The 42823-nt window shown below is 66.3% G+C and carries 39 protein-coding genes (1 of these 39 cut by a window edge); 18 read left to right on the top strand and 21 right to left on the bottom strand.

Going from position 1 to position 42823, the window contains the following annotated elements; genetic code table 11:
- The 3 genes in view from ACFPTO_RS16345 to ACFPTO_RS16355 are tightly spaced (at most 40 nt apart) and all read left to right on the top strand, a layout consistent with a single transcriptional unit that may run on beyond the window.
- Positions 1 to 748 carry the 3' portion of a TetR/AcrR family transcriptional regulator gene (locus ACFPTO_RS16345; protein WP_377712747.1) on the top strand. 20 nt of this gene lie to the left of the window's left edge, so 748 of the gene's 768 nt are visible here — the last part of the coding sequence; its start codon lies beyond the left edge, outside the window; the stop codon is at positions 746 to 748.
- Positions 745 to 1329 (top strand): LOG family protein, encoded by a 585-nt coding sequence (locus ACFPTO_RS16350; RefSeq protein ID WP_296653255.1) that lies wholly within the window; start codon positions 745 to 747, stop codon positions 1327 to 1329. The genes ACFPTO_RS16345 and ACFPTO_RS16350 overlap by 4 nt, the downstream gene beginning before the upstream one ends.
- 40 nt (positions 1330 to 1369) lie before the next feature.
- Positions 1370 to 2116 (top strand): SDR family oxidoreductase, encoded by a 747-nt coding sequence (locus ACFPTO_RS16355; protein WP_377712749.1) that lies wholly within the window; start codon positions 1370 to 1372, stop codon positions 2114 to 2116.
- Between the two features lie 40 nt (positions 2117 to 2156).
- Here ACFPTO_RS16355 and ACFPTO_RS16360 read toward each other — a convergent pair whose 3' ends face one another.
- The 15 genes from ACFPTO_RS16360 to ACFPTO_RS16430 form a co-directional block, all read right to left on the bottom strand.
- Positions 2157 to 2744, bottom strand: coding sequence for a DUF924 family protein (locus tag ACFPTO_RS16360; RefSeq protein ID WP_377712751.1), 588 nt, complete (start codon positions 2742 to 2744; stop codon positions 2157 to 2159).
- 8 nt (positions 2745 to 2752) lie between these two features.
- Entirely contained in the window at positions 2753 to 3487 is a 735-nt protein-coding gene (locus tag ACFPTO_RS16365; RefSeq protein ID WP_377712752.1) for an alanyl-tRNA editing protein, read from the bottom strand.
- A gap of 144 nt (positions 3488 to 3631) precedes the next feature.
- Positions 3632 to 4039 (bottom strand): group II truncated hemoglobin, encoded by a 408-nt coding sequence (locus tag ACFPTO_RS16370; RefSeq protein ID WP_377712754.1) that lies wholly within the window; start codon positions 4037 to 4039, stop codon positions 3632 to 3634.
- 136 nt (positions 4040 to 4175) lie between these two features.
- Complete coding sequence (locus tag ACFPTO_RS16375) at positions 4176 to 6719, bottom strand: ABC transporter permease (protein ID WP_377712922.1); 2544 nt, start codon at positions 6717 to 6719, stop codon at positions 4176 to 4178.
- 122 nt (positions 6720 to 6841) lie between these two features.
- Complete coding sequence (locus tag ACFPTO_RS16380; protein ID WP_377712755.1) at positions 6842 to 7456, bottom strand: DUF4126 domain-containing protein; 615 nt, start codon at positions 7454 to 7456, stop codon at positions 6842 to 6844.
- A gap of 270 nt (positions 7457 to 7726) precedes the next feature.
- Positions 7727 to 8425, bottom strand: coding sequence for a two-component system response regulator KdpE (kdpE, locus tag ACFPTO_RS16385; RefSeq protein WP_377712757.1), 699 nt, complete (start codon positions 8423 to 8425; stop codon positions 7727 to 7729).
- The gene (locus tag ACFPTO_RS16390; RefSeq protein WP_377712759.1) at positions 8418 to 11381 is read right to left on the bottom strand and encodes a DUF4118 domain-containing protein; all 2964 of its coding nucleotides are present in this window, start codon (positions 11379 to 11381) and stop codon (positions 8418 to 8420) included. The genes kdpE and ACFPTO_RS16390 overlap by 8 nt, the downstream gene beginning before the upstream one ends.
- Before the next feature lie 184 nt (positions 11382 to 11565).
- Positions 11566 to 12144, bottom strand: a complete 579-nt coding sequence (kdpC, locus tag ACFPTO_RS16395) for a potassium-transporting ATPase subunit KdpC (RefSeq protein WP_377712761.1) — start codon at positions 12142 to 12144, stop codon at positions 11566 to 11568.
- A 49-nt stretch (positions 12145 to 12193) separates the two neighbouring features.
- Complete coding sequence (gene kdpB / locus ACFPTO_RS16400) at positions 12194 to 14308, bottom strand: potassium-transporting ATPase subunit KdpB (RefSeq protein WP_377712763.1); 2115 nt, start codon at positions 14306 to 14308, stop codon at positions 12194 to 12196.
- A 16-nt stretch (positions 14309 to 14324) separates the two neighbouring features.
- Entirely contained in the window at positions 14325 to 16130 is a 1806-nt protein-coding gene (gene kdpA / locus ACFPTO_RS16405) for a potassium-transporting ATPase subunit KdpA (protein WP_377712765.1), read from the bottom strand.
- The gene (gene kdpF, locus ACFPTO_RS16410; RefSeq protein ID WP_296653285.1) at positions 16127 to 16219 is read right to left on the bottom strand and encodes a K(+)-transporting ATPase subunit F; all 93 of its coding nucleotides are present in this window, start codon (positions 16217 to 16219) and stop codon (positions 16127 to 16129) included. Before kdpF ends, kdpA begins: the two co-directional genes overlap by 4 nt.
- On the bottom strand, positions 16216 to 16347 hold the full coding sequence (locus ACFPTO_RS16415; RefSeq protein ID WP_377712768.1) for a potassium ABC transporter ATPase: 132 nt from the start codon (positions 16345 to 16347) through the stop codon (positions 16216 to 16218). The genes kdpF and ACFPTO_RS16415 overlap by 4 nt, the downstream gene beginning before the upstream one ends.
- Positions 16348 to 16545: 198 nt before the next feature.
- Entirely contained in the window at positions 16546 to 17520 is a 975-nt protein-coding gene (locus tag ACFPTO_RS16420) for a quinone oxidoreductase family protein (RefSeq protein WP_377712770.1), read from the bottom strand.
- Between the two features lie 56 nt (positions 17521 to 17576).
- A complete protein-coding gene (locus ACFPTO_RS16425; RefSeq protein ID WP_296653289.1) occupies positions 17577 to 17966 on the bottom strand; it encodes a methylglyoxal synthase in 390 nt (129 codons plus the stop codon).
- Positions 17967 to 18033: 67 nt separating this feature from the next.
- Complete coding sequence (locus ACFPTO_RS16430; protein ID WP_377712772.1) at positions 18034 to 18813, bottom strand: SDR family oxidoreductase; 780 nt, start codon at positions 18811 to 18813, stop codon at positions 18034 to 18036.
- 431 nt (positions 18814 to 19244) lie between these two features.
- Here ACFPTO_RS16430 and upp point away from each other — a divergent pair, with 431 nt between their 5' ends.
- From upp to mnmH, 10 genes are all read left to right on the top strand, one after another.
- Positions 19245 to 19895 carry a uracil phosphoribosyltransferase gene (upp, locus tag ACFPTO_RS16435; RefSeq protein ID WP_293042573.1) on the top strand — a complete coding sequence of 217 codons (651 nt, stop codon included), beginning with the start codon at positions 19245 to 19247 and terminating at the stop codon, positions 19893 to 19895.
- 542 nt (positions 19896 to 20437) lie between these two features.
- Positions 20438 to 21166, top strand: a complete 729-nt coding sequence (locus ACFPTO_RS16440; protein ID WP_296653296.1) for a YebC/PmpR family DNA-binding transcriptional regulator — start codon at positions 20438 to 20440, stop codon at positions 21164 to 21166.
- A gap of 114 nt (positions 21167 to 21280) precedes the next feature.
- Positions 21281 to 22555: a phosphoribosylamine--glycine ligase gene (gene purD, locus ACFPTO_RS16445; RefSeq protein WP_377712775.1), complete on the top strand. Its 1275-nt coding sequence runs from the start codon at positions 21281 to 21283 to the stop codon at positions 22553 to 22555.
- Positions 22556 to 22776: 221 nt separating this feature from the next.
- Positions 22777 to 23733, top strand: a complete 957-nt coding sequence (gene hemF, locus ACFPTO_RS16450) for an oxygen-dependent coproporphyrinogen oxidase (RefSeq protein ID WP_377712777.1) — start codon at positions 22777 to 22779, stop codon at positions 23731 to 23733.
- Between the two features lie 4 nt (positions 23734 to 23737).
- Positions 23738 to 24433, top strand: a complete 696-nt coding sequence (locus tag ACFPTO_RS16455) for a nicotinate-nucleotide adenylyltransferase (protein WP_377712779.1) — start codon at positions 23738 to 23740, stop codon at positions 24431 to 24433.
- Positions 24434 to 24435: 2 nt separating this feature from the next.
- Positions 24436 to 25044, top strand: coding sequence for a ribosome silencing factor (gene rsfS, locus ACFPTO_RS16460; protein WP_377712781.1), 609 nt, complete (start codon positions 24436 to 24438; stop codon positions 25042 to 25044).
- Positions 25045 to 25066: 22 nt separating this feature from the next.
- Positions 25067 to 25537: a 23S rRNA (pseudouridine(1915)-N(3))-methyltransferase RlmH gene (rlmH, locus tag ACFPTO_RS16465; protein ID WP_293033550.1), complete on the top strand. Its 471-nt coding sequence runs from the start codon at positions 25067 to 25069 to the stop codon at positions 25535 to 25537.
- 134 nt (positions 25538 to 25671) lie between these two features.
- Positions 25672 to 26295, top strand: a complete 624-nt coding sequence (locus ACFPTO_RS16470; protein ID WP_377712783.1) for a Maf family protein — start codon at positions 25672 to 25674, stop codon at positions 26293 to 26295.
- A 9-nt stretch (positions 26296 to 26304) separates the two neighbouring features.
- A complete protein-coding gene (gene rng, locus ACFPTO_RS16475; RefSeq protein WP_377712785.1) occupies positions 26305 to 27774 on the top strand; it encodes a ribonuclease G in 1470 nt (489 codons plus the stop codon).
- Between the two features lie 23 nt (positions 27775 to 27797).
- Entirely contained in the window at positions 27798 to 28904 is a 1107-nt protein-coding gene (gene mnmH / locus ACFPTO_RS16480) for a tRNA 2-selenouridine(34) synthase MnmH (RefSeq protein ID WP_377712787.1), read from the top strand.
- A 55-nt stretch (positions 28905 to 28959) separates the two neighbouring features.
- On the opposite strand, the gene ACFPTO_RS16485 is transcribed toward mnmH, so the two are convergent.
- The 4 genes from ACFPTO_RS16485 to ACFPTO_RS16500 form a co-directional block, all read right to left on the bottom strand.
- A complete protein-coding gene (locus tag ACFPTO_RS16485; protein ID WP_377712789.1) occupies positions 28960 to 29268 on the bottom strand; it encodes a DUF4148 domain-containing protein in 309 nt (102 codons plus the stop codon).
- 238 nt (positions 29269 to 29506) lie between these two features.
- Positions 29507 to 30433, bottom strand: a complete 927-nt coding sequence (locus ACFPTO_RS16490) for a glycosyltransferase family 2 protein (RefSeq protein ID WP_377712791.1) — start codon at positions 30431 to 30433, stop codon at positions 29507 to 29509.
- 14 nt (positions 30434 to 30447) lie between these two features.
- Positions 30448 to 31617 (bottom strand): O-antigen ligase family protein, encoded by a 1170-nt coding sequence (locus tag ACFPTO_RS16495; protein ID WP_377712793.1) that lies wholly within the window; start codon positions 31615 to 31617, stop codon positions 30448 to 30450.
- A gap of 376 nt (positions 31618 to 31993) precedes the next feature.
- Positions 31994 to 32464 carry a hypothetical protein gene (locus ACFPTO_RS16500; RefSeq protein WP_377712795.1) on the bottom strand — a complete coding sequence of 157 codons (471 nt, stop codon included), beginning with the start codon at positions 32462 to 32464 and terminating at the stop codon, positions 31994 to 31996.
- Between the two features lie 356 nt (positions 32465 to 32820).
- Between ACFPTO_RS16500 and ACFPTO_RS16505 the strand changes: the two genes are divergently transcribed.
- Positions 32821 to 33120, top strand: a complete 300-nt coding sequence (locus ACFPTO_RS16505) for a glycosyltransferase family 9 protein (protein ID WP_377712797.1) — start codon at positions 32821 to 32823, stop codon at positions 33118 to 33120.
- A 166-nt stretch (positions 33121 to 33286) separates the two neighbouring features.
- Here the strand turns inward: ACFPTO_RS16505 and msbA are convergent, their stop codons facing one another.
- Entirely contained in the window at positions 33287 to 35071 is a 1785-nt protein-coding gene (gene msbA / locus ACFPTO_RS16510) for a lipid A export permease/ATP-binding protein MsbA (RefSeq protein ID WP_377712799.1), read from the bottom strand.
- Positions 35072 to 35418: 347 nt separating this feature from the next.
- Here msbA and ACFPTO_RS16515 point away from each other — a divergent pair, with 347 nt between their 5' ends.
- Both ACFPTO_RS16515 and ACFPTO_RS16520 read left to right on the top strand, forming a co-directional pair.
- A complete protein-coding gene (locus tag ACFPTO_RS16515; protein ID WP_377712801.1) occupies positions 35419 to 36231 on the top strand; it encodes a glycosyltransferase family 2 protein in 813 nt (270 codons plus the stop codon).
- Positions 36228 to 37061: a glycosyltransferase family 2 protein gene (locus ACFPTO_RS16520; protein ID WP_377712803.1), complete on the top strand. Its 834-nt coding sequence runs from the start codon at positions 36228 to 36230 to the stop codon at positions 37059 to 37061. Before ACFPTO_RS16515 ends, ACFPTO_RS16520 begins: the two co-directional genes overlap by 4 nt.
- 70 nt (positions 37062 to 37131) lie before the next feature.
- On the opposite strand, the gene dnaE is transcribed toward ACFPTO_RS16520, so the two are convergent.
- Positions 37132 to 40704 (bottom strand): DNA polymerase III subunit alpha, encoded by a 3573-nt coding sequence (gene dnaE / locus ACFPTO_RS16525; protein ID WP_377712805.1) that lies wholly within the window; start codon positions 40702 to 40704, stop codon positions 37132 to 37134.
- Positions 40705 to 40921: 217 nt separating this feature from the next.
- Between dnaE and ACFPTO_RS16530 the strand changes: the two genes are divergently transcribed.
- Positions 40922 to 41833: a sulfurtransferase gene (locus tag ACFPTO_RS16530; RefSeq protein WP_377712807.1), complete on the top strand. Its 912-nt coding sequence runs from the start codon at positions 40922 to 40924 to the stop codon at positions 41831 to 41833.
- Between the two features lie 28 nt (positions 41834 to 41861).
- Positions 41862 to 42797: a tRNA glutamyl-Q(34) synthetase GluQRS gene (gene gluQRS / locus ACFPTO_RS16535; protein WP_377712924.1), complete on the top strand. Its 936-nt coding sequence runs from the start codon at positions 41862 to 41864 to the stop codon at positions 42795 to 42797.
- Positions 42798 to 42823 lie beyond the last annotated feature (26 nt).

A 42823-nucleotide genomic window follows, 5' to 3' on the forward strand; every position in this document is an offset into this window, starting at 1 on the left:
CCGTACGCGCGAGCGGATTCTCGAGTTGTCGCTGAAGCTGTTCAACGAAATCGGCGAGCCGAACGTCACGACAACGACGATCGCCGAGGAAATGGAAATCAGTCCAGGCAACCTGTACTACCACTTCCGCAACAAAGACGACATCATCAACAGCATCTTCAGCCAGTTCGAGCAGGAGATCGGCCGTCGTCTGCGCTTTCCCGACGACCATCGCGCCACCATCGACGAAATGTGGGCCTACCTGCAGTACATGGTCGATTTCACGTGGCGCTACCGGTTTCTTTACCGCGACCTGAACGATCTGCTCGCGCGCAACCGCACGCTGGAAATGCACTTCAAGCAGATCATCAGCCACAAGGTGCACTTCGCGAAGCAGTTCTGCGAGCAGCTCGTGGAAGACGGCGAGATGGTGGCGACGCCCGCCGAGATCGCGGTGACCGCGACCAACATCGGCGTGATCGCCACGTACTGGCTCTCGTACCAGTTCGTGATGAACCCGCGCAAGTACAACGACCAGGGCGCGATTCGCGACGAGCTGCACCAGGTGAGCGTGCAGATCGTCTCGCTGATGGCGCCGTATCTGCGCGGACGCGCGCGCCAGCTCTTCGACGACCTCGTATCGGGCAAGCTGCCCAAGCGCGAGTTCTACGACTACCTGCCGCCGCGCGATGGCGCTGCCGGCACGGGCGCCGAGGCGGACGAGAAAGCGGACGAAAAAGCCGAAGAAAACAAGGATATAAGCGAATGAAAGCAGTTTGCGTCTATTGCGGGTCATCGTTCGGCGTGAACCCCGTCTACGCCGCAGCCGCGAAGGCGTTCGGCCGCGCGCTCGTCGCGGCGAACCTCGGGCTCGTCTATGGTGGCGGCAAAGTGGGCCTGATGGGCGTGATCGCCGACACCGTGATGGCCGAAGGCGGCCGCGCGATCGGCGTGATCCCCGAACTGCTGCTGAACAAGGAAGTCGGCCACGAAGGCCTCTCCGAGCTGCATGTCGTGCCCGACATGCATCAGCGCAAGAAAATGATGGCCGATCTGTCCGATGCGTTCGTTGCGCTTCCGGGCGGCGTGGGCACGCTCGAAGAGCTGTTCGAGGTCTACACGTGGGCGCAGCTCGGCTATCACCACAAGCCGGTCGGCGTGCTCAACATCGACGGCTTCTACGATCCGCTCATCGCGCTGCTCAATCACACCGTGAGCGAAGGCTTCATGCGGCAGACCTACCTCGACCTGCTCCAGATCGACACCGATCCCGCCGCGCTGATCGCGAAGATCGGCCGCTACCATGCGCCCGCAGCGGACAAGTGGGCCGACATGCGCGAGAACGTCTGATTTTCGAACCTGCTTTCGAACCTGCGATGGAGAAACGCTGATGAGCAAGGTCGTCCTGATCACTGGCGCGAGCCGCGGCATTGGCCGGGCAACCGCGCGGCTGCTCGGCGCGCGCGGCTGGACCGTCGGCGTCAACTTTCGGCATAACGAGCCCGCCGCGCAGGAAACCGCGGCAGAAGTCGGCCGTGCGGGCGGCCACGCGCGCGTGCTGCGCGGCGACGTGTCGAACGAAGCCGATGTGATCGCGATGTTCGACACACTCGAAAGCGCCTACGGGCGCATCGACGCGCTCGTCAACAACGCGGGCATCGTCGCGCCTTCGTCGCCGCTCGCCGACATGAGCGCCGAGCGCCTCGCGCGCATGTTCGACGTAAACGTTTACGGCGCGTTTCTGTGCGCGCGCGAAGCGGCGCGGCGCATGTCGAAGGACCGTGGCGGCGACGGCGGCGCGATTGTGAACGTATCGTCGGCGGCGGCGCGGCTCGGGTCGCCCAACGAGTACATCGATTACGCATCGTCGAAGGGCGCCATCGACACGATGACGATCGGCCTCGCGAAAGAACTGGGCCCGCAGGGTGTGCGCGTGAACGCCGTGCGCCCTGGCCTCATCGACACCGATATTCACGCGAGCGGCGGACGCCCCGAGCGCGCCGCGGTGCTCGGCGTGCAGACGCCGCTCGGGCGTCCGGGCGGCGCCGACGAGGTGGCCGAAGCGATTGTGTGGCTTTTGAGCGATGCCGCGTCGTACGTGACCGGCGCGCTCCTCGACGTGAGCGGCGGGCGCTGAGCCGCCCCCAATCTCAGCAACCGGCAGCAATCGCCCGAAGCTAGAACGACGAACCCGGCTCGCGCAGAAACGCGAGTTCGGCGTCGCTCGACGCGCGGCCCAGCAGCGCGTTGCGATGCGGAAAGCGCCCGAAACGCGCAATGACATCAGCGTGCCGCACGGCGTAGTCGTAATACCCTTCCCCATCCGGATCCGAAGCCAGTTCGCCAAAGACGCGCACCGACTCGCGCTGCGCGTCCATCGACTCCGCATGCTCGAACGGCAGATACGCGAAGACGCGGTGATAAAGCGTCGGCAGCGTGCGATCCGCGCCGCTCGCCACAAGCTGGCGCGCGAGTGCGAGCGCGCGCGCGTCGGCGGCAAACGCCCGCGGCGTGCCGCGATAGCTGTTGCGCGAGAACTGGTCCAGCACGATCACGAGGGCCAACGCGCCTTCGGCGCTCGCGCCCCAGGTGTCGAGTTCGCCCGCGCACGCCGCATCGAGCAGCGCGCCGAAGCGCTCGCGCAATTGCGCATCGAACGCATCGTCCTTGTAGAACCACATCTTGCGCGCCGTGCCGTATTCCGGTGAACCGGGCTCGCCGAACCAGAAGTCCAGCACGTCCCGGGCGTTTAGTGCTTCAGGCATGGCGGCCGTCATGCGAGCGCCAGCACGAGACGGCGCGTGCGCGCGCTCTTCTTTTCGAGCTTCGCCACAGCGAGCGCACCGATCTCCGCCGTGTTGCGCACATGCGTGCCGCCGCACGGCTGCAAATCCACGTTCTCGATGCGCAACAGCCGCACGCGGCCAAGGCCCACCGGCGGCTTCACACTCATCGTGCGCACGAGTTCGGGGCGCGCAGCCATTTCTTCGTCGGTGATCCATTCGGTCGCGACCGCATGCGCGCCCGTCACCAGCTCGGCGAGCCGCGCCTCGATCATGTCGCGCTCGATCGGCTCGACCGTCGCGAAGTCGAGGCGCGCGTAGTCGGCCGTAATGCTGCAACCGTCGACGGCATACGGCAGCACCGCGCACATCAGATGACTCGCCGTATGCAGCCGCATATGACGGTAACGCCGCCCCCAGTCGATTTCGGCCCGCACCGGCTCGCCCGTGCGCAGACGCGCGAGCAGCGCCTCCTGGCCCGGCGCGGGCACGTGCAGCGCGTCGTCGGGCGTGGCGCCTTCGAACTTCGCCTTGCGCGTGTCGGCAATCTCGATGCGCGTGCCGTCCGCCAGCACCAGCGCACCCGTGTCGCCCGCCTGGCCGCCGCCGAGCGGATAGAACACCGTCTGGTCGAGCCGCACGCCGTCCTCGCCCACCGCGACGATTGCCGCGTCGCAGTGCGTCAGATAAGCATCCTCGCGAAACAACGCCCGGGTAGTCGTCATGCCGAGTCTCTCCTCCTGATTCTGTCGAACCGCCATTATGGGCGGCGTGCGGCGCATCCGGTAAGCCAGCCTGCGCGCCTCGTGAACCGGACTGTACCGGTCCGATGGCCAGTCCGCTTTCGGCGTCGCGTCGTCGGCAACCGGCTAGCGCCTGTTGACCATCCAGTCCGCGGTATCGAAGAGCGAACTGACGAGGCGCTCGCGCAGCGGTTCGGCGACGCCGATGTCCTCCATCGCCAGCGCCATGCAGCGCACCCACTGGTCGCGCTCCGAGGCCGCAATCGCGAACGGCAGATGCCGCGCGCGCAGGCGCGGGTGGCCGAAGCGCTCGATATAGTGGTCGGGGCCGCCGAGCCAGCCGCACAAGAACCAGAAAAGCTTGTCGCGCGAACTGTCGAGCGTGGGCGGATGCATCGCACGAATGCCCGCGAAGTCGGCTTCGAGGTCCATCAGGTCGTAGAAGCGGTCGACGAGTTCGCGCACGCGCGCCTCGCCGCCGATGAGTTCGAAGGCCGTGGGCTGCTGCGGCGCTTCGTCGGCTGGATCGGTCATACGAATAGTCGATACAAAAACGTTGGAAGCGGCCCAGCGATGCTGAAACCGGGCCGAGGCTGCGATTCTCGCACAGCGGCATCCTGCCGCACCGCAGCGCAAATCCGGCTGCGTCCTCGATGCATTGCTTCTGCGCTCAGGCGTCGCGCAGCGACTGCAGCGCGGGCCGCGCCAGCACGTGCCGCAGGCTGATCCAGCCGCCGACGCCCGCGCACGCCACGCCCGCCGCAATGCCCGCGGGCATGAGCCACGGATCGAACGGCAGATAGAAGTTGAACACGTACGTCGCGAGCACCGAGCCCACCGCCTGTGCGCCAATGGCCGCCATGAACCCGGCCAGTGCGCCCACGGCGACGAACTCAGTCACCTGCACCGCGCGCACCTGCCGGTGCGACGCGCCGAGCGCGCGCAGCAGCGCGGATTCACGCATGCGCTCGTCGCGCGTGCCCGCGAGCGCCGCATAGAGCACCAGCACGCCCGCCGCCAGCGTGAACAGAAACAGGAACTGCACGGCGCCGATCACCTGTTCGAGCACGTGCTGGATCTGCGCGAGAATCGGCGCGATATCGACTGCCGTCACGTTCGGATACTCGGCCACGAGGCTGTCCACCACGCTGCGCTGCGTATCGGCCAGATGGAAACTCGTGATGTAGGTGGCCGGGAAATCGCGCAGCAGCGCGGGCGGCATCAGCACGAAGAAGTTCACCTTGAACGAACCCCAGTCGAGCTTGCGCACGCTCGTCACCGGCGCGCTCACTTCGAGGCCGGTCACGTCGAACTTGAGCACGTCGCCGGGCTTCACGCCGATCAGCTTCGCCAGCCCCGCTTCGATCGAAAGCTGCGGCGTGGTCGTGTCGCCGTACCACGTCCCAGCGGTTATGCGGTTGTCGCCGGGCAGCTGCGTCGTGTACGAGAGGTTGAATTCGCGGTCGACGAGCCGCCGCGCGTCCGCGCCCTTGTAGTGCTCGGGGTTCACCGGCTTGCCGTTGATCGACAGGAGCCGGCCGCGCACCATCGGGGCAAGGTCGACATCCGCGATGCCGTGCGAGCGCAGCCACGCGGCCACGGCGTCGTGCTGATCGGGCTGGATGTCGATGAGGAATTCGTTCGGCGCATCGGGCGGCGTCGATTTGCGCCAGCCTTGCACCAGGTCGTTGCGCGTCATCGCGATCAGCAGCAGGCACATGAGGCCGATGGCGAGCGCGGTGATCTGCAGCGAGCTCGCGCCGGGCCGACGCTCCAGCGACGCCAGCGCATAGCGCCAGCCGACGCCCGCGCGCACCAGCGCGCCGAACCGCCCGCTGCGCGACACGCGCGCCGCCCCCCAGAGCGCGAGCCGCGCGATGCCGGCGAACACGACGAGCCCGAGCGCGAAGCCGCCCGCGACGATGCCGCCGAGCTTCAGTTCGCCCGCCGCGATGATCAGCAGTCCGGCGAAAAGCGCGATGCCGACGCCGTACGCGGCCCATGCCGTGCGGCTCGCCTCGCCCCACTCGCGCCGCAGCACGCGCACGGGCGACACATGCGTGAGCGGCAAGAGCGGCGGCAACGCGAAGCCGAGCAGCAGCACGAGCCCCGCCGCGATGCCTTCGAGCGCGGGCAGCGGGCCGGGACGCGGCAGCGCGACATTGATGAGATTGCCGAGCCACGCCAGCAGCGCGAGATGCCCCGCGTAACCGAGCGCGACGCCCGCCACGCCGCCCGCAAGCCCGAGCCCGGCGAATTCGAGGATGAAAAGCGCCCGCAGCGTGCGCTGGCTCGCGCCGAGGCAGCGCATGGCCGCGCAACTGTCGAGATGACGGCGCGTGTAGCGGTGCGCGGCCATCGCAATTGCGACGGCTGCGAGCAGCGCGGTGAGCAGCGAAACGAACGTGAGGAAGTGGCGTGCGCGGTCGAGCGTCTCGCGCACCTGCGGCTGGCCGTCGTGCAGCGATTCGAGGGCGACGCCGCGCATCTGGCCATCGTCGACGCGCGCATGCGCCCACGCGGCGAACTGCGCGACGGCGGGATCGGCGCCCGCGACGAGTAGCCGGTACGTCACGCGGCTGCCGTAGGTGATGAGGCCGGTGGCGGCGATTTCGTCGGCGCGCATCATCAGGCGCGGCGAGAAGTTGACGAACGAGAAGCCGCGATCGAGTTCGCGGGTGATGACGGCGCCCACCGTGAAGCTGCTCGCGCCCACTTTCACGATGCTGCCGACGTGGAGCTTGAGCGCATCCATCAGTTGGCCGTCGACCCAGACCGTACCGGGCGGCGGGATGCCCCGCGCCTCGCGATCGGGCGCGCCGGGCGCGGACGCGGGTGCGGGTGCGGGCGCGGGTGCGGGTGCGGACGCAATACGCAGTGCGCCGCGCAGCGGATAGCCCTCGGACACGGCCTTGATGGCCGCCAGCCGCGTGAGCGGCTGCCCGTTCGCGCCAGCAGTGCCGACCATGCTCGGGAAGATCACCGTGTTCGCCGTGGAGAGCGCGAGCGACTGCGCTTCGTGCGCGAACATCGGATCGACGGGATGATCGGCGCGGACGATGAAATCGGCGGCGATCATGCGCCGTGCATCGCGTTCGAGGCCGCGCTCGAGGCGGTCGGCGAGGAACGCCACGCTCGCGAGCGCCGCGACGGCCAGCGCGAGCGCCACGAGCAGCATCGTCAGTTCGCCCGCGCGCCAGTCGCGCGCCGTCATGCGCGCGGCGAGCCGCACGAGATCGAAACCGCCGGGAGTGGTGCTCGGCCTGCGCGTCTCAGGCGGCGGCAGACCGTCGCCGCGAACCGGCTGGTCGAGAGCTGAAGAACGTGCGGTGCCGCTCAATCGTGTCGGCCTCGCAAGGACAGGTGCGAGACCATGTGCATGGCCATGCCGCGAAAACCGCCCTGCACGCCGCGCCACAGCCGCGGCAGCGCCCAGGCAGCCACGGACAGGAACGCCACCAGCATCACGAGGAACAGGATCGGCACGAAGAATGCCATCAGCACGCCGACGAAGGTCATGCCGTCCTCGGCACTCGACGTGACGACGTTCGAAACCGGCTCCGGCGACAGGTTGATGAGCGCGCGCGTACCGGCCTTGGCAAGATGCGCGGTGCCCGCGAGCGTGCCGCCCGCGAGCGCGGCAATCGTGAGGACGGCCGGATCGGCGTGCCCCATCGCACCCGCTGCGAGCACGGCACCGGCCGGAATGCGGATGAAGGTATGCACCGCGTCCCAGAGCGAATCGAACGCGGGAATCTTGTCGGCGAGGAATTCGAGCAGGGTAAGCGCGGCGGCGACACCGATCACCCAGGGCGAAGCGAGCATCGAAAGGGTGTCGGGCAGATGGATCAGGCCGAGGCGCTGCATGACGCCCGCCATGAGCACGGTGAGATAGAGGCGCAACCCGCTGCCCCACGAAAGTCCCGCTGCTAGCGAAAGTGGTTCCAGCATGGCTGCCTCCTCGCAGCGGCGTTGGCCACACACCGGCTCACCGCCTGGGCAAGTACTGCGCCTCCCGGTACCGCGCTCCTGCCTGGCCCCTCGGGCGCCAGCGCTCGCCGCATCGCCGGAACGTCATCGGCGCATGGCCGGTGCATGAGCGGTATCCAGCAGGGTACGGCGGGGTTCGGTGCGGTACGAGATTCGGGATTCGGGTTTCAGAATTCGCGATATGACCGCTTCATTATAGACACGCACGTTGCGGCACAGCACGTTCGTCTGTTATTGCACACCCACGAGCCGGTAGCCGACGCCGGTCTCCGTAACGATATGCTCGGGCTGCGCGGGGTCGCGTTCGAGTTTCTGGCGCAGATGCGCCATGTAGATCCGCAGATAGTGGCTGCTCTCCACGTGCGACGGTCCCCACACTTCCCGCAGCAATTGCCGGTGCGTGAGCACGCGGCCCGCATCGCGCACGAGCGTGGCGAGCAGCCGGTATTCGATGGGCGTGAGATGGACCGGCGCGCCGTCGCGCGTGACGGTGCGCAGGCCGAGATCGACGGTCACGGGGCCGAAGCTCACCTGCGGCGCCTCGTTCGCGCCGCCGCGATTGCGCCGCCGCAGATGCGCGCGAATCCGCGCAAGCAGTTCGGAGACGCCGAACGGCTTCGTGAGGTAGTCGTCCGCCCCGGCGTCGAGCGCGGCAACCTTCTCGCTTTCCTGCGTGCGCGCCGACAGCACGATGACCGGCAGATCGCTCCAGCCGCGCAGTTCCCGGATCACGTCGAGGCCGTCGCTGTCGGGCAGGCCGAGGTCGACGATCACGAGATCGGGCTTGCGCGTGGCCGCTTCGACGAGGCCCTGCCTGCCGGTCTCGGCGTCGTGGACGACGATCCCCTCGCCCTCCAGCGACACACGCACGAAGCGGCGAATCTGCTTTTCGTCTTCGATCAGAACAACGGCGACGCTCGGATCACTCATGGGACGTTTTCGAATCGGCTGGTTTCGCGGTTGGGTTCGCGGTTGGGGCTTGCGCCGCCGCTTCGTCGTCGGCGTCGTCGGCGTCGTCGGCGTCGTCGGCGTCGTCGGCGTCGTCGGCGACGTCGGCAACGTCGGCAACGTCGGTCCCGACACCTTCATCGACATCGGCTGGCAGCGGCGGCGGCGACTCCACCGGCAGCGCGAACCAGAACGATGCGCCTTGCACGCGGCCTTCGGCATCGAGGCGATTCGCGGCGCCGATTGTACCGCCGTGCGCCTCGACAATCGCCCGGCAGATCGCAAGCCCGAGGCCGATGCCCGGCTTCGTCGACTCCTTCTCGCCGCGCGTAAATTTCTCGAAGACGCGCTCGCCCATGCCGGGCGGCAGGCCCGGCCCGCTGTCGTCGATCGTCACGCGCACGAACGGCTGGCCGCCCATCTCCACGCGGTGCGCGCCGATGGCGAGCGGCGTGTCGGGCGGCGTGTACTTCGCGGCGTTTTCGAGCAGATTCGAGAACAGCCGCTCCATCAGCACGGCGTCGAGCTGCAGCAGCGGCAGCCCGGCTTCGAGCGCCACCTGCACCGGATGGTGCGCCAGCACCCGGCGGCATGCCGCGAGCGCCGCGCCCACCGTCTCTTCGAGCAGCGTCCACTGGCGGTTCAGCTTGAGGCTGCCCGCCTGCAGCCGCGCCATGTCGAGCAGGTTCGTGACGATGCCGGTCATGCGCAGCGCCTCGTCGTGGATCGCCTCGATCAGTTCCTCCGAGCGCTCATCGGCAGGCGCATCGGGCACCGGCTTTTGCGCGAGCATCGACGAGAACCCGACGATGGCAGTCAGCGGCGTGCGCAGATCGTGCGAGATGGCCGACAGGAGCGAATTGCGCAGCCGCTCCGACTCCATGTTGACGAGCGCGTCGCGCGCGATATCGACGTAGTGCACGCGCTCCAGCGCGAGCGCGATCTGCGCGGCGAACGCATCGAACATGCGCTGCTGCTCGGGCACCTGCAACTCGCCCGCATCGCGCGTGACGACGGCGAGCACGCCGCGCGTGCGCATCGGCGCCTTGAGCGGCTGATAGCGCGCAGCCGCCGCGGGCAGCGTATCGGTGCCGCGGCCAGCGGGTTTTTGCTGGTCGTAGACCCACTGGCCCACGTCGAGATCGAGCTGCGCCGCGTGGAGCATGATCTGCGGATCGGGCTCCTCGATCTTCTGCTGCACCTTGTCCCCGCTGTCCGGCAGCAAAATCGCGACGCGCGCGCCGAACACCTCGCTCACGTGGCGCAGGCCGATCGCCACGATCTGCTCGGTCGTGAGCGCCGCGGCCAGTTCGCGCGCCATCGCATACATCGCCCCCGTGCGCTGCTCGCGCCGCTGCGCGACACTCGCTTCGCGGCGCATGCTCGACGTGAGGTGACTGATGACGAGCGACGTGAGCAACATGCCGACGAAGGTCAGCAGGTACTGCGTATCGGTCACGGAGAGCGACATGCGCGGCGGCACGAAGAAGAAGTCGAACGCCGCGACGCTCGCGAACGAGAGCAGCACGCCGGGGCCGCGGCCGAGTTTCGTCGCCGTGAAGATCACGCCGAGCAGATACAGCATGACGAGATTGGTGAGGTCGATGCGATCGATCAACTGGCTCGCGATCAGCGTGACGCACGCACAGATCACGAGCGCCGCAGCATAGGCGCGCGGCGGCGAGCGGTGGCCGCTCCTTGCCGCCATCGCGTCGCGCCAGGCGTTGGCGGCGCGCGCCGCGGCGCCCTCGCCCTGCGACTCGCGTGCGGTGGTGCCCGCGGCGCCCGTGGTGCCCGCTTCGCCCGCCATGGCGCGCACGAGCGTGAGATCGACATCGCCCGCCTTTTCGGCGAGCCGCTCGCCGAACGGCCGGCGCAGCCAGCGCGAAACGCCCATCCGCAACGATCCGCCCGCAACGAGCTTCGACACGTTGCGCAGCCGGGCGTAACCCACGAGCATCGTCGCCGCGTCCGCGCCCGCGAGCGTCGCGGTCTCCGCGCCCATCTCGGCGGCGAGTTTCAGCGCGCCGAGCGTGCGTTCGCGAATCGCATCGGGCAGGCGCTGGAGTTTCGGCGTTTCGACGTAGACCGCGATCCAGTCGGCCTTCAGGCTCGTCGCGAGCCGCGCCGCCGCGCGCACGAGCGCGCTCGCCTCGGGACCGGGCCCGATGCACACGAGCAGCCGCTCGCGCGCCTGCCAGACGTGCTGGATCGAGCGGTCGGCGCGGTACTCGCGCATCTGCGCGTCGACGCGGTCGGCCGTGCGGCGCAGCGCCAGTTCGCGCAGCGCGATCAGGTTGCCCTTGCGAAAGAAGTTGCGCACCGCGCGCTCGGCCTGCGCGGGCATGTACACCTTGCCGTCGCGCATGCGGTCGAGCAGCTCTTCGGCGGGCAGGTCGACGAGCGTCACTTCGTCGGCGTGATCGAACACGCGGTCGGGCACCGTCTCCCAGACGCGGATGCCCGTGATCTGCCCGACCACGTCATTGAGGCTTTCGAGGTGCTGGACGTTGACGGTCGTGTAGCAATCGATGCCCGCGTCGAGCAGTTCGTAGACGTCCTGCCAGCGCTTGAGGTGACGTGCGCCCGGCACGTTCGAGTGCGCGAGTTCGTCGACGAGGATGAGTTGCGGCTTGCGCGCGAGCGCGGCGTCGAGGTCGAACTCGGCGATCTGGCGGCCCCGGTAGGCGATCTGAGCGCGCGGCAGCACATCGAAGCCGTCGATGAGCGCGGCGGTTTCGCTGCGCCCGTGCGTCTCCACAATGCCGACGACGACGTCGATGCCCTCCTCCGCGCGGCGGCGCGCGGCCTGCAGCATCGCGTAGGTCTTGCCGACGCCCGCCGAGGCGCCGAAGAAAATCTTCAGCTTGCCGCGGCGGCGCTTTTCCTCATCGCGCTGGAGGCGATCGAGCAGTTCGTCGGGATCGGGGCGGTTCATGCGGACCGGGTCTCCGTGATGGGCGCCGCAGGCGCTTCTGGTGCCGCGCTTGATGCCACGCTTGATGCCGCTGTAAATAGTTCAGTGCCGCGAAACATCATGCTGATCGTCTCACCGCGCCACAAAAATGGCAAACCGCACCCGGCGTGAGTCGCGCTGCGTGCGGTTCGGGTCGTTGCGCGGCTCAACTGGCTGCTTTGCCGTCGAGCGCGAGGTTCAGCCTGAGCACGTTCACGCGCGGCTCGCCGAACACGCCAAACTGGCGCCCCTTCGTATAACGGTCCACGAGCGCCTGCACGTCGACCGGATTCAGGCGGCGCGCGCGCGCGACGCGCTCCACCTGATACGCCGCCGCAGCCGGGGAAATCTCGGGATCGAGGCCGCTTGCCGACGACGTCACGAGGTCCGCCGGGATCGGCTGCAAGACGTCGGTGCCCGCGGCCTTGAGCGCGGCGATGCGGCCTTTGACCTCGTCGGCGAGCGCCGGGTTGGTCGGGCCGAGGTTCGAGCCGCCGGAACCCGTCGCGTTGTACGGATTCGGCGACGTGGCCGAGAGGCGGCCCCAGAAGTACTGCGGCGCGTCGAACTGCTGGCCGATCAGCTCGGACCCGGCCACCTTGCCGTCGACGACGATCAGGCTGCCGTTGGCCGCGCGGTGGAACGCCGCCTGGCCGAACGCCGTCATCACGGCCGGATACGCGAGACCCGTGATCGCCGTCAGCACGGCGAAGATCACGATAAGAGGACGAAACAGCGATTTCATGTTCTTTCCCGAATGTGCGTCGAATAGCTCATAGATGAGGGCGTGCGGATCAGACCCAGCCGAACGCGGCGAGCACCATGTCGATCAGCTTGATCCCGACGAACGGCACGAGAATCCCGCCCAGGCCGTAGATCAGCAGATTGCGGCGCAACAGGATCGCGGCGCCGAGCGGCCGGTACTTCACGCCTTTCAGCGCGAGCGGAATCAGCAGCACGATGATCAGCGCGTTGAAGATCACCGCCGAGAGGATCGCCGAAGCCGGAGTGGCGAGATGCATCACGTTGAGCGCGTTCAGTTGCGGATACGTGGTCGCGAACGCCGCCGGGATGATCGCGAAGTACTTCGCGAGATCGTTGGCGATCGAGAACGTCGTGAGCGAACCGCGCGTCATGAGCATCTGCTTGCCGATCTCGACAATCTCGATGAGCTTCGTCGGGTTCGAATCGAGGTCGACCATGTTGCCCGCTTCCTTCGCGGCCTGGGTGCCCGTGTTCATCGCCACCGCGACATCGGCCTGCGCGAGCGCCGGAGCGTCGTTCGTGCCGTCGCCGGTCATCGCCACGAGCTTGCCCTGCGCCTGGTGTTCTCGGATCGTCGCGAGCTTCGTTTCAGGCGTCGCCTGCGCGAGGAAGTCGTCCACGCCCGCTTCGGCTGCGATGGCCGCCGCGGTCAGCCGGTTGTCGCCCGTGACCATCACGGTCTTGATGCCCATCTTGCGCAGTTCGGCAAAGCGCTCCTTGATGCCGCCCTTCACCACGTCCTTCAGTTCGATCACGCCGAGCACCTGCGCCGCGCCATCCTGCGGGCGATGCGCGACGACGAGCGGCGTGCTGCCGCGGCGCGCGACGTCGTCCACAGCCTTATCGACTTCAGCCGGGAAGCGCCCGCCGTGCGATTCGACGTAGTGCTTGAGCGCATCGGCCGCGCCCTTGCGGATTTCACGGCCCGGCGTACCTGCGAGCATCCCGTCGGGATGCAGGTCCACGCCGCTCATGCGCGTTTGCGCGCTAAAGGAGAGAAACACCGGATGGAGCGTGCCCATGTCGCGCTGGCGAATGTTGAAGCGCTGCTTCGCGAGCACGACGATACTGCGGCCTTCCGGCGTTTCGTCGGCGAGCGAGGCGAGTTGCGCCGCGTCCGCGAGCGCTTCTTCGGTCACGCCCGGAGCGGCAATGAACGCCGACGCCTGACGATTGCCGAGCGTGATCGTGCCGGTCTTGTCGAGCAGCAGCACGTCCACGTCGCCCGCCGCTTCCACGGCGCGGCCCGACGTGGCGATCACATTGGCCTGCATCATGCGGCTCATGCCCGCCACGCCGATCGCCGAAAGCAGCCCGCCGATGGTGGTCGGAATCAGGCACACGAGCAGTGCGACAAGCGCGGTGATCGTGACGACGTGGCCAGCCTTCGTCGCTTCGACCGAGAACATCGAGAACGGCAGCAGCGTCGCCGTCGCGAGCAGCAGGACGATTGTGAGCGCAACGAGCAGGATCGTGAGCGCGATCTCGTTCGGCGTCTTCTTGCGCTTCGCGCCTTCCACCATCGCGATCATGCGGTCGAGGAACGCTTCGCCGGGGTTCGCCGTGACGCGCACGACGATCCAGTCGGAGAGCACGCGCGTGCCGCCCGTCACCGAAGAAAAGTCGCCACCCGACTCGCGGATCACCGGCGCGGATTCGCCGGTAATGGCCGATTCGTCCACCGAAGCGACGCCTTCGATCACTTCGCCGTCTGCCGGGATCGTATCGCCGGTTTCCACGAGGACCACGTCGCCGCGGCGCAGATCGGTCGCGGTCATGATACGGATCGGCGCCTTAGGATGCGGCTCGTTGAGCTTCTTAGCCATGACGTCGCGCTTGGCCTGGCGCAGCGACGCGGCCTGCGCCTTCGAGCGACCTTCCGCGAGCGCTTCGGCGAAGTTCGCGAAGAGGACCGTGAACCACAGCCATAGCGTGACGGCGAGAATGAAGCCCTGCGGCGCCTCGGCCTGGCCGTTGAGCGCGGCGAGCCACAGGATCGTCGTGAGCACGCTGCCGACATACACGCAGAACATCACCGGGTTGCGGAGCTGGGTGCGCGGTGTGAGTTTCCTGAACGAGTCCACGATGGCCGGGCGCAGGAGCGCCGGATCGAACATGGACCGTGTAGCACTATGTTGATTCATGTTGGTGAAGTCCTGTTCAATGCACGCCCATCATGATCAGATGCTCGACGCCGGGGCCGAGGGCGAGCGCGGGCACGTAGGTCAGCGCGCCGACAAGCAGCACGGTGCCGAGCAGCAGCACGACGAAGAGCGGTCCGTGGGTGGGCAGCGTGCCGCCGGTTTCGGCGAGACGCTTCTTGCCGGCGAGCGAACCCGCGATGGCGAGCACCGGAACGATCGTGCCGAAGCGGCCGAACCACATGGCGATGGCGAGCATCCAGTTATAGAACGGCGTGTTCACCGTGAGGCCCGCGAAGGCGCTGCCGTTGTTGTTCGCCGCCGAGCTGAACGCATAGAGAATCTCCGAGAAGCCGTGCGCGCCCGGATTGGCGATGCCGGCCTTGCCCGCGTCGGCGAGCACGGCAATCGAAGTGCCGAGAAGCACGAGCATCGGCGTGAGCAGCACGACGATGGAGACCATCTTCATCTCGAACGACTCGATCTTCTTGCCGACGTATTCGGGCGTGCGGCCGATCATCAGCCCCGCGACGAACACCGCGAGCAGCGCGAACACGAGCATGCCGTAGAGCCCCGAGCCGACGCCGCCGAAGATTACTTCGCCGAGCTGGATGAAGAGCATCGGAACCAGGCCGCCGAGCGGCGTGAGCGAGTCGTGCATCGTATTCACGGCGCCGCACGAAGCAGCGGTGGTCGCGACCACGAAGATGCTGCTCTGCGCGATGCCGAAGCGCGTTTCCTTGCCTTCCATGTTGCCGCCCGCCTGCAGCAGGCTCGCGTGCTGATCGACGTTGAGCGTCGTGAAGAGCGGATTGCCCGCCTGCTCCGCGCCCAGTTCGACGCCCACGGCAAGCACGAAGGCAAACGTCATGACGGCGAGCACCGCAATGCCCTGGCGCCGGTCGCCCACGACGTTGCCGAACACGAGACAGAGCGCCGCCGGAATGATCAGAATCGCAAACATCTCGACGACGTTTGAGAACGGCGTCGGGTTCTCGTACGGATGCGCCGAGTTCGCGTTGAAGAAGCCGCCGCCGTTGGTGCCGAGCATCTTGATCGCGACCTGCGAAGCGACCGGGCCCATGGCGATCGTCTGCGTCGCGACCTTCGTGGCGACCGTGACGGCATTGCCCTGCGCGTCCTTCACGGGATTGCCCCGCGCGTCGAGCTTCGGCGCCGCGTACGTGGTGGTCTGAAGCACCGGCACGTCCTGATACGCCTTGAAGTTCTGGATCATGCCCTGGCTCATCAGGAGCGCGGCGATGACCGCCGCCATCGGCACGAGCACATAGAGCGTCGTGCGCGTGAGATCGACCCAGAAGTTGCCGATGGTCTGCATCGAGTGGCGCGCGAAACCGCGGATCAGCGCGATCACGACCACGATGCCCGTCGCCGCCGAAAGGAAGTTCTGCACGGTGAAACCGAGCATCTGCGTGAGGTAGCTCACGGTCTGCTCGGGCGTGTAGTCCTGCCAGTTCGTGTTGGTGACGAAGCTCACGGCCGTGTTGAACGCGCCGTCCACGGTCATCGGGCCGAGCTGCTGCGGATTGCCCGGCAGCCAGCCCTGGATGCGCAGCAGCACGTAAAGAAACACCGTGCCGAGCACGTTGAACGAGATCGTGGCGAGCGCGTAGCGCTTCCAGTTCATCTCCGCTTGCGGATCGACGCCCGCGATGCGATAGAGCAGATTTTCGAGCGGCGCGAACAGGCGCACGACGCGCGAGCGTCCGTCGAGAACCCGCGTGATATAGCCCGCGACCGGCACGGCGAGCGCGAGCAGAACGACGAGGAAAATGCCGGTCTGCAGCAGATTGTTGGCGTTCATTCGATATCCTCCGCACGCAGGAGCGCGTAGATGAGATAGCCGAACAGCAACAGCGTTGCCGTACCCGACAGCCACAGGATCCAGGTCATGAGCGGGCTCCCCGCTCGCCGCGCCCGTACTGCATGAGCTTCTCGCAGCCGGCCAGCAACGCGTACGTGAGCCCCGCGAACACCGCCAGCCCCCCGATGCACAGCACGTCCATTGTCGTGTTCTCCATTGACGGATTTCAGATGGAGAACAGTACGGGTTTGCGCGTCAAGAACGGATTAAAGGTCGCGGGATGCCTGTAAAAAACGCGTAAAAAAGCGCGCAAAAGAACACGCAAACGCCGCCCGCACGCAGCGGGACCAAAGAAAAAGGCGCGCAAGCGAGGCTTGCGCGCCTTTACCGTGAAAGACAATCGCGGCGGGGGCGATCAGGGAATGAGGATGGTCGAGCCGGTGGTACGGCGCGCTTCGAGATCGGCGTGCGCCTGCCCGACGTCCTTGAGCGCATAGCGCTGGTTGATCGACGTCTTCACCTTGCCCGACGCGACGACCTCGAAGAGTTCGGCGGCCATCCGCTCGTAGTCGGCGCGTTTGGCCATATAGGTGAAGAGCGTCGGGCGCGTGAAGAAGAGCGAGCCGCGTCCGGCGAATTCGGACGAATCGATCGGCGGCAGCGGGCCCGACGCATTGCCGAAGCTCACGAAGAGGCCGAGCGGCGCGAGACAGTCGAGCGACTTCGCAAACGTGTCCTTGCCGATCGAGTCGTACACCACCGGCACGCCCGCGCCTTGCGTAATGTCGCGCACGCGCGTGGCGAAATCCTCGCGCGTGTACACGATCGGGTAATCGCAGCCGTGCGCTTTCGCGATCTGCGCCTTCTCGTCGGAACTCACGGTGCCGATCACCGTCGCGCCGAGCGCCTTCGCCCACTGGCACACGAACAGTCCCACGCCGCCCGCAGCGGCCTGGATCAGGATCGTGTCGCCCGCCTTCACGGGATACGTGCGGCGCAGCAGATATTGCGCGGTGAGGCCCTGAAGCATGATCGATGCGGCGGCCTCGTCGCTGATCGCATCGGGCAGGCGGATCAGCTGATCGGCGCGCAGCACGCGCTCCTCGGCATACGCGCCCGGCGGACGCGCCACGTACGCGACGCGGTCGCCCACCTTGAGGTCCGCCACGCCGGGGCCGACCGCCGACACCACGCCGGCCGCCTCCATGCCGAGCCCTGCGGGCAGCGGCTGCGGATAGAGACCGGTACGGAAATACACATCGATATAGTTGAGCCCGCACGCGGTCTGCTTGAGCCGCACCTGGCCCTCGCCCGGCTCGCCCACGTCGACGTCCACCCACGTCATGACTTCGGGGCCGCCGGTCTGCTCGATTCGGATTGCCTTGCTCATCGTGTCTCCTTGTTGTGTTGATCGCGCCGCGGTTCGATGGCGGCACTGCGGGTCGCTCAGGCCGCGCCCGAAACACGCACCTTGAGCGCGTCGAGAATCATGCGCGCCGTCGAGATATTCGTTGCGCACGGTACGTTGTGCACGTCGCACGCGCGCACGAGTGCGTTGATGTCCGGCTCGTGCGGCTGCGGCGTCATCGGGTCGCGCAGGAAGATCACCATGTCGACGCGGCCCTCGGCGAGCTGCGCGCCGATCTGCAGATCGCCGCCGTGCGGGCCCGAAAGCATGCGCTCGACGTTCAGCCCGTGCGCGGCCTCGATGCGCGAACCGGTCGTACCCGTTGCGATGAGTTCGCAGTGGCGCAGCGTATCGGCGAATTCGCCGGCCAGTTTGACGATGTCGTCTTTCTTGTGGTCGTGCGCGATCAGCGCGACGCGAGTTGCCATGACTTCGGTGCTCCTTCGTTTCAGGTGGTCAAGGTACGCCGGAAAATGCCGCTCGGAAGGTGTCGGCTCAGTAGGTGCCGGGGAAGGCGCCGCCGTCGATCAGCCAGTTTTGTCCCGTGATATAGCCCGCGTGGACGCTGCACAGGAACGCGCAGGCGCGGCCGAATTCGTCGGACGTGCCGAAGCGGCGTGCCGGAATCGCCGCGAGGCGGCGCTCGCGCACTTCGTCGACCGGGCGTCCGCTCGCCCGCGACTGCGCGACGAGCGTGGCCTGGATGCGGTCGGTATCGAACGCGCCCGGCAGCAGATTGTTGATCGTGACGCCCGTCGCCGCGACCTGGCGCGCGACGCCCGCGACGAAGCCCGTGAGCCCCGAGCGCGCGCCGTTCGAGAGGCCGAGCACGTCGATCGGCGCCTTCACCGACGAACTCGTGATGTTGACGATGCGCCCGAAGCCGCGCGCGATCATGCCGTCGACGGTGGCCTGGATCAGCGCGATCGGCGTGAGCATGTTCGCTTCGAGCGCGGCGGTCCACGCCTCGTGCGTGTACGAGCGGAAGTCGCCGGGCGGCGGGCCGCCCGCGTTGTTGACGAGGATGTCCGGTTGCCCGCAGGCGGCGAGCGCGGCAGCGCGGCCTGCGGGGGTGGTGATATCGCACGCGACGGTTTTCACCTCGACGCCCGTATTCACGCGGATCTGCGCGGCGGTTTCCTCGAGCGTCGCCGCGGTGCGCGCAACGATCGTGACGTTGACGCCCTCGGCGGCGAGCGCCTCGGCGCAGCCGCGGCCGAGGCCCTTGCTTGCCGCGCACACCAGCGCGCTGCGTCCTGCGATGCCCATGTCCATCGTGATCCGGTCCTTTCGTGCTTGCGTGCCGCTGGCCTGCCGCTTGCCTGCGTGCCGCGCGGGTGGGTTGATTTAGCGTTGATTGCTTGACGGCTGCTTGACGGCTGCATACCCGTTGCTTGACGGTTGCATTCGGCTTGCGTGGCAGCCGCTCGCGGCTGGCGCCCCACCGTTTTACGGATTCTAGAAGAATCGCGCCCGCCGCGCCCGCCCTCGTCCGCCCTCGCCCGATATCGCGGGCTTTGACGCATGCCGGCCGGGACCGGCGCAGGCACGCCGGAGCACAGGCATATCCCGTATACTCCACGATGTAGCGCGGCCAGTGCGCTGCGCGAGCCGCGCCGGGCCTCATCTTCGGCCGCCTGCCGCGCACGGCGGCAACGCGTTTTCCCGGATTCCCCGATTCCTCTTGCAGCCTTGTGCGCCCCGCCATGAAACAGGACAGCCGTTTTCCCAACCTCTTCATCCTCGACCACCCGCTGATCCAGCACAAGCTCACCCACATGCGCGACAAGGACACGTCCACCCGGACGTTCCGCGAACTGCTGCGCGAAATCACGCTGCTGATGGGTTATGAAATCACGCGCGACCTGCCGGTCACGACACGCCGCGTCACGACGCCGCTCGTCGACGTCGACGCGCCCGTGATCGCGGGCAAGAAACTCGCGATCGTGCCGGTGCTGCGCGCGGGCGTCGGCATGTCGGACGGACTGCTGGAACTGATCCCGTCGGCGCGTGTGGGCCATATTGGCGTCTATCGCGCCGACGACCATCGCCCGGTCGAGTACCTAGTGCGCCTGCCCGACCTCGAAGACCGGACGTTCATCCTGTGCGATCCGATGGTCGCGACCGGCTACTCGGCGGCGCACGCAGTCGACGTGCTCAAGCGCCGCGGCGTGACGGGCGAGCGCATCTCGTTCCTCGCGCTGGTGGCGGCGCCGGAAGGCGTCGAGGTATTCCAGCGCGCGCACCCGGACGTGAAGCTCTACGTCGCCTCGCTCGACTCGCATCTGAACGACCACGCCTATATCATCCCGGGCCTCGGCGACGCGGGCGACCGGCTCTTCGGCACGAAGAACTGACGACGGCGGCGCGTTCCCCGCCAGCGGTTTTGCCCGGCGCCGCGCCTCTCAGTCGCGCCGGGCAGCCGCAAAGCGGATCGAAGCGGGCCGAGGCGAACCGAAGCGGGCAAATCACCCGCACAAATCACCCGCAGCCATCATCCAGGCAAATCGCCCGCGCAAATTAGCCGCAAAGAGCGCCCTGCGCACTGCTTGGGGGCCACGGTCCGGCGACGCCGCCGTGATAAAATTCAGATCCACCTGAACGGGCGTCCGGCGCACCCGCTGCATGGCGCGCCCACCCCGCGCATGCGGCCCGCGCGAACCGGATCCGCGCCGCAGCCGGCCGCCGCCGTGCGCAACGAAGCACAGCCGGGCGCAATCAAGCGCAAGACGGCGCCTGGCTCGCGAGCGCACCGCGTTTCGGGCGGACAAACCAATCATGGGCGTACCGGCCACGCGCCGCAGCGGCGGCACTGCGCAGCCTCGCCCGCGAACACGCATCGACAACTGCAGATTGCACAATGCACGCGCCCGCGCTGGCGCATGCGACGGAGAAAGGTATGGCGGGTCATTCGAAATGGGCCAACATCAAGCACAAGAAAGCCGCTACTGACGCGAAGCGCGGCAAGATCTGGACGCGGCTCATCAAGGAAATCCAGGTGGCGGCGCGCATGGGCGGCGGCGATATCGACTCCAACCCGCGCCTGCGTCTGGCGGTCGACAAGGCGTACGACGCCAACATGCCCAAGGACAACATCAACCGCGCCATCCAGCGCGGTGTCGGCGGCGTCGATGGCGCGAACTACGAGGAAATCCGCTACGAAGGCTACGGCATCGGCGGCGCGGCCGTCATCGTCGATACGATGACCGACAACCGCACCCGCACCGTCGCGGAAGTGCGCCACGCGTTCTCGAAGTTCGGCGGCAACATGGGCACGGACGGCTCGGTGGCGTTCATGTTCGATCACGTCGGCCAGTTCGTGTTCGCGCCGGGCACGCCCGAGGACAAGCTCATGGACGCCGCGCTCGAAGCGGGCGCCGACGACGTCGTGACGAACGAAGACGGCAGCATCGAAGTGGTCTGCCCGCCGTTCGATTTTCCGAAGGTGAAGGCCGCGCTCGAAGCCGCGGGCTTCAAGGCGGAAATGGCCGAAGTCACGATGAAGCCGCAGTCGGAAGTCGAGTTCACGGGCGACGACGCGGTGAAGATGCAAAAACTGCTCGACGCGCTGGAAAACCTGGACGACGTCCAGGAGGTCTACACCAACGCGTCGATCGCCGACGAATGACGCAGGCGCCGCCCTGCCGGGGCGGCATCGCCGCGTCATCGTCATACAGCGTGTGATACCGCGGCCGGCGCCCACGCGCCGGCCTCACTGTTTTCTGGTCTTTCGGGGATTCAAATGAAGTTACTCGTCGTCGGTTCTGGCGGCCGCGAACATGCGCTGGCGTGGAAGCTCGCCCAGGCGCCGCGCGTGCAGCTCGTCTACGTCGCACCGGGCAACGGCGGCACCGCGCAGGACGAGCGGCTCGCCAACGTCGACATCACGGACATCCACGAACTCGCCGACTTCGCCGAGCGCGAACAGGTCGCGCTGACCGTGGTCGGTCCCGAAGCGCCGCTCGCAGCCGGCATCGTCAACGTGTTCCGCTCGCGCGGTCTGAAGGTCTTCGGCCCGACGAAGGAAGCCGCGCAGCTCGAAAGCTCGAAGGATTTCGCCAAGGCGTTCATGAAGCGCCACGGCATCCCCACCGCCGCCTACGAGACCTTCTCCGACGCGGCTGCCGCGCACGCCTACATCGACACGCACGGCGCACCCATCGTCATCAAGGCCGACGGCCTCGCCGCAGGCAAGGGCGTGGTCGTCGCGATGTCACTGCAAGAGGCACATCAGGCCATCGACATGATGCTGGCCGACAACCGGCTCGGCGACGCCGGCGCGCGTGTCGTGATCGAGGAATTCCTCGCGGGCGAAGAAGCGAGCTTCATCGTCATGGTCGACGGCAAGCACGTGCTGCCGCTCGCATCGAGCCAGGACCACAAGCGCCTGCAAGACGCCGACCAGGGCCCGAACACGGGCGGCATGGGCGCCTACTCGCCCGCGCCCATCGTCACGCCGCAACTGCATGCGCGCGTGATGCGGGAAATCATCCTGCCGACCGTCGCGGGCATGGAGAAGGAAGGCATCCGCTTCACGGGCTTCCTCTACGCCGGGCTCATGATCGACGCGCAGGGCAACCCGAAGACGCTCGAATTCAACTGCCGCATGGGCGACCCCGAAACGCAGCCGATCATGGCGCGCCTGAAGGGCGATTTCTCGAAGGTCGTCGAGCACGCCATCGCGGGCACGCTCGACCAGGTCGAGCTGGAGTGGGACCGCCGCACGGCGCTCGGCGTCGTGCTCGCCGCGCACAACTATCCGGACACGCCGCGCAAGGGCGACCGCATCAGCGACATCCCCGCCGAAACCGCCAATTCCGTGACGTTCCACGCGGGCACGCAGCTCGTCGACGGCAAGCTCCTCACGTCGGGTGGCCGCGTGCTGTGCGTGGTCGGCCTCGCAGATTCGGTGCGCAGCGCGCAGTCGGTGGCGTACGAGACCGTGAACCGCATCTCGTTCGACGGCATGCAGTATCGCCACGACATCGGCTATCGCGCCGCCGGCCGCAAGCAGTAAGCCTCGCCGCCGCCGTCTGCCCGAACGGCGCTACACTGCCGCTGTCAGCCGCTGGCGCGCTCATCCGTGCGCCAGCGGCCCGACACCGGCCACCGAACCAGGCCCTCGCGCCCGCCAAAGCTGTCCGGCGCGCGGTTCGACCCTCCGTCGACACCGCCGTTAAAGCCGCCGTTGACACCGCTGTTAAAGCCGCTGTTGACATATAACGCCCGCACATAACGATGACGACCGATTCAATCAGCACTGGCGCGCCCGACGAGCGCACGACTCCCGACAGCGCAGCCGTGCGCGCCTGGCTGTCCGGCTTGCAGACGCAGATCGCCGACGCGCTCGGCCACTTCGACGGCACGCCGATGGCCACCGACCGCTGGCAGCGCGCCGCAGGCGAGAAACTGCGCGGCGGCGGCTGCACGCGCATCCTCGAAGACGGCCAGTTCTTCGAGCGCGCGGGCATCGGTTTCTCGGACGTCTCGGGCGACGCCCTGCCGCCCTCGGCCACCGCCGCGCGCAACGGGCTCGACGGCCGCGGCTTCGAGGCGATGGGCGTCTCGCTCGTCCTGCACCCGCGCAATCCGTACTGCCCGACCGTGCACATGAACGTGCGCATGCTGCTCGCGACCAAGGCGGGCGAAGCGCCCGTCTTCTGGTTCGGCGGCGGCATGGATCTCACGCCCTACTACGGCTTCGAGGAAGACGCGCAGCATTTTCATCGCGTCTGCCGCGACTCGCTCGCGCCCTGGGGCCCGGATCTTTACCCGCGCTTCAAACGCTGGTGCGACGAATACTTCTTCCTGAAGCACCGTAACGAAGCGCGCGGCATCGGCGGGATCTTTTTCGACGACTACGCCGAAGGCGGCTTCGAGCAGGCGTTCGCGATGGTGAAGAGCGTCGGCGAGGGCTTTCTCAAGGCATATCTGCCGATCATCGAAAAACGCCGCGCGATGCCGTACGGCGAAGCCGAGCGCGAATTCCAGGCCTACCGCCGCGGCCGCTACGTCGAATTCAACCTGGTCCTCGACCGCGGCACGCATTTCGGTCTGCAAAGCGGCGGGCGCACCGAGTCGATCCTGATGTCGATGCCGCCCAGCGCGACCTGGCGCTACGACTGGCGGCCCCAGCCCGGTTCGCCGGAAGCGCGCCTCTACACCGATTTCCTGCCCGTGCGCGACTGGATCTGACGCCGTGACGCCAGTCGATTCGCCTCGTCCGCTCGCGCGCCGCATCGGCCTGCTCGGCGGCACCTTCGATCCGATCCACGAGGGCCACCTCGCGCTCGCACGGCGTTTCGCCGGGCTGCTCGGCCTCACGGAACTGGTGCTGCTGCCGGCCGGCCAGCCCTGGCAGAAGCCCGAGGTGAGCGCCGCCGGGCACCGGCTCGCGATGACCCGCGCGGCAGCCGCATCGCTCGTGCTGCCGGGCGTGACGGTTCACGTCGATACCGACGAGATCGAGCACGACGGCCCCACGTACACCGTCGAAACGCTGCGCCGCTGGCGCGCGCACCACGGCAGCGACGCTTCGCTCACGCTGCTGATGGGCGCCGACCAGTTGCTGCATCTCGACACCTGGCACTTCTGGCGCGAACTGTTCGCCCTCGCGCACGTCGGCGTGGCGAGCCGTCCGGGCTTCGACTTCGCGTCGGTGCCGCCCGCCGTCGCCGCCGAAGTCGATGCACGGCGTGCCGCGCCCGCCACGCTCGCCGCGACGCCGCACGGCTGCGTCATGATCGACGAGGCGCTCGCGTACGATGTGTCGGCCACCGAAATCCGCCGACAGATCCGCGCACGCCGCGCCGCGCACGACACCGGCACACCCACCGCCTCCATTCCCGCGCCCGTGTGGGACTATATTCTTCAACATCATCTGTACCACGAGTAAATATGGACATCCGCAAACTGCAACGCGCTATCGTCGACGGCCTCGAAGACGTCAAGGCACAGGACATCAAGGTGTTCAACACCAGCCACCTGACCGAACTCTTCGACCGTGTGATCGTCGCGAGCGGCACATCGAACCGCCAGACCAAGGCGCTCGCCAACAGCGTGCGCGAAAAGGTCAAGGAAGCCGGCGGCGACATCGTCAGCACGGAAGGCGAGGACATCGGCGAATGGGTGCTCGTGGATTGCGGCGACGCGGTCGTCCATATCCTTCAACCGGCGCTGCGCCAGTACTACAACCTCGAAGAAATCTGGGGCGACAAGCCCGTGCGCCTCAAGCTCGCGAGCGTCGGCGGTTTCTCGGGTGCGCAGCCGAGCGAGCCGATGGACGACGAAGACGAGGACGATATCGGCCACGCAGCGCCCGCCGCCGCGAAAAAGCCGGCAGGGAAGAAGCCTGTGCAGAAGGTTGTGAAGCAGGCCGCGGCAAAAACCGCCGCCAAGCCCGCCGCCAGGAAGACCGCCGCAAAGCCCGCTGCTGCAAGGCCCGCTGCCGCACGGCCCGGCGCACCCGCGCGCAAGAGCCCCGCGCGCCGCAGCGCCGCGAAGTGAGCGCCGCGCGCACGCTGATCCGATGAAGCTGCATATCGTCGCCGTCGGCCACAAGATGCCGGACTGGATCGCCGAGGGGTTCGAGGAATACACGAAGCGCATGCCGCCCGAGTTGCGCATCGAGTTGCGCGAGGTGAAACCCGAGCAGCGCTCGTCGAGCCGCAGCGCCGAAAGCGTGATGGCCGCCGAGCGCACGCGCATCGAAGCGACGCTGCCGAAGAACGCACGTCTCGTCGCCCTCGACGAGCGCGGCAAGGACTGGACCACGATGCAGCTCGCGCAGGCGCTGCCGCTGTGGCAGCAGGACGGACGCGACGTGGCGTTCCTGATCGGCGGCGCGGACGGGCTCGACCCGCAACTCAAGTCGCGCGCCGATCTGCTCCTGCGCGTGTCGAGCCTCACGCTGCCCCACGCGATGGTGCGCGTGCTGCTCGCCGAGCAGCTGTACCGCGCCTGGACCATTACGCAGAATCACCCCTATCATCGCGTTTGATCCGCGCAAATCCGCACGATTTGTGCAATCCGCATGATCCGCGCGCAGCGGGCGCTGCGCGCGCCGTTTTTCCTGATCCGTTTGATTCGATTGATCCGATTGATTCGACTATCCGCCACGTCCGAGACGCTCAGATGGCCTCCTCCGTGACTTATCCGTACGTTTATCTCGCCTCGCAAAGCCCGCGCCGCCAGGAGTTGCTGCAGCAGCTCGGCGTGCGCTTCGAACTGCTGCTGCCGCGCCCCGACGAGGACGCCGAAGCGCTCGAAGCCGCGCTGCCCGGCGAGCGCGCCGCCGACTACGTCACGCGCGTGTGCGCGGCCAAAGCCGATGCGGCGCGCGCGCGGCTTGTCGCGGGCGCGCATCCGTTCGCGCCGATCCTCACCGCCGACACCACGGTCTCGATCGACGGCCATATCCTCGGCAAGCCGCACGACGCCGCCGACGCCTACGCGATGCTCGAACGCCTCGCCGGACGCGACCACGAGGTGCTCACCGCGGTGGCCGTCGTCGATGCGGCAGGCGTGTGCCTGCCCGTCGCGCTTTCGCACTCGCATGTGCGCTTCGCGGCCGCGCTGCCCGCGGCAATTGCGCGCTACGTCGCGAGCGGCGAACCCTTCGGCAAGGCCGGTGCATACGGCATTCAGGGCCGTGCAGCCGAATTCATCGAGCGAATCGACGGATCCTATTCGGGTATCATGGGTTTGCCATTATTCGAAACAGCCGCCCTCCTGCGCGCGGCGCGCATCGACTTTTAAAACAACACCATGAACGAAGAAATCCTGATTAATGTCACGCCTCAGGAGACGCGCGTCGCGCTCGTCCAGCAGGGCGCAGTGCAGGAGCTTCATGTCGAGCGCACGCTCTCGCGCGGGCGCGTCGGCAATGTCTATCTCGGCCGCGTCGTGCGCGTGCTGCCGGGCATGCAGTCGGCATTCATCGACATCGGCCTCGAACGCGCCGCATTCCTCCACGTTGCCGACATCTGGCAGCCGCGCATCGCCGGTGAAACGCATCAGAGCGCGCCGCATCAGCCCATCGAGAAAACCGTCTTCGAGGGCCAGACGCTCATGGTGCAGGTCGTGAAGGATCCGATCGGCACGAAGGGCGCGCGGCTCTCGACGCAGGTCAGCATCGCGGGGCGCACGCTCGTCTATCTGCCGCAGGAGCCGCATATCGGCATTTCGCAGAAGATCGAAAGCGAAGCCGAGCGCGAAGCGGTGCGCGCGCGCCTCACGGCCGTGCTGCCCGCCGACGAGAAAGGCGGCTACATCGTGCGCACGATTGCCGAAGACGCATCGAGCGAAGAACTCGCCGCCGACGTCGCGTATCTGCGCAAGACCTGGACGACGATTCTCGCGCAGGCGCAGCGCCTGCCCGCCACGAGCCTGCTCTATCAGGACCTGAATCTCGCGCAGCGCGTGCTGCGCGACTTCGTGAACGAAGAGACGACGCGCGTGCAGGTCGATTCGCGCGAGACCTTCCAGAAGCTCATGGAATTCGCGGTGGAATTCACGCCGGCCGTGTCGCCGAAGCTGCATCACTACGCGGGCGAGCGCCCGCTCTTCGACCTCTACAACATCGAGGCCGAAATCCAGCGCGCGCTGTCGCGGCGCGTCGATCTCAAGTCGGGCGGCTATCTCGTGATCGACCAGACCGAGGCGATGACGACGATCGACGTGAACACCGGCGGCTACGTGGGCGCGCGCAATTTCGACGACACGATCTTCAAGACCAACCTCGAAGCGGCGCACACGATCGCGCGCCAGTTGCGCCTGCGCAATCTCGGCGGCGTGATCATCATCGACTTCATCGACATGGAGAACGTCGAGCATCGCGAACAGGTGCTCGGCGAACTGAAGAAGGCGCTCTCGCGCGACCGCACGCGCGTGACCGTGAACGGCTTCTCGCAACTGGGGCTCGTCGAGATGACGAGAAAGCGCACGCGCGAATCGCTCGCGCACGTGCTGTGCGAGCCGTGCCCCACGTGCCTCGGCAAGGGTCAGGTGAAAACGGCGCGCACGGTCTGCTACGACGTGCTGCGCGAAATCCTGCGCGAATCGCGCCAGTTCAATCCGCGCGAATTCCGCGTAGTGGCGTCGCAGCAAGTGATCGACCTCTTTCTCGAAGAAGAGTCGCAGCATCTCGCGATGCTGATCGACTTCATCGGCAAGCCGGTGTCGCTTCAGGTCGAGTCGAACCTGAGCCAGGAACAGTACGATATCGTGCTGATGTAACGCAGTATCACGGAGCAGAGCAGTTGAACCAGCAGCGCGTCACCATCGGACAGATCGGCGAATTCGACGAAATCGTCGACGTCAGAACGCCGCTCGAATACGCGGAAGACCACATTCCCGGCGCGATCAACGCGCCGGTGATGAGCAATGAAGAACGCGTGATCGTCGGCACACTGTACAAGCAATCGCCGTTTGAAGCCGCACGCGTTGGCGCGGCAATCGCCGCGCGCAACATCGCCGCGCATCTCGACACGCTCTTCGCCGAACGGCCGCGCACCTGGCGCCCGCTGATCTACTGCTGGCGCGGCGGCAAGCGCTCCGGGTCGATGACGACGATGTTCAACATGATCGGCTGGCGCGCACGCCAGCTCGAAGGCGGCTACAAGGCGTACCGGCAGTCCGTGGTCGAGGCGCTCGGCGCCCTGCCCGCGAACTACCGCTATATCGTGCTGGCAGGCCCCACGGGCAGCGGCAAGACGCGCCTGTTGCAGGCGCTCGCGGAAGCCGGCGCGCAGACGCTCGATCTCGAAGCACTCGCGGCGCATCGCGGCTCGCTGCTGGGCGCGCTGCCCGAACGCGGGCAGCCGTCGCAGAAGTCGTTCGATACGGCGCTGATTCAGGCGCTGCACGCGCTCGATACGGAGCGGCCCGTATTCGTCGAAGCGGAAAGCCGGCGCATCGGCACCATCACGGTGCCGGTCGCGCTCATCGACACGATGCGCGCGGCGCCGTGCGTCGTGGTGGATGTCGCGCGCGACGAGCGCGTCGCGCTGCTGCTGGAGGAATACGGCCACTTGCTCGCCGACCGCGACTACTTCCGGGAGCAACTGCTGAAGCTCGTGCCGCTGCATGGACACGAGCGCATCGAGACGTGGTGCCGTCTGCTCGACTCCGACGATCGCATGACGCTGACCGAGGCGCTCGTCGCCGAGCACTACGATCCGGCCTATACGCGCAGCACCCGGCGCAACTTCGCGAAACTGGAAGCGGCGCCGCGTTTTGTGTTCCATCCTGTGCGCGGCGACACTGTCGCCCAGGCGCGAACGCTGCTCGATCAGTTGCGCGAAACCCGCGCTGGGAGTACCGATAACGCCGATAACACTAACAGCGACGCCAGCGCACTTCGCTGAGCGGCGCGGCGGCTCACAGTCCGCCTCGTTGCGCGCTCAACGGAAAGCGGCGTGCTCAGCGGGTGTACATCGCGTTCCAGTCCTGCGCCGACACCTTCGGCTGGCCACCGGCTTGCGACGAGCCATCGGCCACGCCGCCAACCCCGGTCCTGGCGTTCAGCGCGGCCACGCGTGCTTCAGCGGCCTGGATCGCCTCCGGATAGTTGGTGTTGTCGCCTTCGCCGACGTGATAGCCCACCTGCTCGAGTTGCACGAGTTCCGCGCGAACCTGCTCACGCGTGATGGTCGAGTGCGACTGGGCGAACGAAGCGACGGGAACGACGAGTGCGGCGGCAACGGCAACGGCTTGAATCAGGGACTTCACGGTACATCCTCCATTTGCTGATCCGGCCTGCATGCGACGGTGTGTGCATGTGACCGGTGAACACAGTCTAGGAGAGATCGAGAGTCAGGGTTAACCCCTGTTCCTCTAAAATACCGTTCCAGGTATTGAAAGAATCCGTGGGCCTCGCTTCTGCATAAGGCTAAAGCGCAGTCAGTTCGATTTGTCGTACGATTTGTGCGCGTTTGCCGCAAGGCTGTCGCGTCGCCAACGTTCGATGTTATTGGCGAGACGTGTCGCGGTCCGTCAAGGCAGCGGTATGTTGCAGTTGCGCCGGCAGGTTCGGCTCCCAGGCTTCGAGGTCCTCGGTCGGATAGAGCCCGAACGCATAGAGAACCCGCTTCAGGCGGCTCATGAAACCGGGACGCGGCACGTTCGGTAGCGTTCCGGCTGCGGGGTTACCGGTCTGGCCAAGATAGTTGTGTCTGAAATCGCGCTGCGAAATCCCCCACTTCATCAGGAACTCGCGGCTGCCGCGATTGCGACGAATACGGCCAGTCGTGCGGCAACCGAAGTGATAGATGCGGCTCGCGCCAACCGAGCGAAATACCCGGCAGCCGACAAGCCACAGCTTTATCAGGAAGTCGTCGTCGCTGCTCATGCCCGGCCCGAATTCGATGCTGTAGCCGCCGACCCGCAGCCAGAGCTCACGACTCACGAGCGTCGGCTGCAATGCGACGCCATCCCGGTCAACCGTGTCCATGTTCGCCGCAAAGTCCAGCAATCGCGCCTCATTGAAATCGGCCGGGCCGGTGCCGAAGTGCGCGACCGTCACGAGCGCGTTGCCGGTATCGGTCGGCTCGATCATCGTGGATGCCAGATAGGCCGGCGTATTCCCGAGCCCACGCAGCGCGTCGACAAACGCGGTGTCCCACCCCGGCGTGCAGTACATGTCGTCGTTCATATACAGAAGCCACTCGTGGGATGCAAGGCGTGCGATGTCGTTGACCGCGATACATACGCCAACGTTGCCCTTGCTCCAGGTGTGTCGAATGCCCTGCTCGCGGACCCATTCGAGCGTGCCGTCACTGCCGTCGTTGACGTGCACGAGAATTTCATGCTCATGCGCGGAGTGGCGCCGGATGCTGTCGATGCACAGTTTCAGATACGGCAGATTATTCCAGGTCGGAATCAGGATGCTGAACATGTCGATTCGAATGATTAAGCGGTTGACACGGCGTCGGCGCGATCGGTGATCGCCAGCAGCACGGCGACCATGGTCGCATAGAAAGCCACCGTGCCTTTCAGGTCGAAAGTCTCCACCGTCAAGCCAAAAATAAAGAACATCAGAACGAACGAAAGTCCCATGAGCGCCGTACGACGCACCGTGCCCGACGCGGCCCCCAAACGGCGCGCGAAAAAGAGTGCGGGTACGACGTAGATGCCAAGCAACGCAATGCCGCCCACGATGCCGAAATTGACCGTATAGGCCAGCAATTGGTTGTGCGTCTCACCGATGCCGAATTGCGCCGCAAGCGGCGTGAGCGCACCTTGCCGGGCAAGCTCGGGCATCGCATTGCGAAAGCCTTCGCCGCCGAGGCCCAGCACCGGGTGCTGGCGAATCAGCGTAAATGCCACGTCGTAGAGCTGCAGCCGGATTCCAACCGCCGTATCGCGTTCCCCGCGCGTGTACTGCGCCAAATCGGACGACACCATGTCGACACGCTCGCGCACCGAACCGGACAGGCCGTAGACGAGCGCAAGCAGCGCCGCAACGGCAACGGGCGCCAGCACGTTCCAGCGCAAGGACTTGCCGCGGCCGCGCTCCCACAGAATCAGCACGGCCATGGGCGGAATCGCGGCCCATCCGCCGCGCGAACCCGTAAGCAACGAAACCGCGAGGCCTGCAAAAATACCTGCGATCTTGAGTACGCGCAAAAGCACCGGGTCCTTGCGCCACCAGTTCAGCGAAAGCGCCGACAGCACGGCAAACGCAAGCGCGATGTCCCCGAAATGAATCGGATTGAGAAACTTGCTGCTAACCCGGCCATCACCCCAGTCGCGCGACATGAACAGGATGATCACCAGGGTCGACAGCGCGCCAAGCGTAAAGGAAAGATCCGCCCGCGCGAAGACCCGCTGCGGCGCGCGTCGCAGGGCGAGAAAAAGCGGAACGGCGAGAAGAAACCGCGACGGAGAATCCCAGTCCCGGAGGGACACGTGGCCGTGCAGGAGCGTGCTCAGCACCACGGCGACAAGCGGCCCGGCCAGCGCGACACAGACGGCCAGCCCAAGATACCTGGGGCGCGCGTAACGCGCGTCACCATAGGGTGCGCCGGAACGCCGCCAGCACAACACGGCAAGCGAAAGAGCCGACGCGATGATCGACATGGCGCTCGCGCCGCCATTCAGAAACATTGCTACAGACGGAAATGTCAGCAGAAAAAGCGCAATCAACCAGTCACCGTGCACCGTCTGTTGTTTGTCAGTTTTAACGGATGTCGGCATTATGATTTTCTATTATCGGTAAAGATACTTGACCCCAGCGCAATTTTTACGCGTCTCAAGCCGGATGAGAAGCCTGACATTGTACTCACACATGAGTTGCTCAAACGAATTGTAAGTCTTGCAGGAGCGGCGCGAGCCGCACCGTCAGCTGATACCGCCCCAGTCCCCGGGCAAGGGCCGCCGCCATGTTAGACCTGGCGCCCACCCGTGGACAAGAATTAGGACAAGGCCCGTGTTTCAGCAGCCCCGCCCGAGCACTTCATGGTTTGCGCTTGCCGACTGGCTGGACAACGCGGTCGCCAGGTCCGTCAACATTCCGTATGCGGGTGTACCGCACGAACCAGACGTATTTCTCAACGGCAACAGTCGCATCAAGATTGCGAAGAAGTACCTGCACAAGAGCATGCTGCTGGGCGCGCGCCGGCAGCTTCGACGCGAACGGCCGCATCTCGACGGCTCGCAGCGTGTGCTGTGGCTTTACGCCAAGCGGAACTTCGGCGATGCGACGATGGACATGGCGGGCCGCGCGCTGCTCAAAAACACGGGTGTTTGCCTCGACCTCCTCACATTGCCGTCGCAGGTTCCGCTTTTCGGAGAAGACGACATATTCGGCACGGTATACGGCGACCCGCTCGACGTCGACGCGAACCTGTACGACGCGATACTGCTGTCCGAATACAACCTGCAGTCGATCCGCCTGAAGGCACGCTACTTTCCCATACTGCCCCATGCGTGCCTGTACCAGTACTTCAATGGACCCGATCGCAATCAGACCTGCTTTAGCTATGCGAGCGTGAACGACGTCTTCTCGCTTGGCTACAACGCCCGCGAGCTGGCTTCGATCAGCAAGCCCTATCTGTCCAGCTGCGACGCGACGCGCGACTCGGTGCGCCCTCTGCTTCCTGCGCAACCGTTCATCGCACTCGCCGCAGGCGGCGCGGACCCCAACCGGACGTACCACCGCTGGCCGGAATTCGTCGAAATGATGAGCCGCTGCGACGACGCTCGCATACCTAAGGAAATTGTCGTGCTCGGCTCGGATAACGGCACGGAAATCGCGCAGGATCTGCGCGCGCGCCGGGCAACGTGGCGATCCGCTCGCTCACCGGCAAGCTGGCGTTCCTGCAGGCACGGGAGATCGTCGCGCACGCCGCGCTGTTTGTCGGCGCCGATGGCGGACTCATGCACGTCGCCCATAGCACGTCCACGCCAAGCGTTTCGCTGTTCTCGCACCGCGAACCGCCCTATCTGCGATTGACCGAGGCATGCCATTCCATCGGCCTGCAATGCGGCGGCAACGTCGACACCATCGAGCCCGCGCAGATCATGGACGCCGTACGCCAGCAACTGACCGCGCATCGGCTTTCGCCTTCCTGCGCCGACTAACGGATCAAAACCCGGCTCAAACCCAGGCTCAAACCCAGGCTCAAACCCGGGCTCACGGCCGCGCATCCTCGCACGCGCCGGATAGCGCCATCGGCGCTCGCCGGATCACCGCTGCGGCGTGCGCAACCTCGCGCGCCGCAGCGTCACACTCGCCGCCACGGTCACATCAAGCAGCGCTTTGCTGATACTGGATCCGGTGCAGGTGCGCGTACAGCCCGCCATTCTCGAGCAACTGCTGGTGTGAGCCGGATTCGACAATGTGGCCGCTATCCATCACGAGGATGCGATCCGCGCGCTCGATCGTCGACAGACGGTGTGCGATCACGAGCGTCGTGCGCCCCTGCATCAGCGTTTCAAGCGCCGCCTGCACATGGCGCTCCGATTCCGAATCGAGCGCCGACGTCGCTTCGTCGAGGATCAGGATCGGTGCGTCCTTGTAAATGGCACGCGCGATGGCGAGGCGCTGGCGCTGCCCGCCCGAGAATTTCATTCCGTTGTCGCCGATCAACGTGTCCATGCCGTCAGGAAGCGACGAGACCGTCTCCCACAGGTTCGCGGCACGCAGTGCGCGCTGCACGCGCTCGCGATCCGCCGTTTCACCATAGGCGACGTTGTTTGCGACCGTATCGTTGAACAGCACCACGTCCTGGCTCACCATCGCGAACTGTCGGCGCAACGCATGCACGTCGTAGTCGGTAATCGGCACACCGTCGACGAGCACCTCACCGCCGGTCGGGTCGAAAAAGCGCGGCAAAAGATTCACGAGCGTCGTTTTGCCACTACCCGACGGACCTGCGAGCGCCACCATCTCGCCAGGCTTCACCCGGAACGACACATGGTCAAGCGTCGCGCGATGGCTCGCACCATAGGCGAACGAAACATCGCGGAACTCCACCTCGCCGCGCGCGCGCTCGAGCGACTTGCCGCCGCCAGCGGGCTCCGGTGGTTCGTCGATCAGCCCGAAAATCAGCTCGGCCGCGGTCATCCCGCGCTGCAGCGGCTGGTTCACGTCGATCAGGTGCTTGAGCGGCGAGATCACGAGTAGCATCGCCGTGACGAACGCGACAAACCCGCCGACCGTCGTCTGGTCATTCGACGCCTGCACGACCGCAATGGTGATGACGATCGCCAGCGCGATCGACGCAAGGAACTGCGTGAGTGGCTGCGCGAGCCCGCCCGAGACCGTCATGCGCATCTGGTAGCCGCGCAACCGGCGGCTCATCTCGCCGAAGCGATCCTCTTCGTACTGCTCGCCATTGTGAACCTTGATGACCTTGTGGCCGCCGACGGTCTCCTCGACGATATAAGACAGCTCGTTCGTCAGCGACTGATGCTCGCGGTTCAGACGCCGCAGACGCCGGTTGATCTTGCTGACGAGCCAGCCGATGCCCGGCAGCAGCACCGCGACGATCAGCGTGAGCCGCCAGTTCAGGTAAAACAGGTAACCGAGCAGGAACACCACCGTCAGCGAATCGCGCACGAGCGTGACCAGCACGCCGAGCAGCACGCCCAGAATCTGGTTGACTTCGAAGACGATCGCGTTGATCACCGTACTCGCGGTTTCGCGCTGGAAGAACCCGACACTTGCGTGAATCATCCGCTCGAACATCTTGAGCCGCAGTGCGAGCAGCACGCGGTTCGACACGTATTGCAGCAGATAGCCGGATGCATATTGCGCAACGCCGCGTACGAGCGACAGCCCGATGACCGCGACCGGCACCAGCCACTTCGCCTTCGGATCGCCCCGCGTGCCGAAGCCGTGATCTAGCAACGGCTTGAGCAGCGCGGGAATGCCAGCCTCGGTGGCGGCCACCACGGCCATCGACACCACGCCGGCGATGAGCACCCAGACAAGGGGCTTCAGATACGGCCACAGCCGGCGCCCGATCTGCACCGGCGACGACTTCGTGCCGGAACCGACCGGCTTGCTCAGGGTTGATTTCCCGCCCAAAATGCCCTCGAAAAAATGCGGATGAAGCGTTCCGCCCGCAGGCGGACAAACAAGTACGCCATTGTAAACGCTCGGCCAATGCGGCGATGAACTGGTTCTCCCGGGCGATGTTCGCGCGCCTTGCGGACAGTCAGCGTGAGCGCCGTCACCCGCCACCCGCGCACGGTGTACTGGCGCAAATTTTGTATATACTCCTCGTTTTCGCGTCGGCACGAACGTGCGCCGATGAACCATTTACAACGCCAGAACCGGCTCCGATCGGTTTTCAGCGCGATATCCAGCGGTCGGTATCCGGCGGAATCCCGCGGTATTCGGCCCCTTTTTCGAGCCTTCGCAAGCCAGCGCCGATGAGTGACATCGCCAAATCCGATGCGATCAGTGTCATCGTCATCGTCAAGAACGAAGCACTCGATATTCGGGAGTGTCTTGCATCGGTCCATGGCTGGGTCGACGAAATCGTCGTACTCGACTCGGGCAGCACGGACGGCACCCAGGCAATCTGCCGCGAGTTCGGCGCAACGGTCGTCGAAACGGACTGGCCCGGCTTCGGGCCGCAGAAACAGCGCGCGCTCGAAACGGCGCGCGGGCCCTGGATTCTCTCGCTCGATGCCGACGAACGCGTTTCCCCAGCGCTGCGCGATGAAATTCTGGCGAGCGTAAAAGCGAACGCCGCCGACCTGTTCCAGCTGCCCCGCCGCTCGAACTACTGCGGGCAGTGGATACACCACTCCGGCTGGTCGCCCGATTATGTGACGCGGCTCTTTCGCCGCGACGCCGCCCGCTTCTCGAACGATCTCGTTCATGAACGCGTGCTCTACTCGCCCAATTCGAACATCGCCACGCTTTGCGAACCGTTGCTTCACTACAGCTTTCGCGACTTCTCCGACGTGCTTGGCAAGATCGACAGCTATTCGAGCTACGGCGCAACGCAGGGCGCGGTGCGCGGCAAGCGCGGCGGCCTCGGCAAAGCACTGATGCACGGGTTCTGGACCTTCGTGCGCACCTGGATCATCCGACGCGGGTTCCTTGACGGCAAGATGGGCCTCGTGCTCGCGATTTCCAACGCCGAAGGCACCTACTACCGTTACCTGAAGCTGATGCTGCTCGATACGAAACAGCCTGCGGCCACCTCCCCCGATGACCGCGCGAGCAGCCAATGAACGGGCCGCGCGACATGCTGATTTCCGTGGTCGTCAGCACTTATAACCGGCCCGACGCACTTGAGCGCGTACTGTCCGCCTGCGCCGCGCAGACCGACACGAACTACGAAATCATCGTCGCCGACGACGGTTCAACCGGCTCGACGCGCGAGACCGTTGGACGCTGCGCGCAGGCCAGCACGGTACGCATCGACCACGTCTGGCAGGAAGACGACGGGTTCCGCGCCGCCGAGATTCGTAACAAAGGGATTGCGAAGTCCCGTGGCGACTACGTGATCTTTCTGGATGGCGATTGCGTTCCACAGCACGACTTCGTACAGCGACACCGGCAACTCGCCACCGAGCACGTCGTCGTCACAGGCAGCCGGATTCTGCTCGACGAAACGCTGACGCAACAGGTCATCGACCGGAAGCTCTCGTTGCCGGACGAAGGCCCCGGCTTCTGGGCACGGCAGCGCATGGGCGGCCATGTCAACAAGATCGCGCCGCTCTTCATCAAACTGCCGGACCACAAATGGCGCGACATCGACCATTTCAAATGGCGCGGCATCAAGAGTTGCAACATGAGCGCGTGGCGCTGCGATCTGGAGCGCGTGAACGGATTCGACGCCAGCTTCGTCGGCTGGGGGCATGAGGATGCCGATCTTGTGATCCGGCTCGCCAATTGCAACGTGCACCGCAAGCTCGGCGCATACGCCACAGAGATATTCCACCTGTGGCACCGGGAGCAGCCGCGCACGCAGGAAAACTCCAACTATGAGCGCGTCAAGGCGCGCATCGCGGACGGCACGGTGCGCGCCGCGCGCGGTCTGGCAGAGCTGCCGCTATAGGCGACTCGCCGCCGTGCATGGCAAGTCGCCACGCGCTCCGACCGAAGCCCTGCTGCGGGCCCCGTCTTTCTCAGTACACGATCTCGATGGAACTACCGGCCAGTTCGCTGCGCAGCGCCGCGAGCAGGTCGTCGGTGGGTTTGACGCGCCATGCGTCGCCCAGCCGGACCTCGCCTTCCGCGCGTTCGTTGCGATAGGCGATCTGCACCGCGAGCCCGTTCGGAATCACCGCGTGGCTGCGCTCGCGATCGCGGCCATAGCCGCCGCCCTCGCGGCCGCCGCGCGCGCGTGCCGGCTCGGCGGGCGCGGGCAGCGTGTCATCGGGTTTCGCGCGATGCGCCTCCAGCACGGCGCGCAGCGCGTGCACGTCGGCGTTGCCGTTCACCTGCAGTTTCACGGCCTGCGCATAGCGGCTGCGCGCACGCTCCAGATCCATCACCGTGTCCACGGTGAAACGGATGCCGCCCGTGAAGGCGTCGTTGCGCGCGCCGCCCTGCACGACCAGCAGTTCGTCTTCCTTGAAGAGCGCCTTGTGCGCCTCGTACTGCTCGTTGAAGACCGTCACTTCGCACTGTCCGGAGCCGTCGTCGAGCAGCGCGATCAGCATCTTGCCGCGCTGGGTCATCTGCGTGCGCAGCGAGGCGATCACGCCCGCGATGAGCTTGTCGCGCCCTTCCTTCAGCTCGCCGATCTTCTGGCGCACGAAGCGGCGCACTTCGTCCTTGTAGGCGTCGAACAAATGCCCGGAGAGATAGAAGCCGAGCGCCCCCTTCTCTTCCTGAAGCTTGCGTTTTTCCGGCCAGGCCGCCTCGTCGACGAGTTCGTGCGCGGCCAGCGGCGCATCGCCCATGTCGAAGAGGCCCGCCTGCATGGCGTTGGCGCTCGCCTGGTCGGCGGCTTCCATCGCGAGCGGCACGGACGCGAGCAGTTGCGCGCGATTCGCGTGGATGGTGTCGAACGCGCCCGCGCGGATCATCGCTTCGATCGTGCGGCGGTTCACGACGCGCCGGTCGATCCGCTCGCAGAAGTCGAACAGATCCTTGAAGAGTCCGCCCTCTTCACGCGCGCGCAGAATCTCTTCGATGGCGTTCTGGCCGCTGCCCTTGATTGCGCCCAGGCCATAGCGGATCGTGCGCGAGCGCGCGCCAACGACCGCGGGATCGAAATCGGCGACCGGCTCGAAGCGGTACGCCGATGCATTGACGTCGGGCGGCAGCACCTTCATGCCGTTCGCGATGCAGTCCTCGAAGAGGATCTTCACCTTGTCGGTGTCGTCCATGGCGAGCGACATGTTGGCCGCCATGAATTCCGCCGGATGGTGCGCCTTGAGCCATGCGGTGTAGTACGCAAGCAGCGCATAGGCGGCCGCGTGCGACTTGTTGAAGCCGTAGCCCGCGAACTTCTCCATCAGGTCGAAGATCTCGTCGGACTTCTCGCGCGTGAGCCCGTTCGTCGCGGCGCCCTTGGCGAAAATCTCGCGATGGGTGGCCATCTCCTCGGCCTTTTTCTTGCCCATCGCGCGGCGCAGCAAGTCGGCGCCGCCCAGCGAGTAGCCGCCGATGATCTGCGCCATCTGCATCACCTGCTCCTGATAGACCATGATGCCGTAGGTCTCTTTCAGGACGGGTTCGACGCGCGGATCGGGATACTCCACCACTTCACGGCCGTGCTTGCGCGCGCAGAAGCTCGGGATCAGGTCCATCGGGCCCGGCCGGTACAGCGCCACGAGCGCGATGATGTCCTCGAAGCGGTCGGGCTGGGCGTCTTTTAGCATGCCCTGCATGCCGCGGCTTTCCAGCTGGAACACGGCGACCGTGTTCGCCTTCTTGAGGATCTGGAACGACGGCGCGTCGTCGAGCGGCACTTGCGCGAGCGACCAGTCTTGCTTCGACGGGTCGAGCCTACGGATATAGCGCTCGGCCCAGTCGAGGATCGTCAGCGTCGTGAGGCCCAGAAAGTCGAACTTCACGAGGCCGACGGCTTCCACGTCGTCCTTGTCGTACTGGCTCACGACGCCGCTTTCGTCGCCCTGCGTGTAGAGCGGGCAGAAGTCCGTGAGCTTGCCCGGCGCGATCAGCACGCCGCCCGCGTGCATGCCGACGTTGCGCGTGAGGCCCTCCACGAGCTGCGCGAGGTCGAGCAGCTGGTGCACTTCGTCTTCGTTGTCGTAGCGCTCCTGCAGGAGCGGCTCTTCCTTCATCGCATCGGCGATCGTGACGTGCTTGCCGGGCTTGAACGGAATGAGCTTCGCCACGCCGTCCGTGAAGTTGTAGCCGAGGTCGAGCACGCGGCCGATGTCGCGCACGGCCGCCTTCGCGGCCATGGTGCCGAACGTCGCGATCTGGGAAACGGCGTCCGCGCCGTACTTCTCCTTCACGTACTGGATCACGCGGTCGCGGCCGTGCTGGCAGAAGTCGATGTCGAAGTCGGGCATCGACACGCGTTCCGGATTCAGGAAACGCTCGAACAGCAGGTTGTAGCGCAGCGGATCGAGGTCGGTGATGCCGAGCGCGTAGGCGACGAGCGAGCCCGCGCCCGAGCCGCGGCCCGGCCCGACCGGCACGCCGTTGTTCTTCGCCCAGTTAATGAAGTCCGCGACGATCAGGAAGTAGCCGGGGAAGCCCATCTTGACGATGGTTCCGCACTCGAATTCCAGACGCTCGTAGTAACGCGCGCGCTCCTGCTCACGCTCCGCTTCGTCCGGGTACAACTGCTCGAGCCGCTTTTCGAGCCCCTCTTTCGAGAGCTGCACGAGGTAGTCGTCGAGCGAGAGACCGTCCGGCGTCGGGAAGAGCGGCAGCTTCGGCTTGCCGAGTTCGAGCGTGAGATTGCAGCGCTTCGCGATTTCGACCGTGTTCGCCACCGCCGACGGAATATCGGCGAAGAGCGCCGCCATTTCCGCTTGCGACTGGAAGCGCTGCAGCGTCGTGAAGCGCTTCTGGCGGCGCGGATTCGCGAGGATGTCGCCCTCCGAGATGCACACGCGCGCTTCGTGCGCGGTGTATTCCTCGGTCTGCATGAACTGCATGGGATGCGTGGCGACCACCGGCAGGTTCAGGTCCGCCGCCAGCGCAACCGCCTGCTGGACGTACGGTTCGCCGCCCGGCTGGCCGCAGCGTTGCAGTTCGATATAGAAGCCGTTCGGGAACAGCTTCGCCCAGCGCTGTGCGTGACGCTTCGCGCTTTCGGTGTTGCCCGCCGCGAGCGCGAGACCGATATCGCCCTGTTGCGCGCCCGAGAGCGCGAGCAGCCCCTCTCCGAGGCCCGCTTCGAGCCACGCGACATCGATTTCCGCGCGACCGCGGTGCTGGTTCGTGAGCCACGCCTTCGAAAGCAGCTCGCAGAGGTTCAGGTAACCGCGCTTGTCCTTCACGAGCAGCAAAAGACGCGAAGGCTTGTCGCGATTGTCAGGATTCATGACCCAGACGTCGCAACCGGCAATGGGTTTGATCCCTTTGCCGCGCGCTTCCTTGTAGAAACGAACGAGACCGAATGCGTTGGCGAGGTCGGTAAGCGCGAGCGCCCCCTGGCCGTCTTTCGCCGCCGCCTTGACGAGGTCGTCGAGGCGCACGATGCCGTCGGCAATCGAAAATTCGGAGTGGATGCGAAGATGAACGAAGCGGGGATCTGACATGGGCGCCATTGTAACTCCAGCCTCACGCGAATTCGGACCGCCCGGGCGACGTTGGCCGTCTGGACAAGCCCTCCCAGGCCCGCGGGCAAAGCTGGGGCGAACCTGGCCGAACCTGGACCAGGCGCCACGTCGCGAAGCCGGGTTGAGGGATAATGGCGAATTGCGCCCGCCGCCCGGTCCAACTCAGAAAGCCGGACGCCACGGGCAAGTCTCAACGGTTTTCCTCATGCGCATCCTCAATCTCTCCGCCTACCAGTTCGCGACGCTCGACAAACTCGCCGAATGGCGTCCGCTCGTGCTCGAACGCTGTCAGTCACTCGATTTACGGGGCACGATCCTGCTAGCGCCGGAGGGCATCAATCTGTTCGTCGCCGGCGACGAAACCGCCGTGCGCGCCTTCATCGACTACATCCGGCACGATCCGCTCTTCGAAGGCAAGTTCGCGACGCTGCAGTTCAAGGAAAGCTTCTCGGAAACGCGTCCGTTCAAGCGCATGCTCGTGCGCCTGAAACGCGAGATCATCACGATGAAGAAGCCCGCGATCCGCCCCGAAGAAGGCCGCGCGCCGTCTGTCTCACCGGTCGCGCTCAAGGCCTGGCTCGACCGCGGCCACGACGACGAGGGCCGCCCGGTCGTCATGCTCGACACGCGCAACGCTTTCGAAGTCGACGTGGGCACGTTCGATCAGGCGCTCGACTACCGCATCGACAGGTTCAGCGAATTCCCCGGCGTGATCGAGGCGAACCGGGCCGATCTCGAAGGCAAGACCGTCGTGTCGTTCTGCACGGGCGGCATCCGCTGCGAGAAGGCCGCGATCCACATGAAGGAAGTGGGCATCGAACACGTCTACCAGCTCGAAGGCGGCATTCTCAAGTACTTCGAGGAAGTGGGCGGCGCGCACTATCGCGGCGACTGCTTCGTGTTCGACCAGCGCACCGCGCTCGATCCGAAACTCGCGCCGTCCCCCACCGTGCAGTGCCTCTCGTGCGGCGCGGCCGTGACGCCCGCCGGGCTGGCGTCGCCGCTCTATGTCGCGGGCAAGACCTGCCCCGCCTGCCATCCGGCGCGCGAAGGCGACGCCTCGGCGCAAGCCAACGCAAACCCACAAGAGCGCCTGAGCCCGCACGAGCGTGACTGACACCCGCCGCGCAGCACCATCCGGCCCTCTGTCCTATCGCGGACGCTTCGCGCCCTCGCCGACCGGCCCGCTCCATTTTGGCTCGCTCGTCTCGGCGCTCGCGAGCTGGCTCGACGCACGCGCGCACGGCGGCACGTGGCTCGTGCGCGTCGAGGACATCGACGGCCCGCGCACCGTGCCCGGCGCCGACCTCGACATCCTCGCGACGCTCGAACGCTTCGGCTTTCACGCCGACGAACCGCCCGTCTGGCAAAGCGCGCGGATCGAGCGCTATCGCACGGCGCTCGACGCGCTGATCGCGGCGGGCCACGTGTATCCGTGCGGCTGCACGCGCAAGGAAATCGCCGATTCGCAACTGCTCACGCATCAGCGCAACACCACGCTGATCTACCCCGGCACCTGCCGCGACGGCCTGCACGGCAAGCCCGCACGCGCCTGGCGCCTGCGCGTGCCTGATGACACCCACCCGGACAAACACGCGGACACACATGCGAGCGCGCCCGCGCACTCAGCCGTGATCCGCTTCGACGATCGCTGGCAAGGTCCGCAGTCGCAGAATCTCGCGACCGAAGTGGGCGACTTCGTGCTGCTGCGCGCGGATGGGCAGTGGGCGTACCAGCTTGCGGTGGTGGTCGACGACGCCGAGCAGGGCATCACGCACGTCGTACGCGGCGCGGATCTGCTCGATTCGACGGCGCGCCAGATCTGGCTGCAACGCTGCCTTGGCGTGCCGACGCCCGCCTGGCTGCACGTCCCGGTCGTGACGAATGCGGACGGCGAAAAGCTGTCGAAGCAGACCGGCGCGCAGGCGCTCGATCCCGAGCATCCGCTCGATGCGCTGATCGCGGCGTCCCGGCATCTGGGGCTCGCGCTGCGCGACCCGGCACCTGTAACGCTCGAAGCATTCCAGGCCGACGCCATCGACGCCTGGCAGCGCCGGCTCGCGCAATTACCGGCCGCCTGAACGCAGCGATGTGAGCAGCGGCAGCG

This window comes from Paraburkholderia denitrificans (assembly GCF_042655705.1).
In the GTDB taxonomy this organism is placed as follows: Bacteria; Pseudomonadota; Gammaproteobacteria; order Burkholderiales; family Burkholderiaceae; genus Paraburkholderia; species Paraburkholderia denitrificans.

What these genes read in the sequence shown, in the direction of transcription:
- dnaE (WP_377712805.1), bottom strand. Translation starts at nt 40,704, where the DNA reads ATGGCGCCCATGTCAGATCCCCGCTTCGTTCATCTTCGCATCCACTCC.
- ACFPTO_RS16350 (WP_296653255.1), top strand. Translation starts at nt 745, where the DNA reads ATGAAAGCAGTTTGCGTCTATTGCGGGTCATCGTTCGGCGTGAACCCC.
- kdpC (WP_377712761.1), bottom strand. Translation starts at nt 12,144, where the DNA reads ATGAAATCGCTGTTTCGTCCTCTTATCGTGATCTTCGCCGTGCTGACG.
- ACFPTO_RS16380 (WP_377712755.1), bottom strand. Translation starts at nt 7,456, where the DNA reads ATGCTGGAACCACTTTCGCTAGCAGCGGGACTTTCGTGGGGCAGCGGG.
- rlmH (WP_293033550.1), top strand. Translation starts at nt 25,067, where the DNA reads ATGAAGCTGCATATCGTCGCCGTCGGCCACAAGATGCCGGACTGGATC.
- ACFPTO_RS16425 (WP_296653289.1), bottom strand. Translation starts at nt 17,966, where the DNA reads ATGGCAACTCGCGTCGCGCTGATCGCGCACGACCACAAGAAAGACGAC.
- ACFPTO_RS16420 (WP_377712770.1), bottom strand. Translation starts at nt 17,520, where the DNA reads ATGAGCAAGGCAATCCGAATCGAGCAGACCGGCGGCCCCGAAGTCATG.
- ACFPTO_RS16500 (WP_377712795.1), bottom strand. Translation starts at nt 32,464, where the DNA reads ATGGGGCAGTATGGGAAAGTAGCGTGCCTTCAGGCGGATCGACTGCAG.
- rsfS (WP_377712781.1), top strand. Translation starts at nt 24,436, where the DNA reads ATGGACATCCGCAAACTGCAACGCGCTATCGTCGACGGCCTCGAAGAC.
- ACFPTO_RS16355 (WP_377712749.1), top strand. Translation starts at nt 1,370, where the DNA reads ATGAGCAAGGTCGTCCTGATCACTGGCGCGAGCCGCGGCATTGGCCGG.
- ACFPTO_RS16490 (WP_377712791.1), bottom strand. Translation starts at nt 30,433, where the DNA reads ATGTTCAGCATCCTGATTCCGACCTGGAATAATCTGCCGTATCTGAAA.
- hemF (WP_377712777.1), top strand. Translation starts at nt 22,777, where the DNA reads ATGACGACCGATTCAATCAGCACTGGCGCGCCCGACGAGCGCACGACT.
- ACFPTO_RS16360 (WP_377712751.1), bottom strand. Translation starts at nt 2,744, where the DNA reads ATGCCTGAAGCACTAAACGCCCGGGACGTGCTGGACTTCTGGTTCGGC.
- ACFPTO_RS16530 (WP_377712807.1), top strand. Translation starts at nt 40,922, where the DNA reads ATGCGCATCCTCAATCTCTCCGCCTACCAGTTCGCGACGCTCGACAAA.
- kdpE (WP_377712757.1), bottom strand. Translation starts at nt 8,425, where the DNA reads ATGAGTGATCCGAGCGTCGCCGTTGTTCTGATCGAAGACGAAAAGCAG.
- kdpF (WP_296653285.1), bottom strand. Translation starts at nt 16,219, where the DNA reads ATGACCTGGATCCTGTGGCTGTCGGGTACGGCAACGCTGTTGCTGTTC.
- ACFPTO_RS16440 (WP_296653296.1), top strand. Translation starts at nt 20,438, where the DNA reads ATGGCGGGTCATTCGAAATGGGCCAACATCAAGCACAAGAAAGCCGCT.
- rng (WP_377712785.1), top strand. Translation starts at nt 26,305, where the DNA reads ATGAACGAAGAAATCCTGATTAATGTCACGCCTCAGGAGACGCGCGTC.
- ACFPTO_RS16375 (WP_377712922.1), bottom strand. Translation starts at nt 6,719, where the DNA reads ATGACGGCGCGCGACTGGCGCGCGGGCGAACTGACGATGCTGCTCGTG.
- kdpA (WP_377712765.1), bottom strand. Translation starts at nt 16,130, where the DNA reads ATGAACGCCAACAATCTGCTGCAGACCGGCATTTTCCTCGTCGTTCTG.
- ACFPTO_RS16390 (WP_377712759.1), bottom strand. Translation starts at nt 11,381, where the DNA reads ATGAACCGCCCCGATCCCGACGAACTGCTCGATCGCCTCCAGCGCGAT.
- upp (WP_293042573.1), top strand. Translation starts at nt 19,245, where the DNA reads ATGAAACAGGACAGCCGTTTTCCCAACCTCTTCATCCTCGACCACCCG.
- kdpB (WP_377712763.1), bottom strand. Translation starts at nt 14,308, where the DNA reads ATGAATCAACATAGTGCTACACGGTCCATGTTCGATCCGGCGCTCCTG.
- ACFPTO_RS16470 (WP_377712783.1), top strand. Translation starts at nt 25,672, where the DNA reads ATGGCCTCCTCCGTGACTTATCCGTACGTTTATCTCGCCTCGCAAAGC.
- ACFPTO_RS16515 (WP_377712801.1), top strand. Translation starts at nt 35,419, where the DNA reads ATGAGTGACATCGCCAAATCCGATGCGATCAGTGTCATCGTCATCGTC.
- ACFPTO_RS16520 (WP_377712803.1), top strand. Translation starts at nt 36,228, where the DNA reads ATGAACGGGCCGCGCGACATGCTGATTTCCGTGGTCGTCAGCACTTAT.
- ACFPTO_RS16430 (WP_377712772.1), bottom strand. Translation starts at nt 18,813, where the DNA reads ATGGACATGGGCATCGCAGGACGCAGCGCGCTGGTGTGCGCGGCAAGC.
- purD (WP_377712775.1), top strand. Translation starts at nt 21,281, where the DNA reads ATGAAGTTACTCGTCGTCGGTTCTGGCGGCCGCGAACATGCGCTGGCG.
- ACFPTO_RS16415 (WP_377712768.1), bottom strand. Translation starts at nt 16,347, where the DNA reads ATGGAGAACACGACAATGGACGTGCTGTGCATCGGGGGGCTGGCGGTG.
- ACFPTO_RS16365 (WP_377712752.1), bottom strand. Translation starts at nt 3,487, where the DNA reads ATGACGACTACCCGGGCGTTGTTTCGCGAGGATGCTTATCTGACGCAC.
- ACFPTO_RS16495 (WP_377712793.1), bottom strand. Translation starts at nt 31,617, where the DNA reads ATGTCGATCATCGCGTCGGCTCTTTCGCTTGCCGTGTTGTGCTGGCGG.
- ACFPTO_RS16370 (WP_377712754.1), bottom strand. Translation starts at nt 4,039, where the DNA reads ATGACCGATCCAGCCGACGAAGCGCCGCAGCAGCCCACGGCCTTCGAA.